Origin of the sequence: Atlantibacter sp. RC6 (assembly GCF_014193285.1) — a bacterium.
In the GTDB taxonomy this organism is placed as follows: domain Bacteria; phylum Pseudomonadota; class Gammaproteobacteria; order Enterobacterales; family Enterobacteriaceae; genus Atlantibacter.
The window spans coordinates 402859-460073 of record NZ_JACHZE010000003.1; the positions used below are offsets into that span (position 1 = coordinate 402859).

The following is a 57215-nucleotide window of genomic DNA, read 5'->3' on the forward strand; positions in this document are numbered from 1 at the left end:
AAATACCAGGTGACCATCATGCCGGACACCCGGCTGGATCTGGAGGGCCAGCAGCTGAATATCGGCGCGGATCTCAGCCATTTCCCGCGTCCGTTCTTTGATTCGATGCAGATGACGCCGACCACCCTCGCCTTCGCGTTCCCGGCGAAACTGCTGCCGGAACAGGTCAGCGCGGCAGCGATTGTCGCGTCGTGGCTGGGTATCCAGGCTGACTATCGTGGGATCAACTTCGAAGCGATGCGCGACAAGCTGCCGGAGAAAAACGGCATCCTGTTCGGCAAACCCGGCGATACCATCGGCGGCCTGACGATGCCGGAAACCAACACGCCGATCCTGCAAATCGTCGATAACCCCGGCAATCCGGTGTACAAACTGCTGCTGGTGGTCGGCAATAACGATCAGCAGTTGCGTGCGGCGGCATCGCGCTTAACCCGGGGTGATTTCAAGGTGCAGTCGCCGTTTATGCCGGTGGAAGTCCAGACCATCCCTACCAGTAAGCCCTATGACGCGCCACGCTGGATCGCCACCGATCGTCCGGTTCGCCTGGTGGAGCTGATGCGCCAGGATCAAAGCCTGATGGTCTCCGGGATTTGGCATGAGCCGTTGCGCGTGGCGTTCCGCGCCGCGCCGGATCTGTTCCTGTGGGACGGCGAAACCATTCCAATGCAAATTGGCTACCGTTTCCCGTCAGAAAGCTGGATCGACGACGAGCGTTCCTACCTCTCTATGACCTTCAACGGCACCTTCTTACGCAATCTGCCGGTGAATAAGCAGGGCTTGCTGGAGATGCTGTGGCACAAGCTGGGCGGCGACGCGCGCCAGGAGAGCGCCCGGGTGCCGCTGGAGCCGTATCTGATTTACGGTGATAACCAACTGTCGCTCTATTTCAATATTGAAACCAAAGAGGCCGCGCCCTGTAGCGTGCTGCTGAACAACAATATCAAGAGCCGCATCGACGAAGACTCCTGGATCGATTTGAGCAAAACGCGCCACTTCTCGCTGCTGCCGAATCTTTCCTACTTTGTGGGCGCGTCCTTCCCGTTCACCCGGCTGGCGGATTTCTCGCAAACCGTGCTGCTGTTGCCAGAAACCCCGGCTGACAGCGAAGTCGGCACCCTGCTGGATCTGGCCGCCCGCTCCGGTATCGCCACCGGCACCGCGCTGTATCATAACCGCGTGATGTTCGGCCTGCCCTCCGGCGGCGCAAACCTGGCATATCTCGACCAAAGCGATGTGCTGGCGGTCTCCACGCTGGATCAGAACGCGTTCAACCGCGCCCTGCTGGCCCAGTCGCCGTTTACCGCCAATGAACATACCTTTGGGGTGCGCCAGCCGACGATGTGGCAAACCGCCCAGCGCTACCTTGAAGGTGACTGGACCGCGTCGGGCGTTGAAGCCGACCGTTACTTCTCGTCTAACGAAGCCTGGCGTGGGTTCGTGAGTTTCCGCTCCCAGTGGAACCCGTCGCGGCTGGTGGTGATGGCGATCGGCAGCAATGGCGATCAGCTTTCCCGTCTGTATACCGACCTGAACTCGGCGCGCATCAACGCCGGTATTCGTGGTGACGTGGCCATCATTACCGATGAAAACGGCGTGCGCAGCTTCCGGGTCGGCCAGCAGTTCCCCAGCGGGCAAATGCCCTGGTACATGATGGTGGTGTGGTACGCCAACCAGCACTCGGCGCTGCTGGCGCTGATTGGCCTGCTGTTCGCCACCGTGATCGGTTTAAGTCTGTATGCGTTGCTGAAAAAACGTGCGCATAAACGCCTGAATCCGCAGGATTATGATAGTGAGTAAAGGTGGTAACAACATGAATCAAAACAAAAATACCGCCAGACCATGGACGACGCTCTGCCTGTTCGGCGGATTGACCGTCGGTGCGATGTCCGCCTACGCGGCGGACAACAATCCCGCCCTGAAGGCGTTGTTCGACCAGGCCAATTACTGGCATGAGAAATCCCACGACGACCTGGCGAAAGAGTCCCTGCGCAAAGTCCTGATGGTGGACGCGAATAACACCCAGGCCATGTATCTGATGGCGCTATGGGCGCAGCAGGCGGGCGATCTGAAAACCGCCGCCCAGTGGCGCGAACGGCTGGCTGCGGTCTCGCCGCAGGATCCGAACCTTCAGGCGCTGGATAACGCGAAACAGCTCCAGCAGGTGCCGCGCGGCCAGTTGGATCTGGCGCGCCAGCAGGCCAGAAGCGGCAATATTCCGGCGGCGCTGAATACCTGGAACACCCTGTTCAAGGGCGGAGAGCCGCCGCAAAGCCTTGCGCCGGAATACTATCTGACCATGGCCGGGGACAAATCCCTGTATCCGCAAGCGGTCAGCGGCCTGCGCCAGATTGTTACCCAATATCCGCAGGATAACGCGGCGCGTATCGCGTTAGGCAAGGTGTTGACCTATCAGGAGTCTACCCGCCGGGAAGGGATCGATATTCTGCAAAATATGGCCAGCGGCAGCAAAGACGCCGACGCCGCCCTGCGCCAGGCGCTGCTCTGGCTGGGGCCGCGCGCGGGCGACGAGCCGTACTATCAGACCTTTTTGCAGCGCCATCCGCAGGACACCGACGTTCAGAACCATTACCGCACCAATATCGGCGGCGCGGTGAAAGGTGAAGGCTTCGAAGCGCTGAACAGCGGCAATACCGAGGCGGCGCGCGGCCAGTTTGAGCAAGTGTTGCAGGCAAACCCGGAAGACGCCGACGCGCTGGCGGGAATGGGTTATATTGCCCAGCGCCGTGGCGATTACGCTGCCGCCGCCCAGTACCTGAACCGGGCGGCAAGCCTCGGCGGGGAGCAATCCGCCGAGCGTAAACAGCAGGCGGAGGATGCGGCCTTCTACGGCCAGCTCGCCGCCGCCCAGAATGCGTTAAAACAGGGCAACGTCAATCAGGCGTTAAGCCTGAGCGCCCCCCTCGCCCAGCAGAGCGGCGAACACGGCATCGCGGCGAAGCTGTTCCGCGCCGACGTGCTGCGCCGTAATAAAAACTACCCCGAGGCGGAACAGACCCTGCGCGGCGTACTGGCAGAGCAGGCAGATAATGCCTCCGCCCGTGAGAACCTCTATTACGTGCTGCGCGAGCAGAATAAAACCGCCGAGGCGCAATCGGTGTTGCAAACCCTGCCCGCCAGTTTACAGGCCCGTTTGCAGCCGCGAGCATCCGGCGGCAACCCCACCGATCCGATCCGCCGCCAGGCGCAACAGGCGGTGGCCAGCGGCGATACCCAACGGGCCATCGCGCTGCTGGAGCAAGGCGTGGCGCGCTATCCTTCCGACCCGTGGCTGCGTCTCGATCTGGCTCGCCAGTTGCAAAAACAGGGGCGCAGCGCCGAAGCCACGAATCTAATGGCTCCGGCATTCCGGCCCGGCGCCAGCCATACCCAGCTTTATTCCGCCGCGCTGTTTGCCAGCGAAAACAACGGCTGGCAGCAGGCGCAAACGCTGCTGTCGCGTATTCCTGCGTCCAGCCAGAATAGCGATATGCGCGAACTGGCCCAGCGCGTGAACTACAACCTGCAAATGGCTACCGCCGAGCGCTACCTGGCGCAGGGCGATACCGTCGCCGCCGCCAACACCCTAAAAGCGCTGGCCTCCCGTCCGCCGCAAAGCCCCGCCGACGCGGGCAAGCTGGCGCGGATGCTGGCGGAGACCGGCGATCTGGGCGGCGCGGTCACCGTGGTGCGCGATAACATGCGCCGCGGCGTACAGGGCAATGCCGGAGATTATGCCGACCAAATCACGGTGCTGAACCAGGCCGGATTAAGCGGCGAAGCGCAGTCCTGGCTGGCTAACCCGGAATTGCAGGCGCGCAGTACGCCGACGCAGTTGGCGAATATCCAGCAGGGCTACGTGATCAATGAAGCCGACCGGCTGCGGGTGCAGGGCAACTATGCGGCGGCGTATGACAAGCTGATCCGCGCTATGCAAAACGATCCGCAGAATACCGATCTGATGTTCGCCATGGCGCGCCTGTACCAGTCCGGCAAGATGAACAAAGAAGCGGGCGTGGTATATGACTACCTGATGACTCGCGACACGCCGCAGCAGGATGCCCGGGTTGGCGCCATTGACGTGGCGCTGGCGGAGGGCAATACCGACCGTGCGCGCCAACTGGCGGCGGGGCTACGCAGCAACGACACGCCGGACCGGCTGCTGCTTCAGGCGCGCGTCGCCGAAGCGCAAGGCAACCACCAGCAGGCGATGAGCTACCTGCGCTCCGCGCGCGGCAAGCTGTTAGGCTTGCAGGGCGCGGGGGGTGACACCTCGCCGATGCTCGGCGGCCTGGCGCTGGCGGATAACCCGTTTATCACCACCGCCAGCCGCAGCCAGGCGGCGTCGCCGTCGGTTTACGGCCAGGCGATGCCATGGCAGGTGGCGCAGTTGGCGCGTAATCCGCAAACCGCGCCGCCCGCCGCCGTGCGCAGCGATCTGCCGATGGAGAGCGCCCAGGCCGGTACACTGCGCCAGGTCGATAACATGATCGAGCAGCTCACCGAGAAAACCGCCACCTGGACGCGCGGTTCCGTGGCGGTGCGCGGGCGCGATGGCGAAAGCGGGCTCAGCAAACTCACCGAAATTAAATCGCCGCTCCAGTGGTCGACGGTGCCGTTTGGCGATTCGCGTTTCGACATTAACGTCACGCCGATTAGCCTGAATGCCGGTAGTTCATCCGACCAGGCCAGCACCCGCTTCGGCACCGGGGCGCTAATCCAGGGCGAAGTGGCCCAGGGCCTGTACAACGCCTCCACCACCACGCCGCCAACCCGGCCTAATCTCGACACCATAGACGTGCCGTCACAGGGATCGCAAAAAGCCTCCGGGGTAGAAGTGGGCATGGCGCTCACCGGCGATCAGTACAAAATCGACGTAGGTTCGACGCCGCTCGGCCAGGATCTCAACACCGTAGTGGGCGGGATCCAGTGGTCACCGCAGTTAACCGATTATCTGAAGCTGATCCTCACCGGCGAACGCCGCGCGGTGGTAGATAGTCTACTTTCCTATGTGGGCGTCGAAGATAAATACAGCGGCAAGAAATGGGGCCAGGTCACGAAAAACGGCGGCAGCGCCCAGCTGAGCTATGACAACGGCGACGCCGGATTTTACGCCGGATTCGGCCTGTATAACTATTTGGGCGAAAACGTGCCGAGCAACAGCAATGTGACGGGGTCAGCCGGGGTTTATCTGCGGCCTTTACGCGCCGATGACCGCGAGCTGAAAACCGGCATCAGCATGACTTACATGGATTTCTCCAAAAACCTGAGCTACTTCAGCTACGGGCAGGGGGGCTATTTCAGCCCGCAGGATTACGTCAGCGTCTCTTTCCCCATCGACTATTCTCAAACCTTCGACAACTGGAAAATGTCGGTAGGCGCGTCGCTGGGCTATCAGTCCTATACCCAGGACAGAAGCGCTTACTTCCCTGGCGACCAGCGCCTGCAATCGCAGTTGGAAGATTACGTCGCCAACGGCTTCGCCAAAGAGGCGTACTACAGCGGCAATAGCGAAAACGGCCTGGGTTATAACCTGCGTGCCGCCGCCGATTACAAAATCAATAAGGACATGACCATCGGCGGCCAGGTGGGTTACGACACCTTTGGGGATTACAACGAAAGCACCGCGCAGCTCTACTTCCGTTATCTGCTGGGGAATAACTAATATGAATGACGCACGACTTTTGCAGTATTTCCAGAATCAACAAACCCAGTCAGGATGGTTTGCACTGCTTCATACCCTGGTAGAAAACATGGTAGCGAACGTGGGCGAATCCCAGAGCCACGCTTTCCTGACGCAGATGGGCGACGAACTTGGCAAGCGATTTCCGCTGGCGCTATCAAATACGGTAGGTGAGCTGGAACTTGCGATAAATAAGCAACTTGCGGATTTCAACTGGGGGTATATTGATATCGAAGCCAGCGAAACCGCCCTGCTTATTCGTCACATGGCGTTACCTGTTCCCCCCGATGAAGCCCGACAAGCGGCCTGGAGCAGCGCGATGAGCGCCGTTCTGGAGGGGTTATACGCGCGCTGGTTACAGTCTCAGGGGGGAAAACCCACGGTGTCGTTATGGCGCGAAACCGCGCCGTCGGCCACTGAGGTCCATTTCAGATATCAAAATAGCCGATGAGGTGAATGCATGTTGCAGCGAGGCAAGACGCTGTTTGTGGCCATGATGGTGTTACTGACCAGCCAGTGCGCGCTGGCCGGTAGCGCGTGGGACAGCTATAAAGCGCGGTTTTTGATGCCCGACGGGCGCATTATCGATACCGGCAATAACAGCGTCAGCCACACCGAAGGGCAGGGTTTTGCCATGATGATGGCGGTGATAAACGATGACCGCGCCAGCTTCGACAAAATTTGGGGATGGACCAATAAAACCTTAAAGAATCCGGATAACGGCCTGTTTTACTGGCGCTATAACCCGGTAGAAGCCCAGCCGATCACCGATAAAAACAATGCCACCGATGGCGATACCTTTATCGCCTGGGCACTGTTGAAAGCGGGTGAGAAGTGGCGCAGCAATGACTATCTCAGCGCCTCAGACGCCATCGCCAAAGCGATTGTCGCCCATAACGTGATCAGCTATGCGGGCTACAAAGTGATGTTGCCCGGCGCGAACGGATTCAATCTCAACAGCAATATCAATCTCAACCCGTCGTATTTTGTCTTCCCGGCGTGGCGCGATTTAGGCAACCGCAGCCATTTGATGGTCTGGAAAGATCTCATCACCGATGGTCAGAAACTGCTGGGAAAAATGCGTTTTGGTAAGGGGCAACTCCCCTCCGACTGGGTATCGCTGTATGCCGACGGGCGTATGACTCCCGCCAAACAGTGGCCCGCGCGCTTTAGCTACGATGCCATCCGCGTGCCGTTGTATGTGAAATGGTATGCGCCGCAAAACCCGCTGCTGGAGCCGTACAAGGCGTTCTGGGGCCAGTATTCCCGCAGCCAGACGCCGGCCTGGATCAACGTCACCACTAACGATCCCGCCCCGTATATGATGGACGGCGGCATTCTGGCGGTGCGCGATTTTGTGCTGGGACAACTGCCGAAAAGCGAACCGCAAATCACCGCCCAGGAAGATTATTACTCCGCCAGCCTGAAAATGCTGGTCAGCCTGGCGGCACGCTGATCTTTATGCTGTGCCTGGCAGCGGGTAGCGATCGCCGGGCATAACTTCTCTTCACCGCTGACGGGATAAAATTTATGAAAATTGCCCACGTAGCGCTCTGGACGCGCAACCTGGCGGCGCAGCAGGCATTCTGGCGCGAGATGTTCGGCGGCGTCAGCAACGCGCTGTACACCAGTAACAACCGACTGGGATTTCAGTCATATTTCATCAGCCTGACCGACGGCCCAACGATTGAACTAATGACCCTGCCCGAGCTGGGCGACGGTCCTGGCGGGCAGGAGCTGACGGGATGGGCGCATATCGCCGTTAACGTCGGCGCGAAACAGCAAGTCGACGCCATGGCCGATCGCGCCGCGCAGTCCGGCATTCTGGTCAGCCCGCCGCGTACCACCGGGGACGGGTTTTACGAGGCGGTGATCCGCGATCCCGATGGCAATCTGATTGAACTGGTGGCGTGACCGCTTTTATTGCGCAGCGCTGGCCTGGTGGAACCCGCAGGAACCCCGGATCACCAGCGCGGGCGGCAAAATGATCCGCTTCGGCGGTTCATCGTTACCCTGAATACGGCTGTACAACAGCTCTCCCGCTTTACGGCCAATCTCTTTCGCCGCCACCGAAACCGTAGTGAGCGCCGGTTGCACCAGGGCCGCCTCGGTAATATCGTCAAACCCCACCAGCGCGAAATCCTGGCCAGGCGTGCGGCCCATTTTTCGCAGCGCCTGCATCACGCCAAGCGCCACGATGTCCTGATAACAGACGGCGGCGGTAATATCTGGATACGCGGTCAACAATGCTTCCGCCACGCGTGCGCCATCGCTCTGGCTGGCCTGGGAAGTAACAATCCATTCCGGCTTCGGCGACAGGCCATGCTCAATCAACTTGCTGGTGAAGCCGCCGATACGCTGGGCGCGAGTGCCGGAATTAGCGCTACCGCCGATAAACGCAATGTTACGGTGGCCCAGCTTTAACAGGTGCGTGGTCGCCAGCTGAGTGCCGAAAAAGTTATCGGTGCCAACGTAATCGAAATCCGCATCCCCGAAGGTGCGCACCGTGAGGATCACCGGGATATTGCGCCGCTTCAGCCCGTCAAAAAAAGCCTGCGGCGTGTCGCGCGCGGCACATAGCACCATCCCGCAGGCGTTATTGCGCATCAGCGAATCAACAAACCGCTGCTGGCGTTCGCCAGATTCTTCGCTGTTGGCCAGGAACAGCAGCAAATCGTGGCGCTCCATTTCATGGCTCAGCCCGGCGGTCATCTCGCTGTAAAAGGGGTTGGTAATGTCATGCAGTAACAGCCCAACCTGATTGCTGCTGCGGTTGCGCAAATTGGCTGCGGTCTGGTTGTAGACATAGCCGGAATCATCCAGCGCTTTCAGCACCCGCTCACGGGTAGCCTGTGAAATCCGTCCCCGGTTGCGCAGCACCATAGAGACGGTGGCGGTTGACACGCCCGCCCGTTCGGCGACCTGCGCCAGCGTTACTGTCGTCATGCTTCCTCCCTTTTTTCCAGACAGATTAATCGAATAACCTGTTTTTTGCACTTTGTCCTGTGAGGTGTTTCACAACACCGTCCACAACTCCGGCTTGATTGCCGTAAATGGCGGGTTAATCGCGTTAACCACACTTCCCTGAATCGGTTAATCGATTAATCTCTTAGCAAGGATAAGGGGAGAGCCTATGACACAGACAGCTTATGATAAATATCCGGAAATCACGGTTTCGGGCTTTGAAAACCAGGCCTGCCAGGGATGGGATAACATCGTTGCCGCGCTCAGCGCGAAACGGCCTGGCCCAGGGAAAACGGTGCTGGTCATTGACTGTTACCCGGGCGTCAGGCTTGCGGAACTGGAAACCCAATTGCTGCCCCGGCTTGCGCCGCAGTTAACGATCAACGTAGAAACCGCCAGGCTGGACGAACAGCATCTGCACACCCTGCTGGCCCGCAATCTCACCGACGATCGGGTGTTTGGCGTGCTCTCCTGTCATCAACTAACAGAATTTTTCTCCCCGCAACGGCTGGCGCAACTGCGCCATGAGGTTGATGGCGTTGAGCAAGGCCTGGTGGTGATTTACGGCCCCGGCGCGGCGCTGGTGCATCCGGGCGATGTGCTGGTGTACGCCGATCTGGCGCGCTGGGAGATCCAACAGCGGATGCGTAGCGGTGAACTCGGCAACTGGGGTGTTGAAAACCAGCACGAAGATATGCTGCGCCGCTACAAACGCGCCTTCTTCATCGAGTGGCGGGTGTTTGACCGCCATAAAACCACGCTGCTGAAGCGCGCCGATTTTGTGCTGGATACCACCCGGCAAGATCACCCCAACATGGTGAGCGGCGACGGGCTGCGCGCCGGTCTTGTGCAGGCAACCCGCCAGCCGTTCCGCGTAGTGCCTTTCTTTGACCCCGGCGTGTGGGGCGGCCAGTGGATGAAACAACGATTCGATCTCGATCCCTCTGCGGCGAATTACGCATGGTGTTTTGACTGTGTGCCCGAGGAAAACAGCCTGTTCTTGCGTTTCGGCGCGGTGCGGATCGAGATCCCCTCTCAGGATTTAGTGTTATTACAGCCGCGTCAGTTGCTGGGTGAAAAAGTTCACGCCCGGTTCGGGGCCGAATTTCCGATCCGCTTCGACTTTCTCGATACCATGGACGGCCAGAATCTGAGTTTCCAGGTGCACCCGCTAACGGAATATATCCAGCAGCAATTCGGAATGCACTATACCCAGGATGAGAGTTATTACATTCTCGATGCGGAGCCAGGCGCGGTGGTGTATCTGGGAACGCACACCGGCACACAGCCGCAGGCGATGCTGGACGATCTCTATGCCGCCCAACGCGGTGAAAAGCCGTTCGATGACCAGCGCTTCGTGAACCAGATCCCGGCGCGTAAGCACGATCACTTCCTGATCCCCGCCGGGACCGTGCACTGTTCCGGTAAGGGCACCATGGTGCTGGAGATCAGCGCCACGCCGTATATTTTCACCTTCAAGTTGTGGGACTGGGGCCGCCTGGGACTGGATGGCCTGCCGCGCCCGGTGCATCTGGAGCATGGCGCCCAGGTGATCGACTGGCAGCGTGACACCCGCTGGGTGGAAAAGCATCTGGTGAACCGCATCGAACCTGTTGCCAGCGGCCACGGCTGGCGCGAAGAGCGCACCGGCCTGCATGAACGGGAATTTATCGAAACCCGCCGCCACTGGTTTAGCGTGCCGGTCACTCATCACACTCACGGCGGCGTTAACGTGCTCAATCTGGTGGAGGGCGCGGAAGCCCTGGTGGACAGCCCGACCGGCGCATTTGACCCCTATGTGGTGCATTACGCCGAAACCTTTATCGTTCCCGCCGCCGTGGGCGAGTACCGTATTTCACCCTGGGGTGAAAGCATCGGGCAAACGCTGGCGACGGTGAAAGCCTGGGTAAGGGGGTAACCATGATTCATTTTATCGTTGCCAGCCACGGGCCCTATGCCAGGGCATTGCTGGAAAGCAGCCGAATGGTATACGGCGAGCTGCCGCACGTGCGCACGGTCACGCTGGATGAGCAGCGCGGTATAGAAGGCTTTAAGCAGGATTTCGCGGCGGTGATGGCCGCTGCCCGCGAAGGTGCGGACGGCGTGCTGGTGCTGTGCGATATGCAAAGCGGCACGCCGTGGAACGTCGCCTGCCATTACGCGTTTTCCCCCGACTGCTCGCCGCCGGTAGCCGTGCTCGCCGGGGTGAATTTACCGATATTGCTGCTCAGTGACGAGGTTACCGAACATACCGACGTTGATACCGCCGCCACGTTATTGCTGGAAATGGCCCAACCAACGCTGGTAAAGGCCGCTCCCGTTTCTTCATTAACCCCTGACGATTTTTAAGGAGCCCGCTATGAGTCTCTCATTTGTACGTATTGATGACCGCGTCATTCATGGGCAGCTCGTGACACGCTGGGCCAAAGAGCTGCCCTGTGACGGCATCATCGCGATTGATGACGCCGTCGCGGCCGATCCCCTGCTCTCCTCGGTGATGAAAGGCGCGGTGCAGGACACCAAAGTGTGGCTGTTCGATACCGCCACCGCTATCGAAAAACTGCCGAAAGTGATTGCCAGCGAGAAACGCTATTTCGTGATTGGCAAATCGCCAGTGACGCTTCAGCGCATTGAAATGGCGGGAATAAGCCTGAAAAACGCCAACGGCAAGATCAATGTCGGCCCGATGAGCGCTCGCGCCAATACCATCACTATCGGTCCCAATCAGTCGGTGAATGCGCAAGAAACCGCTGCGTTCGACTGGCTCGCTGCCCACGGTCACGCCATTGAGTTCCGGCTGGTTCCCGATGCCAGTTGCTATAGCTGGCAGGACGCCCGGCAGAAAATAAAATGAGGAGCGCATCATGATTGTCGAAGCCACATTGATTGGCATCTTGTGTTATTTGGGGGCGCTAAGTAGCCCCTGGCTGTTTGGCCTGACGGGGGGCTGGTATCTGATCACCCGTCCGCTGGTTTCCGGCATGCTGGTCGGCCTGATCCTCGGTGATGTGACCACCGGGATTATTATCGGCGTGGCGGTGCAGGCGGTGTATATCGCGATGGTGACGCCAGGCGGCTCCATGCCCGCTGACCTGAATTTCGTGGCGTTCCCGGCTATCGCGCTGGGTATTCTCTCCGGCAAAGGGCCGGAAGTGGCCGTAGCGCTGGCTGCCACTATCGGCATCGCCGGGACAATCCTTTTTAACGCCATGATGGTGCTGAACTCGTTCTGGAACCACCGTGCCGATGTGGCGCTGGAACGCGGCGACGAGCGCGGCATCTATCTTAATAGCGCCATCTTTCCGCAGGCGACCAACTTCCTGCTGCGCTTTGTACCGACTTTTATCGCGGTCTATTTTGGCGCGCAGTACATCAGTGAATTTATGGACAGCCTGCCGCGCATGGTGCTGGCAATCATGAACGTGCTGGGCGGGATTTTACCGGCGGTGGGTATCGCGATCCTGCTTAAGCAAATCATCAAAAATTACAGCATGTTGATCTATTTTCTGGTGGGTTTCGTCTGCATCGTGTTTCTGAAGCTGAACATGGTTGCGCTGGTGATCGTGGGCGCGCTGCTGGCGTTGATTCATTACAACTATAAACCGGAAGCCCAGCCTGCGGTGAAAGCCGCCTCGCCTGTCGATGATGAGGATGAATTCTGATGGAAGCGCGTAAACTCACCCGTAAAGATCTGCGCCGCTGCTGGCGCGCCTGGATGATGCACAATCTTTCCTCCATGAGCTTTGAACGCCTGGAGTCATTTGGCTTCTGCCTCAGCATGCTGCCGGTCGCCCGTAAACTTTACCCGGATGCAGCGGCGCGCACCGAGATGCTGCGCCGTCACGCATCGTTCTACAACACTGAACCGCAGATCGGGGCGATTGTTAATGGCATGGCGCTGGGTCTGGAAGAGAAAAAAGCCAATGGCGAACCCATCGACGGCGAGACCATTAATACCCTGAAAGTGGGCCTGATGGGCCCGCTGGCCGGGATTGGCGACTCGATGATCCCCGGTATGCTAATCCCCATTTTACTCAGTATCGGGATGGCGCTGGCAGCAGGAGGCAGTATGCTCGGCCCGCTGTTTTACACGGTGGCGTGGCTGGCGATTATTATTCCCGGCTCGTGGTTTCTGTTCCTTAAAGGCTACCAGATGGGGTCCGGCTCGGTGGAGATGCTGGTCAGCAGCCGATCGACCCGCCTGCGTGAAGCGCTGTCGTTGCTCGGCGTGTTTGTGATGGGCGGTGTGGCCGCAAGCTATGTGAAACTGGGCACCGGGCTGGAGTTTGTAACCAATGACGGGGTCAATATTCACGTTCAGCAAATGCTCGACGGCATCTTCCCGCAGCTACTGCCGCTGATTGTGGTGCTGGGCACCTGGTATCTGATGGCGAAGCGCGGGGTCTCCCCCGTTAAAGCGATGCTGCTGTTACTGATCCTCGCTGCGATAGGTGTCGCGAGCGGGTTGTTTGCCGGATAAAAATATCAAGCTAACCGGGGCCTGCGCCCCGGTTTTATCATGGATGGAAATTGCGCCACAGGCTGGCAACCCGGTCTGGTTTTGAGATGAACTGAAACCGGGCTGGATCGTCAATAAACTGCTGGTAAATGGGTTGGTCGGTAATACCGAATTCGCTGTAGCGACGCGGTGTAATTACCTGTAATCGCCCCGGTGTATAGTGGGCGTTATGCTGCCAGACGATATGGCCATCCTGTACCAGCGGATACCACGCCAGCCCCTTATGCGCCCGTACGGCGTCATATTCAAAACCATACTCACGATCGCACCAGGCACCGAAGGTCAGTGGTTCGTCAACGGAGGCGGAAATCGTCGCGTGCCCCCATCCCGGCGGCACCAGTACTTTGTCACCCGGCCCGGCGATGGCGGCGAAACAGCGCCCCGGATCGTCTTCCACAAATTCCTGCATATAGATGATCGCTTTGCCCTGCCAGATTTCATACAGCTCCGGCGGGGACCAGCCGCTATGCTGGCTGATGCGATGGATATGCCCCTGGCTGCGTACCGGTTCATCGCCCAGTTGGCCTGCCGCATAGGTCACAACGCCGAACAACAGCATCCGCTTACGTAGTTCCTCTCGATCCTGCAAACGAGCGACATCCATCGCGATGGCATAGACCGCCTCCGGCCCGCTACAGTCGGGATCGCGCAGCGAGGCGCGGATCTGGTCAAGGGTACGCACTTCTGGCATCGGCCCGATCACATCCTCGCCGTAGCTGAATCCCAGCGGCTGGTGGTGAATGGCCATATTCAGGCCGTACTTTGCGGTCATATCAGCCATGTTGCACCGCCGTAATCCGTACTTTCCCCGCCTCTTCTGTTACCCGCAACGCAAAACCGTGCGGCAATGAGGTATAGTCATGCCCGGCGATACTCGGCCAGACGGCCAGCGCGCGCAGGGTTTGCGCACCGGTGTTGATTAAGCGATGGGCGGTAAAGCCGGGAATAATATGGACCGAACCGGCGAACACGGGTTCGGTCCACGCCTCGCCCTGCTCATTTTGCAACAACAACAGTCCTTCGCCCTCCAGGCCGAAATAGACTTCCCCCTGTTCGCGACGCTGATGAAAGTGCCCGCGCGTCATAAAATATTCGTCGCCAACTTTACCGGGATAAAGGTGTGTCACGCCGACGTAGAGTTCGCCTTCGCCGCCAGGCGAATCAAACATGTCGACATCATAAGCAGGCCGATCGGCAAACTGCTGGATCGCGTCGCGATTGATAAAAACGGTACTGAGATCGCTAAGGCGAGTGGTTTTGCGGATTAACGGGCCGCAACTTAACGCACCCGTCGCCCAGGCAAGCTGGAAGGGTTGGATCAATAAATCACTCATGTTTGTCTCCGGCCCGAGGAGAACAACATGATCATTCTGGCAGATTAATCGATTAACCTGAACAAGATAAACAGTATCCTGCTGGCAGGCTCACAGAATTGACGATCTGTTGCCCGTCCCTTTGGCAACAAAAAAAGCCAGACGGTGTAGTCTGGCTTTTTTCTGAAACGCATAAGCACGTTACTCGACTTCGCGCACGTCCATCCGCAGCTCTTTCGGAACTTCGAACACAATATTCTCTTCCCGACCGGTGAGTTCGCGCGTTTCGCCGCCGCCTAACGCCTGCAACCGTTTCAGGACGTTTTGCACCAGAATATCGGGTGCCGACGCCCCCGCCGTAACGCCAACGCAGGCCGCGCCTGACAGCCACGACTCGTTAATATCGCTGGCATCATCAATCAGATAGGCTTTTTTACCCATCCGCTGGGCCAGTTCCGCCAGACGGTTGGAGTTGGAGGAGTTTTTCGACCCGACCACCAGCACCACATCCGCCTCCGCCGCCAGCGCGCGTACCGCTTCCTGACGGTTCGTCGTGGCGTAGCAAATATCGTCTTTGCGCGGGCCGATGATTTTCGGGAAGCGGCTGCGCAGCGCGTCGATCACATCCGACGTATCGTCCACGGACAGCGTGGTCTGGGTCATAAAGGAGAGATTGCTGTCGTCTTTCACTTCAATTTTCAGCACATCTTCCGGCGACTCCACCAGGTACATGCCCCCTTTCGGGTTGCTGTACTGACCCATGGTGCCTTCCACTTCCGGGTGCCCGGCGTGGCCGATCAGGATCGCTTCTTCGCCGCGCCGGCTGGCGCGCGCCACTTCCATATGCACTTTGGTTACCAGCGGACAGGTAGCGTCAAACACCGTTAAATCACGGTTTTTCGCTTCGTTGCGTACTGCCTGGGACACGCCGTGCGCCGAGAAAATCAGGATCGCGCCGTCCGGCACTTCGCTGATTTGCTCGATAAAAATCGCGCCGCGTTCGCGCAGGCTGTCCACCACGTAGCGGTTATGCACCACTTCATGGCGCACATAAATCGGCGCACCGTAAATGGTCAGCGCGTTTTCGACAATGCTGATTGCACGGTCAACACCAGCGCAAAACCCGCGCGGGTTAGCCAACAGGATCTGCATTCAACGTCTCCAGTACCGGATCAACCTCCAGCACGTCGATATCAAAATGAAGGTTCTGCCCGGCAAGTGGATGGTTGAAATCCACCGTGATGGAGTCGCCGTTAATTTCGCGAATCACACCAGGCATTTCCGAACCATCCATGGCGGTGAATAACATGATCGCCCCGATTTCCGGCTCTCCGGCGTCGATAAACTCCCGACGCGAGAAGTACAGGATCATGTCCGGGCTGGGAATGCCAAACCCGGATTCCGGCGGCAGCGTGAAGGATTTTTTATCCCCCGCGCGCATCTCCAGCAGCTGCGCTTCAAGCCCAGGGGACAGCGAGCCATCCCCCAGCCGGAACAGAGCAGGTTTGCCGTTATTGCGGGTCGATTCCGCCGTCGAGCCATCTTCCAGCTTCAGCGTGAAGTGGACCAGCACGGCGCTGTTGCTCTGAACACTTTTACTCATGACTTTTCTTTTCCCGGGCCGTTTTGTCAGAAGAGACAAAGAAACCTTCCAGCACGATCAGCGCCGCACCGACGCAAATCGCCGTGTCCGCCAGGTTAAAGGTCGCGAAATGCCAGTCGCCGACGTAGAAGTCGATCATATCGACCACAAAGCCGTGCCACAGGCGGTCGAACAGGTTGCCCAACGCCCCGCCGATGATTAAAGCATAGGCGATATTGTTGAGCTTCTGGCTGGCTTTGGCGCGATACATCATCACCGCCAGCACCACGCAGATGCCGATGGCGATACCGGCAAAGAACCAGCGCTGCCAGCCGCCTTTATCGGCGAGGAAGCTAAATGCCGCGCCGTAGTTGCGCGCATAATGCAGATTGAGCGACGGGAACAGTGACACCGTATCCCCCAGAGCAAAGTTCTGGAGGATCAGGTATTTACTGCCCAAATCGACAATCAGCACGACCACCACCAGCCACAGCCAGCGCAGCCCTGTTGAAAGGATCGGTTTACTCATCAGGCAAACTTACGTTTTTCGCCGTCACCGGCGACGTTGCTGACACAGCGGCCACACAGTTCGGCGTGTTCCGCTACCTGACCGACGTCGGCGGTGTAATGCCAGCAGCGCTGACACTTCTCACCATCGGCTTTGCGTAATGCCACTTTCAGGCCTTTAAGCTGTTCGCTCTGCTGGGCCTCGGCGGACGCCTGTGCATACTCTTCAACTTGCGCCTCTGAGGTCAACAGGACAAATCGCAATTCATCGCCCAGCGCCGTCAGTTTCGCTGCCAGTTCCGGCTGCGCATACAACGTCACCGCCGCTTCCAGCGAGCCGCCGATGCGTTTATCAGCACGCGCCTGTTCGATGACTTTGTTCACTTCGCCGCGCACTTTCAGCAGCTCGTCCCAGTAGCCATCGTTCATGGCTTCGTTATCGGCAAGGCTGAACAGACCGTCGTACCATTCGCCGGTAAACACGTATTTTTCACGCTCGCCCGGCAGGTAGCCCCAGATTTCATCAGCGGTGAAGGACATGATCGGCGCCATCCAGCGCACCAGCGCTTCCGCGATGTGGTACAGCGCGGTCTGGCAACTGCGGCGCGCCACACTGTCCGCTTTCGCCGTGTACTGACGGTCTTTGATGATATCGAGATAGAACGAACCCATTTCTACGGAGCAGAAACGCATCAGGCGCTGCACCACTTCGTGGAAATCATAGGCTTCGTAAGATTTCACGATATCTTCCTGCGCCGCTTTGGCGCAGCCGACCGCCCAGCGATCCAGAACGACCATCTCTTCCGGCTTAACGCTGTCTTTTACCGGATCGAAGCCGTTAAGGTTCGCCAGCAGGAAGCGCGCGGTATTACGAATGCGGCGGTACGCATCGGCGGCGCGCTTGAGGATCTCGTCAGAGACCGCCATTTCGCCGGTGTAATCGGTCGAGGCCACCCACAGACGCAGAATGTCCGCGCCGAGTTTGTTCATCACGTCCTGCGGCGATACGGTGTTGCCGATGGACTTGGACATTTTGCGGCCCTGACCATCCACGGTGAAGCCGTGGGTCAGAACCTGACGGTACGGCGCTTTGCCTTTCATGGCGGTGGAGATCATCAGAGAGGACATAAACCAGCCGCGATGCTGGTCGGAACCTTCGAGATACATATCCGCCGCATGGCCGGCAAACTCCGGACGCACATCAACCACGGAAGCATGGGTAGAACCGGAGTCGAACCACACGTCCAGGGTATCCGGCACTTTCTCATAACTGTCGGCGTCGTTGCCCATGATGTCGCGCGGGTCGAGATCCCACCACGCCTGAATACCGTCCTGCTCAACGCGTTGGGCAACGGCTTCCATCAGCTCCTGGGTACGCGGATGCAGTTCCTGGGTCTCTTTATGCACGAACAGCGCCATCGGCACACCCCAGGTGCGCTGACGGGAGATACACCAGTCCGGACGGTTAGCGACCATCGACTCGATACGCGCCTGGCCCCAGTCCGGGATCCACTGCACGCCTTTGATCTCCTGCAACGACTGCGCGCGCAGGCCTTTCTGATCCATGCTGATAAACCACTGCGGGGTGGCGCGGAAGATAATCGGCGTTTTGTGACGCCAGCAGTGCGGATAGCTATGCAGCAGTTTTTCAACATGCAGCAGCGCGCCGTTTTCACGCAGCAGGTTGACGATCAGATCGTTAGCCTTGAATACCTGAACGCCGTCCAGCGTCGGGTAGGTGCCCGGCAGATACGCGCCGTCCGGGCCAACCGGGTTAGCGGTTTCCAGACCGTATTTCTGGCCGATTACATAGTCGTCCGGGCCGTGGCCAGGGGCGGTATGCACCGCGCCGGTACCGGCGTCCAGCGTCACGTGCTCGCCGAGGATCGCCGGCACGTCGAAATCCAGGAACGGGTGTTTGAAGCGCAGCAATTCCAGCGCATCGCCTTTCACAGTGCCCAGCACGGTAAAATCGGTGATACCGGCGCGTTTCATCACGCTGTCCACCAGCTCCTTCGCCAGGATCAGCGCCTGACCGTCAATCTGCACCAGCGCATAGTCGATATCCGCATGCAGAGAGATAGCGCGGTTAGCGGGCAGGGTCCACGGGGTGGTGGTCCAGATCACCAGCGAAATCGGGCCGTTTACGTTGGCCGCGCCGAATTTGGCTTTTACCGCGTCGGCATCAACGGCGTGGAATGTTACGTCGATGGACGGCGAGGTTTTGTCGTAATACTCGACTTCCGCTTCCGCCAGCGCGGAACGGCAGTCAACGCACCAGTGCACCGGCTTGGCACCTTTGTGCAGGTGGCCGTTGCCGATGATTTTGCCCAGCGCGCGAATAATATTGGCTTCGGTTTTGAAGTCCATGGTCAGGTACGGGTGCGACCAGTCGCCCAGCACGCCCAGACGGATAAAGTCGGCGCGCTGGCCTTCAACCTGCTCAGCCGCGTATTTACGGCAGGCGGCACGGAATTCCGCTGCGGACACTTTCTCGCCCGGCTTGCCGATCAGCTGTTCAACTTTCAGTTCAATCGGCAGACCGTGGCAATCCCATCCTGGCACATACGGGGAGTCATAACCCGCCAGCCCTTTGGATTTGATAATAATGTCTTTCAGAATCTTGTTAACCGAGTGACCAATATGAATGCTGCCATTCGCATAAGGAGGGCCATCATGCAGAATGAAGGTTTTTTTGCCTTTTTTCGCCGCACGGATGATGCCGTACAGGTCATCATCGGTCCAACGCGCCAGCATTCCCGGTTCGCGTTTGGCGAGGTCGCCACGCATCGGGAACCCTGTTTCCGGCAAATTCAGGGTAGATTTATAGTCACTCATTAGATTCTCGGTTCCGTATTTCGGTTTGATTAACACCAACAGGCCTAAAGCCGGCTAACTGGTCTTGTTTCCCATCGTCTGGCGGGTAACCCGCCCAAAAAATTCGCGGGCCGTCACGACATCCCTGGCGATTTGCGCTTTCAGTTCATCAAGCGAAGCAAATCGCTGCTCATTACGTATTTTTTTACGCAACACCACATCTATATGGCGTCCGTAAAGGTCCATTGCAATATCTAACAGATGAACCTCAAGCTGCTGGCGCATTCCCTGCACCGTCGGGCGCGTGCCGATATTGGCAACGCCGGGCAGCGGCGTATCGCCCAGCCCTGTGACTTCAACCGCATACACCCCTTTAACCGGGGAAACCTGACGGCGCAGCGGTAAGTTCGCCGTCGGGAAGCCGATGGTGCGGCCCAGCTCATCGCCGTGCACCACACGGCCAGAAATCATAAACGGATGGCCGAGCAGTTGCTCCGCCTGGGGCAGATCGTCCTCCGCCAGCGCCTGACGCACCGCCGTACTGCTGACGCGCACGCCGCCGTGGCAGAATGTCTGGGTGCTGGTCACGTCGAAGCCGTATTCCAGGCCAGCCTGTTGTAATAACAAGAAATCTCCCTGACGACCAGCGCCAAAGCGGAAATCATCCCCCACCGCCAGGAACTGTACGCCAAGGCGCGTCACCAGCAGATCGCTGACGAAGGTTTGCGCGGTGAGCGCCGCGAAACGCCGGTCGAACCGGACGCACAGCACGTAATCCACATCCGACTCGGCCAGATATTTCAGCTTTTCACGCAGCCGGGTCAGCCGCGCCGGGGCTTTGTCTGCGGCGAACAGTTCCAGCGGCTGAGGCTCGAATATCATCACCATCACCGGCAGATTGCGGCGACGCCCTTCCTTGCGCAATCCGGCGAGCAACGCCTGATGGCCGCGATGTACGCCATCGAAATTACCAATTGTGAGGACACAACCACGGTGTTCAGAGGTCAGATTGTGAATGCCGCGTATCAGCTTCATGACAGGCTCAACAGGGTGAAAATCGTCGGATTATAGCGTGTACCGCTCTCAAGGTTAACCAACGATTGCAGATACCGCCCCGAAACCGGTTGTTTTAGCGCACTTAGCGGCAATCATAAGGAATTGCGCCAAAGCTTTACTATTTTTGTCCCCGAAAGGCTGTATTCGCGTGGCGCAAGCTGGTAGAATCCTGCGCCATCACTACGTAACAAGTGTCGCTTCATTAACGGCGCTTATTTGCACAAATCCATTGACAAAACGGGGCTAAGAGGGCATATTCCTCGGCCTTTGAATTGTCCATATAGATCATATTTGGGAGTTGGACCTTGGCTAATATCAAGTCAGCTAAGAAGCGCGCCGTTCAGTCTGAAAAGGCTCGCAAACACAACGCTAGCCGTCGTTCTATGATGCGTACTTTCATCAAGAAAGTATACGCAGCTATCGAAACTGGCGACAAAGCAGCAGCACAGAATGCATTCAACGAAATGCAGCCGATCGTGGATCGCCAGGCCGCTAAAGGTCTGATCCACAAAAACAAAGCAGCGCGTCATAAGGCTAACCTGACCGCGCAGATCAACAAACTGGCTTAATCGCCCGCCGTTGACGCTTTGTAAAAAAGACCCGCTTAACGCGGGTTTTTTTATGCCTGTTTCCCCGCCTCTCTGCATACTATTCGCTCAACGTAGCTGCGCGAAATAGCTTCATATCGATCACATATCTCTTTGATTTGGTCACTTTATTGCTGACCAGGTGATTCTTGTCACACTTATTGCGTCATTCGCCGCTTATAAATCGCTCAACAAATGAGTGAATTTTACTGGAGTTGCGTAATGACCTTCGACATGAAAGACACGTTGTTTACCTTACTAACGCTGGACGGGATTTCCGGCCACGAAACCGCGCTTGCCGACTATATGCAGCAGCAGTTTTCCACCACGGCGCATGAAGTCTGGCGCGACCGGTTAGGAAACATCGTCGCTCGCTACGGCAGTGAGAGCCCGGATGCACTCAGGGTGATGGTTTTCGCGCATATGGATGAAGTGGGTTTTATGGTGCGCAAAATCGAGCCTTCCGGCTTTGTGCGCTTCGAACGGGTTGGCGGGCCTGCGCAAATTACCATGCCCGGCTCGCGCGTCACCCTGAATACCAGCCAGGGTCCGGTTCCCGGCTGCATTGGCATCAAAGCCTATCATTTCGCTAAAGCGGATGAGCGAACCCAGTCCCCGTCACTGGACAAATTGTGGATTGATATCGGCGCCCATTCTAAAGCCGATGCCGAGCGGATGGGGGTCCGCGTGGGCACACCCATCACGCTGTACAATCCTCCTCAGTTACTGGCTAACGATCTGGTATGCAGTAAAGCGCTTGACGATCGGCTTGGCTGCACCGCGCTGCTCGGCGTGGCGCACGGCATCAAACAACAGCCGTTAGCCATCGCTTTGTATCTGGTCGCTTCCGTTCAGGAAGAGTTCAATATTCGCGGTATCGTCCCGGTGTTATCCCGGATTAAACCGGACCTGGCGATTGGGATTGATATTACCCCGTCCTGCGATACGCCCGACCTTAATGATTATTCGGATGTGGTGGTTAATCAGGGAGTGGGCATTACCTGCCTGAACTATCACGGCCGCGGTACCCTGGCCGGCCTGATCACGCCGCCCCGGTTGATCGCCATGCTGGAACAGACGGCTCGCGAGGCCGCCATTCCGGTCCAGCGCGAAGTGGCGCCCGGCGTGATCACCGAAACCGGGTATATTCAGGTGGAGCAAAACGGCATTCCCTGCGCCAGTCTTTCTATTCCCTGCCGCTATACCCATTCACCTGCCGAAGTCGCCAGCCTGCGCGACCTCGGTCATTGCATCGATTTACTGACGGCTCTGGTGCAACAGCGCCCCGAGTCATTTCCCATTGAGCCCATCCCGGGCCCCCTTCAGGAGCACCCTCTGTGATGAAAAAGATCCTTGTGGCATGCGGCACTGGCATGTCCACCTCAACCATGATTGCCCAGAAGCTCCAGGACTACCTGGCGCAACAAGGTATCCCCGCTACGACCTCCCAGTGCTGCCTGAGCGAAATTCCGCTCAATTGCCGGGGCGTTGATCTGATTGTGACATCCATGAAAACCGCTACCGATTATGGAGTGCCCACGCTGAATGGCGCGGCGCTGTTGACCGGTATCAACGATGACGCGCTGAAGCAGCAAATTAAAGCGCTGCTCAGCCACTAGGGATGATAAGGAGGCGTTATGTTTGACTACATTTTGTCTCTTGGCGGGACGGTGTTTGTTCCCATCATTATGATTTTAATTGGCCTTATCTTCCGTATCCCGGTGCTTCAGGCAGTGAAGGCGGGCGTCACGGTCGGTGTAGGTTTTGTCGGAATGGGGCTGGTTATCGTCATGGCGATAGATAGCCTGAATCCACCGATAAAAATAATGATCGAACGCTTTGGCCTGAACCTGCACGTGCTCGACGTGGGGGCTGGCCCGGCCTCTGGCGTCGGGTATGCCACGGCCATTGGCGCCATCATTATTCCGGTCATTTTTTTGCTCAACATCGGCATGTTGCTGACCCGTCTGACCAAAACCATGAACGTGGATATCTATAACTACTGGCACTTCGCCATTACCGGCACCGTGACGCAGTTGATGACGGGCAGCATGATTTACGGCGTACTGGCGGCAATCTGCCATGCCGCGCTGTCGTTGAAAATGGCTGACTGGAGCGCGCGCCGGGTCCAAAGCATTGTCGGCCTGGAAGGAATTTCCATCCCGCAAGGTTATGGTTCCAGTTCCGTTCCGCTATTTGTGTTGCTGGATACCCTGTACGACAACATTCCGTTCATGAAGGGACGTAACATCGATGCCAGCGAGCTCCAGAAACGCTACGGCATGGTGGGCGACCCCGTCATTATCGGTGTGGTGCTGGGTTTACTTTTCGGGCTGGCTGCGGGCGAAGGCTTCAAAGGCACCGCCACGTTAATGATCACGGTCGCCGCGATAATGGTGCTGTTTCCGCGCATGATCCGCCTGATCGTGGAAGGGTTGCTGCCCATTTCGGATGGCGCTCGCCAGTTTTTCCAAAAGCACTTTCATGGTCGTGAAGTCTATATCGGGCTGGACTCCGCCGTGACGTTGGGCCACCCGACCACTATCGCCGTCGGCCTGCTGTTAATCCCCATTATGCTGATTTTCGCCAGCATTCTGCCCGGCAATAAAGTTTTGCCGCTCGCCGATTTGCCCGTCGCGCCGTTTTTTATCTGCATGGCGACGGTGATCCACCGGGGTGATTTATTGCGCACCTTGATTAGCGGCGTAATCGTTATGGTCACCGTGCTGCTGATCGCGACGCAGTTTGCGCCTTACTTTACCGAGATGGCGCTAAAGGGCGGTTTCAGCTTCGCGCAGGACGGCGCACAAATTAGCGCGCTTTCTGTCGGCAATATGTTTGGCTGGTCAATCGCAGAAATCATGTCCCTGGGCGTGATCGGCGTGGTGGTTGCTGTTGGTTTGTCGGCAACGGTAGTCCTGATTTTACGAAAACGAGAATTGTCGGAATAAGGAGTAAATGAATGAGTTGGCTTAAAAGCGTTATAGGCACAGAAAAAGCGGTTATTGCCATGTGTCACCTGCGGGCATTGCCAGGCGATCCGGGATTCGATCATCAAAAGGGGATCAACTGGGTTATCGATCGGGCGTATGACGATCTCATGGCGTTACAGAACGGTGGCGTTGACGCAGTGATGTTTTCCAATGAGTTCAGCCTGCCCTATCTCACGAAAGTGCGGCCTGAAACCACAGCGGCCATGGCGCGTATTATTGGACAAATGATGACGGAAATTCGTGTGCCCTACGGCGTTAATGTGTTGTGGGACCCCGTCGCGTCTTTTGATTTAGCCATGGCGACCGGCGCATCATTCATCCGGGAAATCTTCACTGGCGTCTATGCCAGCGATTTCGGCATCTGGGATACCAATGTCGGCGAAACCATTCGCCATCAGCATCGGATCGGCGCAGGCCATGTGAAGACCCTGTTTAATATTGTGCCCGAGGCGGCCGTGTATCTGGGGAATCGCGATATCTGTTCCATTGCCAAATCCACCGTGTTTAACAACCATCCCGACGCATTGTGCGTTTCCGGATTAACGGCTGGGGCGAAAACAGACAGCGCCGTGTTAAAACGCGTCAAAGAAACCGTTCCGGATACCGTGGTGCTGGCCAATACCGGCGTTTGCCTTGATAACGTGGAAGAGCAGTTGACCATCGCCGATGGCTGCGTCACCGCGACCTGGTTCAAAAAGGACGGCATCTTCGCCAACTTTGTCGATCAGCAACGGGTGAGCCGCTTTATGGAGAAAGTGCATCAGATAAGGCAATAAGAAAGGGATAAGCAAACGCTTATCCCCCGGGATGCTCCCGCTGTCTTCGCCAAAAGTACCGGCGGGAGCGTTTTCACCATACCCACTCTGGGAAGGGAGTCAATGCGCCATGTTAAATGATGTGAAATGGGTACAAGCCTGCCGGGACGCCACCGACTGGAGAGAGGCCTTAGCCATCGCGATTGAGCCGCTGATCCGCCACGGCGCCGCGCAAGCCGCCTACCTTAACGGGGTAATTGAGAACACGTTGGCCTGGGGGCCTTACTATGTGGTGGCACCGGGGATCGCTTTACCCCACGCCCGGCCTGAGCAGGGCGCAGTGCATAACCAGATTGCCGTGACGACGCTTCAGCAGCCGGTGACCTTTGGTCATGAAGAGTGCGATCCGGTCTGGCTGCTGATTGCGTTAACCGCGACGGATGCTAATCGTCATATCGCGACCATTCAGCGCATCAGCCAATGGTTGGGAGATGAAGCCTTTATCAAGGCGCTACGCCACGCCGATAACGATAGCGCGCTGTACCAGCTACTGAAGCAGTCTCTCGTCAGGAGCGAATGATGATTTTGCATCCTTCCCTCGCGTCAGCCGATCCGCTGCGCCTGCATCAGGCGTTAAGCCAGTTTGACCATGCCCCGATTGGCTCATGGCACCTGGATATTGAAGACACCAGCTTCATCTCGAATATTACGTTTGGCCTGAAAACCGTTCGCAGCGTCTTTGAAGCCACGCAGCATCCGCTCTCTTTCCATTTAATGGTCGCCAATCCCTGGCCGTGGTTTCGGGCACTATCGCCGTTTACGCCAGCGTGGGTGTTTGTACATGCAGAAGCGCTGGCGAACCCCGCAGAAGCGCTGACGGCGATCCGCGAAACCGGTGCCCGCGCAGGCCTGGCGTTTAACCCCGCCACACCGCTTGAGCCTTATTTATATCTCCGGCACGCGCTCGATGCCTGTCTGATCATGACCAGCGAGCCGGATGGACACGGTCAATGCTTTAACCCTGCGTTAATCGACAAGGTCGCAGCCTGCGCACGCTATTTTCCCGATGCCGAATGTTGGGCTGACGGCGGGATTTCTGAATCCGCCGGGCAGCAACTCAAACGGGCGGGCGCAGAACATCTGGTTCTGGGGCGGGCGCTATTTGCCTCAGACAATCCCGCGACGACGTTGGGATCCTTCAGGAGTGCGTTAAATGGATGATCGCTCTCAAAGCCGCCCCGATCGTATTCAACAAATGCTGCATTATCTCTGGCAACACCGTCGTCTTTCCTCCAGCCAGGCCGTCGAGCTGTTTGGCTATGCCCACGCCACGGTACGGCGTGATTTTCATTTTATCGCCAGCCATTATCCCGGCATGGTGCGCCGCCATGGATGGCTGGAGTTCGACAGCGACACCTCGGATAAAGAGTACGTTTTTGATTTGAAAAACAGTCTGCAAAGCCAGGCAAAACAAGAAATCGCTGTCGCGGCGCGCGCGATGATCCGCGATGGCGACTGTTTTATGCTGGATTCAGGATCGACCTGTCTTGAACTGGCTAAGCGGTTGGGCGATGTGCAGGCGAAAGCGATTTCAGTGGATATAAAAATCGCCAATCAATTGGGCTGCTTTAACAACATTGAAAGCTACATTATCGGGGGAATGGTTCGACCGGGCTATTTCTCAATAGGCGAGAGTCTGGCGCTGGAAATGTTAAATGCCTTTTCGGTAGAGCGCGCCTTTTTATCCTGCGACGCGCTGTCGCTTGAAGCAGGCATCACCAATGCGACCATGTTTGAAGTGGGTGTCAAAAGCCGCATCATCCAACGCGCCAGAGAGGTTATTCTGCTGGCGGATCACGGCAAATTCAATAAGGTGGAGCCACACAGGGTCGCTACGCTGTCCTGTATTAAAACGATTATTACCGACAGCGGGTTAGCCAATGACATCATGCAGCGCTATCAGCAGGCGGGCATTCATATTATTCGCGCCAAAGGAGAGCGGTGACCGCACCGCTCTCCGGCTCTGTTAAGGCGTAACAAACAACGAGGAATAGTCGCGGTTACAGATACGCTGTACCGCAGGATGCTGGATCATACGCTCGGCGAAAATCGCATGATACTCTTCCATCACGTTATCTATCCGCCCAATCTCCACCACCGTTTTATCGTCGAAAAAATCTTGGGTATACAGCGTCGGCGCGACAAAAATCGCATTATGGGCGCAGCCAAACGCTTTCATCAGCGCAGCGTCATCGAATTCACCGAGGATCTCAATATTCAACGCTTGGGTATTAAGCCAGTTCAGCACTTTGCGGCCCAGCATCGAACGACGGCCAGGGATCAGTAACCGGCGCTCTTCGAGACAGGCCGGAAATGGCTTTTCCGGACCGGGGGCCTGGCACCAAAAGCTCACGCCGCACTCGCCGATTTTGACCGAAAACAGCCCTTCCTGTTGGGTGGAATCGATCGGGCAATCAGAAATAATCATGTCCAGCTTATGCTGGCTCAGCTGTTCCAGCAGCATCTCGTGGGTGGATTCAAAGCAGCGTAAATGAATCTGTTCATTCTCCACCACGGCGGCATCCAGCACACCGCTCACCAGCCGTTTGGAGAGCGCATCCGCGACGCCTACGTCAAACAGCAGGTGCGACTCCTTGCGATAGTTGACGATATCAAGCATCTCCTGGCTGAGCGTAAACATGCGGTCGGCGTAGCGGAACACCAGTTCCCCCAACTCGCTGGGCTCAATGCCCCGCCCCTTGCGCTTGAACAGCTTACCCTGTAGCCGCTCTTCCAACGCTTTAATCTGCCCGGTGATGGTTTGCGGCGTCAGATACAACGCTTCCGCCGCCCCCACAACCGACCCTTCCTTATACACGTGCCAAAAATAGTAAAGGTGGTTGTAATTGATATGTGACATATCGCTTTCGCTCCCTGATTGATAGTGATGTTCGGCATGAACGCTTCCATATGTTTTCTGTTCAGGCGCGGAGCGCCGCGTCTGAATATCGTATCCGTAACAGGCCGTAGCCTACGATTGCCGCCAGTAGCGAGCCGATAAGAATGCCCAGTTTCGCCCACGTGATAAACGTGGGATCGGCATGATTAAATGCCAGGGTTGCAATGAAGATGGACATGGTAAACCCGATGCCGCACAGCACCCCAACCGCCATAATCTCCTTAAACGTGGTCCCCTCGGGTAGCGAGGCCAGCTTGAGTTTTAACGCCAGCAGGCAAAACAGACTGATGCCCAGAGGCTTTCCAATAAACAATCCGGCAATGATGCCCAGCGGCAGCAGTGACGTCAGCCCTTCCATCGTCACGCCCTGAAGCGAGACGCCGGCATTGGCGAAAGCAAACAGCGGCAGGATCAAAAACGCGACCCATGGATGCAAAGTATGCTCCAGTTCCCGTGCCGGAGAATGCCCTTTATGCGCCTTAAGCGGGATAAAGAAGCCGATAATAACCCCCGCCAGCGTGGCATGAATGCCGGATTTGAGTACAGCCGTCCAGAGTATGACGCCCACCAGAATATAAATACCGGTGCGGCGAACATTTAGCAGGTTCAATAATGCTAATACCGTAATCGCACCCGCCGCCACCAGTAACGACAGCATCGAAAGCTGATGGGTATAAAACAGCGCAATGATGATAATCGCCCCTAAATCATCAATGATTGCCAGCGCCATCAAAAACACTTTCAAGGCAGGCGGCACCCGTTTACCTAATAAGGCCAATACGCCTAACGCAAATGCGATATCCGTCGCTGCCGGGATCGCCCACCCTTCACGGGCTGCGGGATCCTGGAAATTGAACAGCAGGTATACCGCTGCCGGGATCGCCATACCGCCTAAGGCGGCGATGGCCGGGAACGCGGCCTGACGGCGGCTGGCCAGAGAACCCTGCAATAGCTCCCGCTTCACTTCCAGCCCGATCAATAAAAAGAAGATCGCCATCAGCGCGTCATTAATCCACAACAGCAGATTTTTATTGATTTCAAGCGCCCCAAACCGTATTTCTACGGGGGTGCTGAGGAACTGCTGATACCCAGCATGGGTGCTTTCAAGGTTGGCGAAGACCATAGCCAGCGCAGCGGCGACAATTAAAATCACCCCGCCTGATGCTTCGTTAGCCAGAAAACGTTGAATCAATTTTGACATGCCTGACTACCTCAATAATTCCATATCTTCCATTAAAACACGATATATTTTCTATTTTACTCCGCCTGAAAGCTCGCTAAAAACAGATTATTTCGCCCTATATGATCGTTATTTCCGATATAAAAAATGCCCCAAATCTATTTTCAGGAAATTTCTGAACACTTACCTCTGCAAACACTAATCAAAAAAAAACCTATATCTACTCAAGGTAGATACAGGTTTATTTACGCATCGAATGAAACTTAACGCGTTAAATCGTCAAAGAACTTTTTAACGCCATCAAAGAAGCTTTTGGAACGCGGGCTGTTTTTCTCGCCCGTCGGGCCGCCGAAACTTTCCTGTAAATCTTTCAGCAGCTGCTTCTGCTTCTCGTTAAGACCCACCGGCGTTTCAACCACCACGCGGCATAACAGGTCCCCCTGTGCGCCACCGCGTACCGATTTCACGCCCTTGCCGCGCATACGGAACAGCTTGCCGGTTTGGGTTTCGTTCGGCACTTTCAGCTTCACGCGGCCATCCAGCGTGGGCACTTCGATTTCACCGCCCAGCGCCGCCATCGCGAAGTTAATCGGCACTTCGCAATACAGGTTATTGCCTTCGCGCTCGAAGATCGGGTGCTGTTTGACCTGCACCTGGACGTATAAATCGCCTGCTGGTGCGCCGTGCTCGCCCGCTTCGCCCTCGCCTGCCAGGCGGATGCGGTCGCCGGTATCCACGCCCGCCGGGATTTTAACCGACAGGGTTTTCGATTTTTCAACGCGACCATGGCCGTGGCATTTGGTGCACGGATCTTTGATCAACGTGCCGCGGCCCTGACAGTGCGGACAGGTCTGCTGCACTGCAAAGAAGCCCTGGCGCATCTGTACCTGGCCTGCGCCGTGGCAGGTTGGACACGTCTGCGGTTGGGTGCCCGGTTTCGCGCCGTTGCCGTGGCACACGTCGCACTCTTCCAGGGTTGGAATGCGGATCTCTTTGGTGACGCCGCGTACCGCTTCTTCCAGCGTCAGCTCCATGTTGTAACGCAGATCGGCGCCACGCGCCGCGCGCTGACGGCCACGTCCGCCGCCAAAAATATCGCCGAAGACATCGCCGAAGATATCGCTGAAATCAGCACCGCCGCCGCCAAATCCGCCGCCGCCCATGCCGCCCTGCTCAAATGCCGCATGGCCGTACTGATCGTAAGCGGCGCGTTTTTGCGCGTCGGTCAGCACTTCATAGGCTTCTTTGATCTCTTTGAATTTGTCTTCAGCGTCTTTATCACCCTGATTACGGTCCGGGTGATATTTCATTGCCAGGCGTTTGTAAGCCTTTTTGATTTCACGCTCTTCCGCGGTTTTCGGAACGCCTAAAATCTCGTAATAGTCTTTTTTCGCCATTTTAGTTTTTCAGCCCTTAACATGCGAGCACGGGCGTGGAGTAACTCCAACGCCCGTGCCAGTTAATTACCCTACATCAGGGCGATTATTTTTTATCTTTAACTTCTTCGAACTCGGCGTCGACAACATCATCATCTTTCGCGTTGTTCGCCGAAGCGTCAGCAGCGCCAGCCTGCTGCTGCGCGTGTTGCTGCTGGGCAATTTCCATCAGCTTCTGGGAAGCCTGCGCCAGCGCCTGCATTTTCGCTTCGATATCCGCTTTATCTTCGCCTTTCAGCGAGGTTTCCAGCGCGCTCAGCGCAGACTCGATAGCGGTTTTGTCGTCAGCCGGCAGCTGATCGCCTGCTTCTTCAACCTGCTTACGGGTGCTGTGCACCAGATGGTCTGCCTGGTTACGGGTCTGCACCAGCTCTTCGAACTTACGGTCAGACTCGGCATTCGCTTCCGCTTCGCGCACCATTTTCTGGATTTCTTCTTCGTTCAGACCAGAAGATGCCTTGATGGTAATTTTCTGCTCGCGACCGCTGTTTTTGTCTTTCGCGGAGACGTGCAGGATACCGTCCGCATCGATGTCGAAGGTGACTTCGATCTGCGGCATACCGCGCGGCGCCGGGTTAATCCCGTCCAGGTTGAACTGACCCAGAGATTTGTTATCGCTGGCGCGCTTACGTTCACCCTGCAGCACATGGATGGTTACCGCAGACTGGTTGTCTTCCGCAGTAGAGAACACCTGGCTGTGCTTGGTCGGGATAGTGGTGTTTTTGGAGATCAGCGCCGTCATCACGCCGCCCATGGTTTCGATACCCAGAGACAGCGGGGTAACGTCCAGCAGCAGTACGTCTTTCACGTCGCCGGTCAATACGCCGCCCTGAACCGCTGCGCCGATAGCCACAGCTTCGTCCGGGTTAACGTCTTTACGCGGCTCTTTGCCAAAGAACTCGGCAACTTTTTTCTGCACCATCGGCATACGGGTCTGACCGCCGACCAGGATCACGTCCTGAATGTCGGATACAGACAGGCCAGCGTCCTGCAGCGCCACTTTCAGCGGCTCGATGGAACGGTTCACCAGGTCTTCGACCAGGCTTTCCAGTTTCGCGCGAGTCACTTTGATGTTCATGTGTTTCGGACCGGTGGCGTCTGCAGTGATATACGGCAGGTTCACATCGGTCTGCTGAGCGGAAGAGAGCTCGATTTTGGCTTTTTCTGCCGCTTCTTTCAGACGCTGCATCGCCAGCGGATCGTTACGCAGATCGATACCCTGGTCTTTCTTAAACTCTTCCACCAGGTAGTTGATCATACGGCTGTCGAAGTCTTCGCCGCCCAGGTGGGTGTCACCGTTGGTCGCCAGAACTTCGAAGGTTTTTTCGCCGTCAACGTCGTCGATTTCGATAATAGAGATATCGAAAGTACCGCCGCCGAGGTCGTAAACCGCGATAGTACGGTTGCCGACTTCTTTATCCAGACCGTAAGCCAGCGCAGCCGCGGTCGGTTCGTTGATGATACGTTTTACTTCCAGACCCGCGATACGACCGGCGTCTTTGGTTGCCTGACGCTGAGCATCGTTGAAGTACGCAGGTACGGTGATAACCGCTTCAGTTACCGGTTCGCCCAGGTAATCTTCAGCCGTTTTCTTCATTTTCTTCAGCACTTCTGCAGAGATCTGCGGCGGTGCCATTTTCTGGCCTTTTACATCAAGCCATGCGTCACCGTTGTCGGCGGCGATGATTTTGTACGGCATGATGGCTTCATCACGCTGAACTTCTTCGTCCTGGAAGCGGCGACCGATCAGGCGTTTAATCGCGAACAGCGTGTTCTGCGGGTTAGTCACTGCCTGACGTTTAGCCGGCTGACCTACCAGAGTTTCGCCGTCCTGTGTGTAAGCAATGATAGAAGGCGTGGTGCGGTCACCCTCGGCGTTCTCCAGAACACGTGCGGTTGTACCATCCATAATCGCGACACAAGAGTTAGTCGTCCCCAGGTCGATACCAATAATTTTACCCATCTAAACGTCTCCACTAAAAATTCGTCATTATGTGGTTGTGAACCTGTAATAAGGGCGAAACCGTCAGTTTCAACTACCCCATCATTATTTTTCACGTCCACTCACTGCGGTTGACTACAAGATGGGGTCGTATCGCTGCGCATCAAGGGGCGACAAATAAAATTTTTTTCTTTTACCTGTGCAGATCATAGACGGCAGGGTATTGGCTGATTATTATGCCGCGCCCGACACGGATCACACTTTCTGGCGGCGGGTATTTACATCTTAACAATCAAACGTTTTGAGGATTTATGGGCAACACGAAGTTGGCTAACCCCGCACCGCTGGGATTAATGGGTTTCGGCATGACCACTATTCTGCTTAATCTGCACAATATCGGTCTTTTCCCGCTGGACGGCATTATTCTGGCGATGGGCATTTTCTACGGCGGCATCGCGCAGATTTTCGCGGGCCTGCTGGAGTTTAAGAAAGGGAATACTTTCGGTTTAACCGCGTTTACGTCTTATGGCTCTTTCTGGCTGACGCTGGTCGCGATCCTGCTGATGCCTAAAATGGGCCTGGCGGACGCGGCTAACGGTCACTTCCTGGGTGTTTACTTAGGCATCTGGGGCATCTTCACCCTGTTCATGTTCTTCGGCACGCTGAAAGGCGCACGGGTACTGCAATTCGTGTTCCTGAGCCTGACCGTTCTGTTTGCGCTGCTGGCGATTGGCCATCTGGCGGACAGCGAGAGCATCGTTCACGTTGCGGGTTGGATTGGTCTGATCTGCGGCGCAAGCGCGATTTACCTGGCGATGGGCGAAGTGCTGAACGAACAATATGGCCGCACCGTGCTGCCGATTGGCGAACAGCATTAATTTCCTGCTTTATTAAAAACGCGGAGCCCGGCTCCGCGTTTTTTTATGCCTGCTGTATCGCCGCACTGTCCGCATAGTGACCATCCCGGCGCAGCCAGATGCCCAGACCAAGCCCCATCAGCGAGAGCGCTAAGACGTACCAGGCAGGCGCCATAGGCGAAATGCCCATTAACATGGTAACGGCGATGGGCGTTAAGCCGCCGAAAATGGCATACGATACATTATAAGAAAACGAGATCCCGGTAAAACGCACTTCCGCCGGGAAGGAACGCACCATCACGTAAGGTACGGCCCCCACTACGCCCACGCACAGGCCGACTGTGCCATAAAGCAGGAACAGCTGTTCAGGGTGCGCGCCGGATAAGTGGTAGAAAAACCAGCTGGAGCAGGCCAACAGCAGGCTGCCGACAATAAAGGTTTTGCTGGCACCGAAACGGTCAACCGCCAGCCCGGCAATCAGGCAGCCGAAGCACAGCATAATGGTGGCGATACTGTTCGCCTGCAACGTCAGCGCAGGCGCAAAGCCATACTGCTTTTGTAGCCACACCGGCGACATCAGAATCACCACCACGATCCCGGCAGACAGCAGCCAGGTCAGCAGCATCGACACCACCACCGCTTTTTTATGTCGCACGACCACCACTTTTACCGGCAACTCCTGCGCCAACGCTTTGCGCTGTTGCATCTCGAGGAAAATCGGCGTCTCCTGCAACCAGCGGCGCAAGTACATAGCGACCAGGCCAAACGCGCCGCCGAGCAGGAACGGCACGCGCCAGCCCCAGTCGTGGACCGCCTGCTGAGTCATGCTGGTATTGACCAGGGTGGCGACCACCGAGCCCAGCAAAATCCCCACCGTCAGGCCCGCCGTCAGCGTTCCGCAGGCAATACCGATTCGCCGCGCGGGCACATGCTCTGCGACAAACACCCACGCGCCGGGCACCTCACCGCCTATTGCCGCGCCCTGCAGCAGACGCAACAGCAACAGCAGCAGCGGTGCGGCAATGCCCACAGTGGCATAGGTAGGTAATAAGCCCATCGCCAGCGTCGGCACCGCCATCAACAGGATGCTTAATGTAAACATTTTCTTACGGCCAACTAAATCGCCGAAATGCGCCATGATAATGCCGCCCAATGGACGTGCCAGATAGCCAGCCGCAAAGATGCCAAAGGTTTGTACCTGGCGCAGCCATTCAGGGATATCAGTGGGGAAAAAGAGTTCGCCGACCACCGCCGCAAAGAACACGAAGATGATGAAGTCGTAAAACTCCAGCGCGCCGCCGAGGGCGGCAAGCGTCAACGTTTTATAATCCTGACGATTTAGCGGACGATTGTGTTGTGACATAAGAGACCGTTTATAAACAGAGGTGGTGTAATCAAGCCATTCGATAACTGTAAAGTAACCATTACTATACCGTATCAAATGCATTACACCAGTTGCATTCGCTGTTATGTCACATCCCGAGAGATTTTAGGGTTTTATCTCGCGCACCGCGCTTTTAGGACGAAATGCGGCTACGACATCAGCACAAGTCTCTACATACGGGCCGTCAAGCAGTTGGATGCAGTAAGGTACGCTGGCGAAAATACCCGCGACGGCGACCTTGCCGCTCTCGTCCCGCAAGCCTTCCAGGGTCTCTTTAATCGACTTTGGCTGGCCGGGGAGATTGAGGATCAAGGCCTGTTTGCGGATCACCCCTACCTGACGGGACAAAATCGCCGTCGGCACAAAGTTGAGGCTAATCTGGCGCATCTGCTCGCCGAAACCAGGCATTTCACGATCGGCAACGGCCAACGTGGCATCAGGGGTCACATCGCGGCGCGCGGGACCGGTGCCGCCGGTGGTCAGCACTAAGTGGCAGCCCATTTCATCCACCAGCTCGCAGAGCGTCTGTTCAATCACCGGCTGTTCGTCAGGGATCAGACGCGTTTCAACGGTGAACGGGGTAGTGAGTGCCGACGCGAGCCATGCTTCAAGCGCGGGAATGCCTTTGTCCTGATAAACGCCGGTAGAAGCGCGATCAGAAACAGAAACCAGGCCAATACGTAATGTGTCCATATCCATTCCGATAATGATTCAAAAGTGACGGAATGATACACCGAGCGGGGAAATGCAGACAGAGGAAGCGGGGATTACGTGACGCAGAGCGTGTGGCCGGGATAACCCGGCCACGGGAAAAATTACAGCAGGTCGCCGATCATTTTTTCCAGTTTTTCCTGGTCAACCGCAAACTTACGGATGCCGTCAGCCAGTTTATCAACCGCCATCGGATCCTGGTTGTGCTGCCACAGGAACTCAGACTCGGTGATACGCTCTGGACGCGCTTTTACTTCGCCGCTGAATGACAGCTTACGCTCAACCGCGCCTTCGCTTTCCGCCAGCTCTTTCAGCAACGCCGGCGCGATGGTCAGACGGTCGCAGCCCGCCAGCTCAAGGATTTCGCCCACGTTACGGAAGCTTGCGCCCATCACCACGGTTTCATAACCGTGCTGTTTGTAGTATTCGTAAATTTCAGTCACCGACACAACGCCCGGATCTTCCGCTGCAGCGTATTCTTTCTTATCCGTGTTGGCTTTGTACCAGTCAAGAATACGGCCCACGAACGGAGAGATCAGGAACACGCCCGCTTCAGCACAGGCGCGCGCCTGGGCGAAGGAGAACAGCAGCGTCAGGTTACAGTTGATACCCTCTTTTTCCAGTTGCTCCGCCGCGCGGATACCCTGCCAGGTGGAGGCCAGTTTGATCAGAATGCGATCGTTGCTGATGCCTGCATCGTTATACAGTTTGATTAAACGTTTGGCTTTGACGATGCTTGCTTCGGTGTCGTAAGAAAGACGCGCGTCAACTTCTGTTGAGATGCGGCCAGGGATCAGTTTCAGGATTTCCAGACCGATATTTACGGCCAGCTTATCCGACGCATCAACAATCTGCTGCTCGCGGGAATCGCTTTGCGCACGCGCCCAGGTCACCGCATCGTCAATCAGTTTGCGGTATTCAGGGATTTGCGCAGCGTTCAGAATCAAAGAAGGGTTGGTGGTTGCATCCTGCGGCTGGTACAGCTTCATTGCCGCGATGTCTCCGGTATCAGCCACTACGGTTGTGAACTGACGAAGGGAGGTCAATTTGTCCGTCATAATAGAGGTCTCTTCAAAACTGCGTGTTAGGGAGATGTAATCGGTCTGCGGTGATGATAACACGACGCCCGAACAGCGCAACCGCAGCAATTCAGGCGGGCGCAGTGTGATAAACTGCCTTATTCGATAGCCTGCAAAGTATCACGAAGGAAGGCGGCCAGCGCCGTTGCGCAAACCGGGTGAGTTTATCAAGAGGGATATGAATGCCGGATTTTCTGACGTTTATCAACGAAATACTCTGGGGATCGGTCCTCATCTACCTGCTGCTGTGCGCGGGGATCTGGTTCACATTGCGCAGCGGCTTTGTGCAGTTCCGCTATATTCGCTACTTCCCCCGGGCGCTGAGAAAAAGTTTCTCCCCGCAATCCGACGGATTAACCGCATTTCAGGCGCTGTGCACCAGCCTGGCGGCGCGCGTCGGCAGCGGCAATATCGCCGGCGTGGCGCTGGCTATTTCGATGGGTGGCCCCGGCGCGGTGTTCTGGATGTGGGTAACGGCGCTGATCGGCATGGCGACCTCATTTGCCGAATGCTCGCTTGCGCAACTTTATAAGGGCCGCGACCGCAACGGGCAGTTTCGCGGCGGCCCGGCCTGGTATATGGAGCGCGGGCTCGGTATGCGCTGGATGGGCGTACTGTTTTCCCTGTTCCTGCTGCTGTCGTTTGGCCTGGTATTTAATACCGTCCAGGCCAGTTCTGTCGCCTTTGCGTTGGATCATGCATGGCAAATTCCCAAATGGCTGACGGTGAGCGTACTGGCGGTGCTAACGCTGCTGGTTAGCGTGCGGGGAATGCGCGGCGTCGCCCGGTTGGCGCAGTGGCTGGTGCCGGTGATGGCGATCCTGTGGGTACTAACAGGTCTGGTGATTATCGCCTTTCATCTCGACAAAATGCCTAAGGTAATCGATGTGATTTTTACCGGCGCATTCGGCTGGCAGGAAGCGGCGTCCGGCGTCATGGGCTATACCTTTAGCCAGGCGCTAACCAGCGGTTTTCAACGCGGCATGTTTTCCAATGAAGCGGGCATGGGTTCAACGCCCAACGCGGCGGCGGCGGCGTCGTCATGGCCGCCCCACCCTGCCGCCCAGGGCATCGTGCAGATGATCGGCGTATTTGTCGATACGGTAGTGATTTGCAGCGCCACGGCGGTGATCATCCTGGTTGCCGGGCTGCCGGAAAGACCGCTGACGCCGGATGAGGGGATCTTACTAGCCCAGCATGCGCTGGTGAGCCTGGCCGGGCACTGGGCCAGCGGCTATCTGGGCCTGATCGTGCTGCTGTTCGCGTTTACTTCGATTGTCGCCAACTACACCTATGCGGAAAATAATCTGGTGTTTTTGCGCATGGATACCCGGCGCAATATCTGGCTGCTAAGGATGGGCATGCTGGCGATGATCATGTTGGGCGCAGTGGTCAACCTGACGCTGGTGTGGCATATGGCGGATATCTCAATGGCGCTGATGGCGATCACCAACCTGACGGCGATCTTATTGCTGTCGCCGGTGGTGAAAATTATCGCGACGGATTACTTACGCCAGCGCAAGCTGGGGGTGAAGCCGCATTTCGATCCGGCACGTTTTCCCGAGCTCCAACCGCACCTTGCGCCGGATGTCTGGCAAAACGTACCGCGTGAGTGAACCTAAGCTGATTGCAACCATTGGTCACCTTTACGCCAAAATTTGTTACAGTCACCAAAAAGCCTGTAAGGAAAAGCAATGCTGTTATTGATTTCACCTGCCAAGACCCTGGATTATCAAAGCCCGCTGGCCACCAAACGCTATACCCAACCCGAGCTGCTGGAGTACTCCCAGCAACTGATCGGCGAAGCGCGCAATTTGTCTGAAGCGCAAATCAAAACGTTGATGGGCGTGAGCGATAAAATCGCCTCTCTGAACGCGACGCGCTTTCACGACTGGCATCCGGACTTCACCCCGGATAACGCGCGCCAGGCGATTCTGGCATTTAAAGGCGACGTCTATACCGGGCTCCAAGCGGAGACCTTCAGCGAAGCGGATTTCGACTTTGCCCAGCGCCATTTGCGGATGTTATCCGGGTTATACGGCGTCCTGCGTCCACTGGATCTGATGCAACCCTACCGGCTGGAAATGGGCATCAAGCTTGAGAACGCCAAAGGCAGCGATCTCTACACCTTCTGGGGCGACATTATTACCCATACGCTGAACGACGCGCTGGCCGCCCAGGGCGACAACGTGCTGATTAACCTGGCGTCCGATGAGTATTTCAAAGCGGTGCGTCCGGCTAAACTGAACGCAAAAATCGTTAAGCCGGTGTTCCTGGATGAGAAAAACGGCAAATTTAAGGTGATCAGTTTCTACGCCAAGAAAGCGCGCGGCTTAATGAGCCGCTACGTGATTGAAAACCGTCTGACCCTGCCCCAGCAACTGACCCAATTTGACGTGGACGGCTATGGCTGGGATCGCGACCTGTCGAGCGAAACCGAGCTGGTCTTCAAACGACCTGAACGCTAAGCAATAAAAAGGCCCGGCGCTTACGCAGACCGGGCCTCAGCGATAAAGCCTTATCAGGCTCTGGTCATCATTAACTGGCGTAACGCCGCGAATTCCGCCGGCAGCTGATGCGACAGCAGCGGCAGGTCGGCACGCTCCGCCAGCTCTTTTGGCAGATCCAGCGTCTCGCCGAGAATCGACTCCACGCTCTCTTTAAATTTCGCCGGATGCGCCGTGCCGAGGAATAACCCGTATTCCCCCGGACGCAGCTGATCGCGCAGCGCACGGTAAGCAATCGCCGCATGCGGTTCAGAGACGTATCCGCCCGCTTTCAGTTCACGCATCGTTTCCTGAGTCACGCTGTCGTCCACCGCCGCATGGCCCAGTTCATTCAGACGCCACACTTTACGACGGAACAACTCTTCCACACGCGGCCAGTTGTTCGGCTGGGAAACGTCCATCGCATTAGACAGCGTCGCCACGGTGGCCTTCGGCTGCCACTCGCCGTTTTGCAGGAAACGCGGCACGGTGTCGTTGGCGTTGGTGGCGGCGATAAAGCGCTTCACCGGCAGACCGAGGGATTTCGCCAGCAACCCGGCGGTAAGATCGCCGAAGTTACCGCTGGGCACCGACACCACCAGCTGATTACGTGCTTCCTGCGGCAACTGCGCCACGGCTTCGAAGTAATAGCAAATCTGCGCCAGCAGACGGCTGATGTTGATCGAGTTCGCCGAGTTCAGGCCCAGCGCCACTTTCAGCTCTTCATCATCAAATGCCTGCTTCACCAGCGCCTGGCAGGCGTCAAAGTCGCCATCAATTGCCACGGTTTCGATGTTGCCGCCCAGGGTGCAGAACAGTTTTTCCTGTAGCGGAGAAATTTTGCCCTGCGGATAGAGGATCACCACGCGCACGTTCTTCAGCCCGTAAAACGCGTGGGCCACTGCCGCGCCGGTATCGCCGGACGTGGCGGTTAAAATGGTGACCGGCTTGTCGCCGCTGATGTGCGCCAGCATCTGGGCCATAAAGCGCCCGCCAAAATCTTTAAACGCCAGCGTCGGGCCGTGGAACAATTCCAGACAACCGATGTCCGGCTGCACGCTTTTCACCGGCGCCGGGAAGGCAAAGGCGTTGCGCACGCGGTTTTCGAGGATCTCCTGCGGAATTTCATCGCCAATAAACGCCGCGAGGATTTTCGCGCTGCGCGAGACGAAATCCATCTTCAGCATTTCGTCAATTTCGGTGAGGCTGAATTCCGGTAAATCGTGCGGGAAAAACAGCCCCTGATTTTTGCCCAGTCCTTGTGTAACGGCCTGCGCAAAGCTGACCTGTTCGTTATGATCTTTCAGATTATAGAGTTTCATGCGTTATCCCAGTACTCGTGCGCCAGCCGTGTCCAGACGGCAAATATGTACAAAGCCTTCCTGATTTTGCAGGTAGTGTTGTTGCAGCCAGTCCGCCATGCGCTGCGCCGTTTCCGGGTTATCGCACACCGCAAACAGGGTCGGGCCGGAACCGGAAATCCCGCAGGCCAGCGCGCCGATATCCGCCGCGGCCTGCCGCGCCTGGCTGAAGCCCGGCAGCAGTTTGGTGCGATACGGTTCGGCAATCACATCGCGCATCAGCTTCGCCGCCAGCAGCGGCTGGCGGGTATGGCAGGCGTGAATGAAGCCCGCCAGATAACGCCCGTGGGCGATGCAATCCTGGCGGCGATACTGCGCCGGTAAAATCGCCCGCGCCTCGGCGGTGGAAACCTTGATGCCTGGATAAGCCATCACCCATAGCCACTCATCAAAGCCTGGCACCTGCTGGCTGATAATGCCGTTCTCTTCCAACATCAGTTGCAGGCCGCCTAAAAAACAGGGCGCGACATTATCGTAATGGATGCTGCCGGAGATACGGCCTTCCAGCTCGCCCATTAGCGCCAGCAAGCGCGTGTCATTGAGCGGCTTGCCGCAAAATTCGTTCATCGCCATCAGGCCCGCCACGACGGAACAGGCGCTGGAGCCCAGTCCGGAGCCGATGGGCATATTTTTTTCCAGGGTCATCGCCACCGGAACGGTTTTGCCAATCTCCTGGCAAAAGCGCTCCCAGCATTGATAGACGATGTTTTCCCGCGGCTCGCTGGGTAACTTACTGACGAACTGCCCGCGATTGGTCAGCGAAAACTGCTGCGCCGCCTCCACCGTCACGCAATCGCCCAACAGCTCGCCGCTGGCGGGCGTCACCGCCGCGCCTAATACATCAAACCCCACGCTGACATTCCCAATGGAGGCCGGGGCATATACTTTGACCATCTTAAACTCCTAACTTCCATGACAGGGTGCGCAGTAAATCGGCAAACACGCCGGCGGCGGTCACATCGTTACCCGCGCCGTAACCCCGAAGCACCAGCGGCAGCGGCTGATAGTAGTGGCTGTAAAACGCCAGGGCGTTTTCGCCGTTTTTCACTTTGTACAGCGGATCGTTACCGTCTACGGCGGCGATCTTCACGCGACAGGTGCCATCTTCTTCGATCATGCCAACATAGCGCAGCACTTTGCCCTCATCGCGCGCCTGCGCCACCCGGGAAGAGAAATCGTCGTCTAACTGGCTCAGACGGGCCATAAAGCTGGCGACATCGCCTTCGGCGTCAAAACTCGCCGGAAGCACTGGCTCAATCACAATATCTGAAAGTTCCAGGCTGCGCCCGGTTTCACGCGCCAGAATCAACAATTTACGCGCCACGTCCATGCCGCTGAGATCGTCACGCGGGTCCGGTTCGGTATAACCCAGCTCACGCGCGGTAGCGGTGGCTTCGGAGAGTTTCATCCCCTCATCCAGCTTGCCGAAAATAAACGACAGCGAACCGGATAAAATGCCGGAGAAGCGTTGCAGCTCATCACCCGCGTTAAGCAGGTTCTGGAGGTTTTCGATAACCGGCAGTCCCGCGCCGACGTTGGTGTCATAGAGGAATTTACGGCGTGATTTCGCCGCCGCCTGGCGCAACTGATGGTAGTAATCCATCGAGGAAGTATTGGCTTTTTTGTTCGGCGTCACCACGTGGAAACCTTCGTTCAGGAAATCCGCGTACTGGTCAGCCACCGCCTGATGAGAGGTACAGTCAACAATCACCGGGTTGAGCAGGTGATACTCTTTTACCAGACGGATCAGACGGCCAAGATTGAACGGCTCCGACGCCTGGCCCAGCGCTTCACGCCAGTTTTCCAGATCCAGACCGTGAACGTTAGTCAACAGCGCTTTCGAGTTGGCGACACCGCACACGCGTAAATCGATATGCTTCTGCTTCAGCCACGCCTGCTGGCGTTTAAGCTGTTCCAGCAGCGCTCCGCCGACGCCGCCGACGCCAATCACGAACACCTCAATCACCTGATCGGTGTTGAACAGCATTTGATGAGTCACGCGCACGCCAGTGGTGACATCGTCGTTACTGACCACCACGGAAATAGAGCGCTCGGAGGAGCCCTGGGCGATCGCCACGATATTGATATTGGCGCGCGCCAGCGCCGCAAAGAACTTGGCGGAGATGCCGCGCAGGGTGCGCATACCGTCACCGACCACGGAGATAATCGCCAGGCGCTCCATCACCGCCAGCGGCTCCAGCAGCCCTTCTTTCAGCTCCAGATAAAACTCATCCTGCATCGCCCGCTGCGCCCGCACGCTATCGGCCTGCGGCACGCAGAAGCTGATGCTGTATTCAGACGACGATTGCGTGATCAGCACCACCGAGATACCCGCGCGGGACATCGCCGCGAAGACACGCGCCGCCATCCCGACCATGCCTTTCATGCCCGGTCCGGAGACGCTGAACATCGCCATATTATTGAGGTTGCTGATGCCCTTTACCGGCAGGCCGTCTTCATCGCTGCTGGCGCCGATCAGGGTGCCTGGCGCTTGCGGGTTACCGGTGTTTTTAATCAGGCAGGGGATCTGGAACTGGGCGATAGGGGCGATGGTGCGGGGGTGGAGAACTTTGGCGCCAAAATAGGAGAGCTCCATGGCTTCCTGATACGACATCGATTTCAGCAGCCTGGCGTCCGGCACCTGGCGCGGGTCGCAGGTATATACGCCATCGACATCAGTCCAGATCTCACAACAGTCGGCGCGCAAACAGGCGGCCAGCACGGCGGCGGAGTAGTCGGAACCGTTGCGGCCCAACACCACCAGTTCACCCTTCTCATTCCCGGCGGTAAAACCGGCCATCAGGATCATGTGATCGGCTGGAATACGGCTGGCGGCGATACGACGGGTGGACTCTGCGATATCCACGGTAGATTCGAGGTAATGACCCACCGCCAGCAGTTTTTCAACCGGATCGATAACGCTGACCTTATGACCGCGCGCCTCCAGCAGGCCGGCCATAATGGCAATCGACAATTTTTCGCCACGGCAAATCAGCGCCGCGTTGATGCTGTCCGGGCACTGGCCAAGCAGACTGATGCCATGCAGGATATGGTTAATCTGGGCAAATTCATGGTCGACCAGAGCCTTGAGTTGCGCCAGAGGGAAACCAGGTTGCTCAGCGGCCAGGCCGTTAAGCAGGTCGGCAAAGATTTTTTCCGCATCGCTGATATTCGGCAGCGCATCCTGACCCCCGATGGTTTTTTCAATCATTGCCACCAGGTGGTTAGTAATTTTCGCCGGGGCAGAGAGAACCGTCGCCACCTGCCCCTGTCTGGCATTACTTTCCAGAATGTCGGCAACGCGCAAAAAACGTTGCGCATTCGCCACTGATGTACCGCCAAATTTCAACACTCGCATGGTTATTACCCCTTGATTTCTGGTCGAAAAAAAAGCCCGCACTGTTCAGGTGCGGGCTTTTTTCAGTTTTTCCTGTACGCGTCAGCCCGCCCCGTTACCTGTGGTAATGGTGGTGGTGGTTGTAATAATGGTGTTCAGGCTGATGCGAGTCATGGATGTTGTGTGCTCTGTATCTAATTTCTGTTGCTGTACCCTATTGGTTAAAGTATCTGTTGCGCCAAGTCAATGATTTTCGTATTTAGTCACCTTTCGCAATCACCCTCATCCCTTCTGCCGTCAGGTCATAAAATACTGAATATGACGAGCGCATAGCGATAACGGCCAACTTAAAAACCACAAATCGCTCCTGAAGAAGATTTTTACTCTGCGAGTTTTTTTTCAATATCGTGCAGCAAACGGTGCAGCATGGCGGTATCGCGCTGCTCAAGCAGCCCTAAACGCTGCGTCAGCCAGTCAGACATTTTATTGTCATCTTCAACCCCGAGCTTTATAAGCAATTCATTAACGCGACGACGCAGCGCGTTGAGCTGTTGCTCCTGAGTTTGTTCACTCTGTTCCCGCTTCGCTTGCATTAATGATGCTAATTGATAGCAATACACCATTACCGCCTGGCCTAAATTGAGCGAAGGATAATCTGCAACCATAGGGACGCCAGTTAAAATATCCGCCAGTGATAATTCATCATTGGTTAAACCCGAATCTTCCCGGCCAAAAACCAGCGCAATGCGATTCATCCATTGCTGTTTTTCTCCCAATAGCGGCACCAGCTGTTCCGGCGTGGCGTAATAATGAAATTTAGCCCGGCTGCGAGCGGTGGTGGCAACGACAAATTCAACATCGGCAACCGCGTCGGCAAGAGTTGGATAAATTTTAACATTATCAATAATATCCCCCGCACCGTGGGCGACCCATCGCGCAGCAGGCTGGAGATGCGCGTCGCTGTCGACAATCCGCAGTTCGTTAAAACCCATTGTTTTCATTGCCCGCGCGGCGGCGCCGACATTTTCGGGTCTGGCAGGTGATACCAAAATTATTGGAAATTGCATCGGGGTCTCTCATGCCAATAAATGACAAAAAAACGTGATAGAGCTCAACATATTACGCGTCGAGAATTTACATTGTGATAACAAAAAGCGCAATATTCGAGCAACAGCATTTATCAGGCTTTTTTAAGTTTTCATCAATAAAAGCTTTGGGAAAGATGTTAATAAAAGTATGATATCACCCTGTTTCCCATGAATAAATTTTATTAAGATATTGCCTTAATATTGGATTCAGTCTATTAATTAGTTAAGGGATGAAACTATTGGATAGTTTGCAGAATTGTGATTATCCCGAGTATTCCACGACGAAGATTTCAAGAAATTGTTATCGTGCTACAATTGAATTTGATATATGTCAACGAAGCGTAGTTTTATTAGGTGTCGCCCTTCTCTTAGCCTGTTATGTTGCTGTTAAACTGGTTAGGATGGCAGCCGTTTTTGACACCGTCGGGTCCAGAGGGAAAGTACCCACGACCAAGCTAATGATGTTGTTGACGTTGATGGAAAGTGCATCAAGAACGCAATTACGTACTTTAGTCATGTTACGCCGGGCATGTTAATTTTCGGCATGCACCAGGCAGGTCAGGGACTTTTGTACTTCCTGTTTCGATTTAGTTGGCAATTTTAGGTAGCAAACATGCAGACCCCGCACATTCTTATTGTTGAAGACGAGTTGGTAACACGCAACACGTTAAAAAGCATTTTCGAAGCAGAAGGCTACGATGTGTCTGAGGCCACCGATGGCGCTGAGATGCATCAGATCCTCTCTGATAATGACATCAACCTGGTGATCATGGACATCAACCTGCCGGGCAAAAACGGCCTGCTGCTGGCGCGCGAACTGCGTGAACAAGCCAACGTGGCGCTGATGTTCCTGACCGGCCGCGATAACGAAGTCGATAAAATTCTCGGCCTCGAAATCGGCGCGGACGACTATATCACCAAGCCGTTCAACCCGCGTGAGCTTACCATCCGCGCGCGCAACCTGCTGTCGCGGACCATGAATCTCGGCACCATCAGCGAAGAGCGACGCAACGTTGAAAGCTATAAATTCAACGGTTGGGAACTGGATATCAACAGCCGTTCGCTGGTAAGCCCTAATGGTGAGCAGTATAAGCTGCCGCGTAGCGAATTCCGCGCCATGCTGCACTTCTGCGAAAATCCAGGCAAAATTCAGTCCCGCGCTGAACTGCTGAAGAAAATGACCGGTCGTGAACTTAAGCCGCACGATCGTACTGTCGACGTGACTATCCGCCGCATTCGTAAACATTTCGAATCTACCCCGGATACCCCGGAGATCATCGCCACCATTCACGGCGAAGGTTACCGTTTCTGCGGCGACCTGCAGGAATAATCGGGTAAGTCACGACACACAAAAAGGGCGGAAATTCCGCCCTTTTGCTTTACTTCACTTCCACAATCTTTCCCGTTCATCCCCTTGCGCCACCTGCGGTTTTAATCGCGGCGCGCGTTTAGATAACGCATACCAGTCGATATGCCGCGTCAGGAACATTACCGTCGTCAGAACCACCAGCAATACCGCGGTTCCCAACAGCAGCGCGCTTTCCTGCGAACGCAGCAGCTGCCACAGCACCGCATCCAGCGTTAATAACCCTGCGCTGAATACCAGACTTCTCTTCCACCCTTTCATCACCGCTTGCAAATAGATGCCGTTAATCAGGGCGCAAACGAGGCTGGCGCTTAGCCAGGCCAGATTGAAACCGATATGTTCAGACAGCGCCAGCAATACCAGGTAGAACATCACCAATGACATCCCCACCAGCAGATACTGCATCGGGTGCATCAGGGTCGACGTTAAGGTTTCGAAGATAAAAAATGCCATAAAGGTCAAGGCAATCAGCAGTAGCGCGTATTTAACCGCCCGGTCGATAAGCTGATACTGATCGGCTGGCGTTTCCACCGTCACGCTGAAGGCCGGTAACGAATTGATCTCGCGATATAAATCTGCGCCTTCTTCAAACGTGGTGTTGATATTGTTGGCAAACCATGAGCTCTGCCACTGCGCCTTAAACCCGCTGTCGCCGACCTCACGTTGCTGAGGCAGAAAATCCCCGAGGAATCCCGGATGGGGCCAGTTACTGGTGAGTGATAGCTGGCTCATGCGTCCCAGCGGCACAACGGAAAACGTGCCGGTGCCCATTAAATTGAGTGAAAATGTCAGGTTCAGCCGTGGCTCCTGATTCAGGCTATCGGGAATATCCACATGCACGCCCTGTTTCAGGGATGCAAGCCCGGTCCCCGGTTCAATGGCCGGTAGCGCGTAATTATTCACATTCACCTTATCGACTTTCACGATGCCGCGTGAATCCCCGACGGCAAGGGCGATAAAAGGCTGGCCGATTTCAAAACCGGGTTTGCGCCACTGATTAAACTTATCGGTATTAAAGACGGCGCGAACGTTCAGCGCCGCATTCCAGATTTGCCCGTCGTAAATACCGATATGCCGTGTCTCGGCTTTCTGATCCCCTTCAATAACCAGCTCATCCGGCAAATAATAGTGAATAAAGCTCGACGGTTTCATGACCTCTTTTCCCCCTTCCTGCACCGAGATCATCTCCGTAATCGGCAGCGCAATCAGCGGGCCAAGCAGCTTTTGCGGGCCGCTGGTGCTTTGTTCGAGAGAGTTTTCCACATCATCACGATATTGTGAGCGCTCGTTAATTAAGCCTTTCAACATCGACAGCGGCAGTAGCAGCAAAATAACGCTGCCGATCAGAACCAGAATTTTGATAAATAGCGGTGATTTCAACATAAGCCCTCCTTTGGAATGAGGGCACTTTACGCCGTGAAAATGGGGGCTAAATGAAGTTATGTGAAGTCCAGGTGAAGTCAGGTGACGGGTAAAACAATGCTGGCTTCCACGCCGCCCTCGGGCCGATTGCGCAGCGTGGCCTCGCCTAAATGCAGGCGCGCCACTTCCTGAACAAACGTCAGCCCAAGCCCGCTGCTTTTCATACCGTGGCTACGCGGCAAGGAGTAAAAACGTTCAAACACCCGAGCCATGGCGAAATCAGGAATTCCGCTGCCGGTATCGGTGACGACTAAGGCAATCGCGTTGTCCTGCTGGCAGGCTCGCACTTCAATCGTCCCGCCAGGCGGGGTGAAATCCATAGCGTTATCGATAAGACCGCTTAACGCTTGGGCAAGCAACGCGCTGTCGCCCGCAATAATGATGCCGGAGGCGCTGCGCTCATCGCTCTGCAACCTGATGCCGCGCGTGGCCGCCTGCGGCGCGTGATTTTCCATCACGGTTTCAAACAGTGAGGCGACCTCAATCGGCGTGCGCTGGATCTCCAGCTTATTCTCCAGTTTGGCCTGCTGGAGCAGGTTTTCAATCAACTGCTGCATACGGGCGTTTTGCTGGAGGATATTGTCGCTAAACCGGGCGATGACATCAGGCGGCGGTGCTTCACGCAAGATTTCCGCCGCACCGCGAATGGCCGCGAGCGGGCTTTTCAACTCATGAGTTAACGCGTGGACGTACTGCTCGATGTAATTTTTCCCTTCCAGCCGGACGCGCATATTTTCCAGAGCGTGGGCCAGCTTGCGCAGTTCGCTGCTGCCCGGATTAGGCAACGGCACAGGCCGATCCTGAGTGACGGCGTCAGCGTAGCGCACCAGCTTGCCGATAGAGCGGTTGATCCACAGCACTACGCCGAGGCCAATCAATAGCGCAATGCCCAGCAACGCCGCGCCGGCAATCAGTATTCGCCGTTGGCTGCGGCGGATCACCGGCTCCAGCGCGCTGTTGGGTTTACCCACCGTCAGTACGCCGATGATCTGGCCATTATTTCTGACCGGCGCCGCGACATACATCACCGAGCTAGCCGGATCGTTGGGATCGCTCGGGGAACTGCGCGCGCCATATTGACCGCGCAGCGTCAGCCAGACGTCGTTCCAGCGCGAATAATCTTGCCCCAACGCCTGGCCCGACGAGTCATACACCACCTTGCCCGCAGCGTCGGTGAGATAAACGCGATACTCATTTTTGTTTTTAATGATGCCGGAGATATTTGCCCTGAACGGATGGCGATTAAGGCGGGCGAATGCGCGCGCCAGTTCGCCCTGCTCAGGCTGGCCGGAGAGTAAATCATCGCGAGCGATTTCGGCTAACAGGGTGGCGGAGTCGTTAAGCATGCCCTCGGTGGCGCGGCGCACCCCGGGTTTTATCTCTTCCCCGAAGATAGAAATCACAAACCATGCCGCCACGCCCACAATCAGGAAATAGCCCAGCAGCAGACGCATGCCGATGCGCATTAACACACCACCAGGCTGTAGCCTAATCCACGATGGGTGTTAATGGGAGACAGGGCTGGATTAACCTCGCGTAACTTCGCCCGCAGGGTTTTGATATGGGTATCGACGGTGCGGTCGAAACTTTCCTGGGCATCCTGCCAGACATGATCCATCAGTTGCTGGCGCGAGAACACGCGCCCTGGCGCCTCAAGCAGCGTTTTGATCAGCAGATATTCGTAGCGGGTGAGTTTCAGCGCCACGCCGCACCACACCACGGACGCCGCCAGGGTGTTCAGCTCGAACGAACCGAGTTTAATGACGCTTTCAGGTTCTTTTACGCGATTTACGCGGCGCAGAATAGTACGCACGCGCGCGCAAACTTCGCGGGGCGAAAAGGGTTTCGCCACATAGTCGTCAGCGCCCATTTCCAGCCCCAGCAGTTTATCGACCTCGTCGCTGCGGGCGGTTAAAAACAGCACCGGCAAGGCCGGGTTTTTCGCGAGCAACTGACGACACAATTCAAACCCGCTGATATCCGGCAATCCCACATCCAGAATGGCTAAATCCGGCGGCTCAGCATGCAGTGCAGCCAGCGCAGGTAAGGCCCGCTCAAAGGTTCGCACCCGAAACCCCTCCTGTTGCAGCACATAACCCAGCGTTTCGCTGATGCTGATTTCATCTTCCACCAGCCAGATTAGAGAGGGGCTCATCCGGATATTCCTTTACTGTTGCGGGCTATTCCACGGCATGATCGGCACGGCGCTAAGAGCGTTTTTCGGCGATCCTTCCACCACTTTATCGGAATAGGTGAGATAAATAAGGGCATTACGTTTCATATCATAGAAACGCACGACCTGAAGTTTTTTAAACACCAGCGACGTGCGCTTTCGGAATACCACTTCACCCTGCGCTTTACCGCTTTTGATTTTATCGGACAGGGCAATCGGCCCCACTTGCTGGCAGGAAATCGCCGCATCCGAGGTATCTTCCGCCAGGCCCAGGCCGCCTTTAATACCGCCAGTTTTGGCACGGCTAATATAACAGGTGACGTTTTGCACATCCGGATCGTCAAAGGCTTCCACCACGATTTTGTGGTCCGGGCCAAGCCACTTAAATACGGTATCCACTGAGCCAATTTCTTCCGCGTGCAATCCGCCACTCAGGCCCATTAAGAGGGCTGCCAAGGTTAATGCTTTATATTTCATATTGTTACCAATTAAGAATGTTGTGGTGATAAATATCTTTAAATTTCACGTTATTATTAATTTAAGAATATATTAATGCCAAATCTGGCACATTTTGTTAAAAAAAACACCCAGCGTTAAAAGACTAAAGAATGTTACTATCCGCTACCGAAAACACCCAGGTGTATTATGGATGAGGAACATATATGGATCAGGCCGGGATTATTCGCGATTTACTAAGCTGGCTGGAAGGCCATCTGGATCAACCCCTGTCTCTCGATAATGTGGCAACGAAAGCGGGCTATTCCAAGTGGCATCTGCAAAGAATGTTCAAAGATGTTACGGGTCATGCTATCGGCGCATACATCCGTGCGCGCCGTTTATCCAAATCCGCTGTCGCCCTGCGTTTAACCTCGCGGCCTATTCTGGATATCGCGTTACAGTATCGCTTCGATTCACAGCAGACCTTTACCCGGGCATTCAAGAAGCAGTTCTCGGTGACGCCAGCACTTTACCGCCGCTCTTCCGACTGGAACGCGCAGGGTATGCGTTCACCGCTCAGCCTGGATAATACGCCGCTTCCGGTGCATGAATTCGTCACTCTTCCCGTCCTGCACCTGACAGGGCTGACTCAGAGCTACGTCTGTTCACTGGAAGAGATGGCGGAACTGCGCCATGAAATGCGCGTGCAGTTCTGGCAAGCGTTTCTGGGGAATTCGCCGGATATCCCGCCTGTTCTGTATGGCCTGAATGAATCACGCCCCAGCATGGAAAGGGAAGATGATCAGGAAGTGCTGTATACCACCGCGCTGTCGCCGGAGTTGATTAACGGCCATATCCAGGACTGCCACCCGGTAACGGTGGAAGGCGGCGATTATGTGCAGTTTACCTATGAAGGGCTGGGCACCGGGCTGCAGGAGTTTATCTTTTTACTCTACGGCACCGTGATGCCGAAGCTCGGGCTGACGCGCCGTCGCGGCGTGGATATTGAGCGCTACTTCCCCGCTGAAGACGCTAAACGGGGTGAGCGCCCAATCCAGTTGCGTTGCGATTACCTGATCCCGGTTCGCCGCGCTTAGCGCTGTAACTCATCCAGCGCGGGGGCGTCCAGATGCGAGACGTCGCCCGCCGTTTCCACTACCCATCCCGACGCCAGCCAGGCGCTTTCCTGGTAATCCACCCGCGAAATCGAGCAATTACGCAGACGTAAACGACGCTCCGCCCAGGCCGGCAAACCAAGAATGGTGCTCACCAGGCAACCCAGCGCCATACCGTGGCTGACCAGCAGCGGACGGCTGCCTTTCGGCAGTGACAGACAGGCATTTAACGCCGCATGCATACGCTCGCTGAGTTCAAACATTGATTCGCCATCAGGAATACGCCCTTCTTCCGTCCCGTTAACCAGCTGACGGCGCCAGCCCTCCTCTTCTTCGGTTAACGCGTCGATATGGCGCTGTTCCAGCACCCCCATATCCAGCTCGCGCAGGCGCGGATCATAGGTGACCTCGCAGCCGCAGGCATCGGCGATAATTTCCGCCGTGCGGCGCGTCCGCCCCAGATCGCTGGCAATCACGTGGGTAATGCCCAGCGTTTTGACGCGCTCCCCCACCTGATACGCCTGGCGCTCACCCTTCTCGGTGAGTTTGCTGTCAGACTGGCCCTGAATGCGACGTTCAGCATTCCACTGCGTTTCACCGTGACGAACAAGGTATACCTGTAACATACTTTTTATCCGTTATACTGCGACGATATTGATTAAGACGAGACGTTAAATATTATGTACCACGTTATCTGCGCTACCACTAATCCCGCCAAAATTCAGGCGATTCTGCAGGCATTTAACGAGATCTTCACACCAGGATCCTGCCACATCACCTCGGTGGACGTCGAGAGCGGCGTGCCGGAACAACCCCTCGGAAGTCATGAAACGCGTCTCGGCGCACGCAATCGCGTGGTCAATGCCCGTGCGCTGTGCCCGGATGCCGATTTCTGGGTGGCCATTGAAGCCGGTATTGATGACGACAGTACCTTTAGTTGGGTGGTCATCGAAAATGCGCAACAGCGCGGCGAAGCGCGATCCGCCACGCTACCCCTTCCCGCCGTGATTCTGGAAAAAGTCCGCGCGGGCCAGGCGCTCGGCCCGGTGATGTCGGCCTATACCGGCATTAATGAAATCGGCCGTAAAGAAGGGGCGATTGGCGTATTTACCGCCGGCGCGCTGACCCGCAGCAGCGTTTACCATCAGGCGGTGGTACTGGCTCTGTCACCGTTTCACAACGCCGTTTATCGCTGAGTTTTCAGTAAAATCTCTTCAAGCCAGGCGCGTAGCTCTACCGGGGCGGACTTCAGGCTGTTGGAGCCGCGCGTGATGGTCGCAATGCCTGCCCCCAGCTCGCTTTTTAGCTCGCGCTGGCTCATCTCGCCGCGCAGCAGTTCTTCAATAATGCGCACGCGCGTCCCGAGCGCCGTCCGTTCGTCCGGCGTCAGGAGCAGCGTCAATAAAGGAAGATGAAGCTGGTTGTCGAAGGACTGCTTCAGGAGATCCACAAAGCGTAGCCATTCCTGTTGGCTCTGTTCATCCTGCGCTGCGGACCAGGGTGATTGTTGAGTCATGTTATGCCGCCCTACCTTCATACTCGTTAACTAGTACAGCAGCATAACATATTGCTCATCATCAGTAACGACGTTGCCACTCATTCTGCGTCATCAGATACGGCTTATCGCCCATGAAATAACGGTAGTAGGCGTCATAGGCCAGCACGTTTTTCACATAGCCGCGGGTTTCTGAAAATGGAATGCTTTCGACAAATGCCACCGCGTCGATCCTGCCCGCGCTGTTGCCAAGCCAGGTGCGCAACCTGCCCGGCCCGGCGTTATACGCCGCTGAGGCAAAAATACGGTTATCGCCAAACTGCTGATACACCGATTCCAGATACTGAGTACCGATAGTGATATTGGTTTCTGGATCGAGCAGTTGATTCACGCCGCTGTAGCCCGGAATACCAAACTTCTGCACAGTATGCGCGGCAGTGGCGGGCATGATCTGCATCAGCCCCGACGCGCCGACCGGCGAGCGCACTTTCGGGTTCCATGCGCTCTCCTGGCGGGCGATCGCCATCGCGTAGCTTTGCGAAATGTCTTTACCGCTGACGTAGCGCTTAAACAGGTTTTCATAGGCCAGCGGGAAGCGCTCTTCAAGATGATCCCACAGCTTACCGGCGATGGTGGCTTGCACGCTGAGATCCCACCAGTCGCGGTCAAACGCATAACGCGCCAGCGCCGCCTGCTCCTGGCTGGGGCGGCTGGTGATCAGGTTCGCCCATTCACTGCGCGCCGTATTATCCAGCCCCCAGTACATGAGTTCGCGCACCCGCGCCATCTCTGCGCCCTGGAACAGCGCGGAGTCGCCTTTCGGCGCTTTATCCACCCGCAGTGGATACTCTTCATTTAAGCGCTGAGCCGCCGCCATCGGATAAAAGCCGCGCTGCTGCATCAACGAGCGCAGGATCTGATTAGCCTCTTCGTTGCGGCCACGCTCCAGCAGTAAATCCGCCTGCCAGTAGCGCCATTCGTCTTTTTCTTTGGCTTCCATCGGCAGCCGCGCCAGCCAGGTATTTAGCCCGACGCGATCGCCGGTGCCCAGCGCCATGCGGATGCGCCGCTCAATCAACGAAGTGGATTCCGAACGCATAATCACGTCGTCGCGCCAGCGGGCCTGCTCGCTGGTAATGTCATTGCCCATGAGCCGCCACGCCACCAGGTCTCTTAACTCCTGGGCCTGGGCGTCGTTAAGCTGCTGCGCCTGCACCAGCGAGGGGATCATCAGCCGGGCGTTTTCCGCATCCTGGCGCGCTACGCTGGCAAAGGCCACCGCCGCCATTTGGCGGGTAAAATCGGTCGAACCGACGCTGCGGGCAAAGGTCAACACGCTGTTGGGATCGTTCGCCAGGCTGACCAGCGCGCTGGAGACGGTCTGGTATTCCGCCGGCATCTGGGACGCCAGATTGGTCACCAGTTGGGTATTGCCCTCTTTCATCGCCAGGCGAATGCGCTCAAGGTAAGCCAGCGGATCTTGTTGGCCGGAGCTACGCCAGGCGGAAAACAGCCGATCGCAGGCCGACGGCAGGTTCTTCCCGGTCAACCAAATCTCTTTCGCCCCGCTGTACGCCGTAGCGGTATCGCCGGTATTCCACTTGGCGTAGTAATAGTTACATTTCGCTTCCGTAGCGGAAGGCGGCTGCGGGCTAAACGCCAGCAGCCCGCGCCAGTCCTCACGGCGCGCCAGTTCATTAACAAAGCGGTTGGTCAGGGTTCTGGCGGGCGGCAGCGTCGGGTTGGCGCGCACAAACTGCGTGACGGTAAGCGCCGGTTGATTCATAAGATCGTCAGTGAGCTGACGATATTGTAAATAAGGATAGAGCGGATACTCGGTCAGGGTGGGCATCAATTGCGCCACGGTATCCATCTGGCGGTTATCCCAGGCCTGCTTAACCTGCGCGTAGCGGCTGCGCTGCTCTTCCAGCGAATCAGCCCATGCAGCCTGGCTAATGGTCATCAGACACACGCCCGCAGTCAGCACTCGCCAGGCGGTCTGTTTAGCTTTCATCACTCGACATCCCTCATGATGGATTAACGGCTGCGGCATCATGCCGCTGTAATACGATACTTTATGCTAACCAGGGGTTTGCGGTTGCGCCACGTCGTGGACATTTTTTTACGTTAAAGCCGGCTGCGCGCGAGCTAACACTCCGCGCCCGCGATGCTGGGATTACCCCGGGAAAAAGGCTACACTTCGCCACTAATCACATCACCAATGAATATAAAGAGGCGAAGTCGCAACGTGGCTCAATTCGTTTATACCATGCATCGTGTCGGCAAAGTGGTTCCGCCGAAACGCCATATTCTTAAAAACATCTCTCTGAGCTTTTTCCCCGGGGCGAAAATCGGGGTGCTGGGCCTGAACGGCGCCGGTAAATCCACCCTGCTGCGCATTATGGCGGGCATTGATACCGATATCGAAGGCGAAGCGCGTCCGCAGCCTGGCATTAAAATCGGTTATCTGCCGCAGGAGCCGCAGCTCAATACTGAACACACTGTGCGTGAATCCGTGGAAGAAGCGGTTTCCGAAGTGGTTAACGCGCTGAAAGGCCTCGATGAAGTGTATGCCAAATACGCCGAGCCGGACGCCGACTTCGATAAACTGGCCGCACAGCAGGGCAAGTTTGAAGAGATCATCCAGGCCCATGATGGCCACAACCTGAACATCCAGCTGGAGCGTGCCGCCGATGCGCTGCGCCTGCCGGACTGGGATGCCAAAATCGGCAATCTCTCCGGTGGTGAACGCCGCCGCGTCGCGCTGTGCCGCCTGCTGCTGGAAAAACCAGATATGCTGCTGCTCGACGAACCGACCAACCACCTGGATGCCGAATCCGTGGCCTGGCTTGAGCGCTTCCTGCACGACTTCGAAGGCACCGTGGTGGCCATCACCCACGACCGTTACTTCCTCGATAACGTTGCCGGTTGGATCCTGGAGCTGGACCGTGGCGAAGGCATTCCGTGGGAAGGCAACTACTCCTCCTGGCTGGAGCAGAAAGATCAGCGTCTGGCGCAGGAAGCCTCACAGGAAGCGGCACGCCGTAAGTCCATTGAGAAAGAGCTGGAGTGGGTGCGCCAGGGCGCGAAAGGCCGTCAGTCCAAGGGCAAAGCCCGCCTGGCGCGTTTTGAAGAGCTGAACAACACCGAATACCAGAAACGTAACGAAACCAACGAACTGTTTATTCCACCGGGAGCGCGTCTGGGGGATAAAGTGGTTGAAGTGGCTAACTTGCGTAAATCCTACGGCGATCGCGTGTTGATTGACGATCTGAGCTTCTCGGTGCCTAAAGGCGCGATTGTCGGCATCATCGGCCCGAACGGCGCGGGTAAATCCACCCTGTTCCGCATGATGTCAGGCCAGGAACAGCCGGACAGCGGCACCATCACCCTGGGTGAAACCGTGAAGCTGGCGTCCGTGGACCAGTTCCGCGACAGCATGGACAACAGCAAAACCGTATGGGAAGAAGTTTCCGGCGGGCTGGATATCATGCGTATCGGCAACACCGAAATGCCAAGCCGCGCCTACGTGGGCCGCTTTAACTTCAAAGGCGTGGATCAGGGCAAACGCGTGGGCGAACTGTCCGGCGGTGAACGCGGCCGTCTGCACCTGGCGAAGCTGTTACAGGTGGGCGGCAACGTGCTGCTGCTCGATGAACCGACCAACGACCTGGATATCGAAACCCTGCGCGCGCTGGAAAACGCCCTGTTGGAATTCCCGGGCTGCGCAATGGTTATCTCGCACGACCGTTGGTTCCTGGACCGTATCGCGACCCATATCCTGGATTACCAGGACGAAGGTAAAGTGGAATTCTTCGAAGGTAACTTTACCGAATACGAAGAGTATAAAAAACGCACCCTCGGCGCTGACGCGCTGGAGCCGAAGCGTATTAAGTACAAACGTATCGCTAAATAAACATAATGGCCCTCAAACAGAGGGCCATTTTTTTCCTTCCCCCTACCAGGATAAGTAGTTGAGCACTTCTCTGATTTATTGAGATATTTTGCGTTAAGCAAAACAGGGACTGAAGGCCACTGGCTGGGCGCGCTTTTTATCGCCTAATCCTGATGTCAGAATTTTCTCATTGTTCTTGTTTAGCGGCTTTTACTGTGTTAAAAATCCCCTGCTTTTCCGCTTGCTTGAAGTACTTCGGTACGACACGAATGCTTTGTTTGAAATTAACGTTAGCAATATTTGTTCCATTCCCTCCAGTATTGCTTTTCAGCGCTAATCCTGAAGCACGACGATGCAGACGAAATACGCCAAGATTCATTACCGAATTTAATGATTAAGTTCAGTCACGGCCCGCTGCTGTGACGATCTTTCAAAGGAATGAGTATGTCTGAGCTATCTCAAATCGACGTAACGCCAGCCCATATCGACGCAACTCTGCTCGGTGCCGTGCAACGGACCTTAAGCGAACAAGGCCAGGCATTGTCCAGATTGTCGCAAAAAGTCGACGCAACCCAATACACCGCCGCCCTAAACATGATGCTGGAATGCAAAGGTCATGTAATCTTATCGGGCATGGGAAAATCGGGGCACGTGGGCCGGAAAATGTCCGCCACGATGGCCTCCACCGGCACGCCCAGCTTTTTTATTCATCCGGCGG

At 56.3% G+C, this 57215-nt stretch carries 55 protein-coding genes, 1 pseudogene and 1 other annotated feature (2 of these 57 only partly in view); of the genes and pseudogenes, 26 read left to right on the plus strand and 30 right to left on the minus strand.

Features of this window, described 5'->3' with window-relative positions; all coding sequences use genetic code 11:
- The 5 genes from bcsB to FHW74_RS09900 all read left to right on the plus strand — a co-directional run.
- A protein-coding gene (gene bcsB / locus FHW74_RS09880; protein ID WP_255459893.1) for a cellulose biosynthesis cyclic di-GMP-binding regulatory protein BcsB crosses the window boundary here: on the plus strand, positions 1–1797 show its 3' portion. It extends 630 nt beyond the left edge of the window; the window shows 1797 of its 2427 coding nt (coding positions 631–2427); its start codon lies beyond the left edge, outside the window; its stop codon occupies positions 1795–1797.
- Positions 1798–1810: 13 nt separating this feature from the next.
- Complete coding sequence (locus FHW74_RS09885) at positions 1811–5662, plus strand: cellulose biosynthesis protein BcsC (RefSeq protein ID WP_183170273.1); 3852 nt, start codon at positions 1811–1813, stop codon at positions 5660–5662.
- A 1-nt stretch (position 5663) separates the two neighbouring features.
- Positions 5664–6131, plus strand: a complete 468-nt coding sequence (bcsD, locus tag FHW74_RS09890) for a cellulose biosynthesis protein BcsD (protein WP_183170274.1) — start codon at positions 5664–5666, stop codon at positions 6129–6131.
- A gap of 9 nt (positions 6132–6140) precedes the next feature.
- Positions 6141–7136, plus strand: coding sequence for a glycosyl hydrolase family 8 (locus FHW74_RS09895; RefSeq protein WP_183170275.1), 996 nt, complete (start codon positions 6141–6143; stop codon positions 7134–7136).
- A 74-nt stretch (positions 7137–7210) separates the two neighbouring features.
- Positions 7211–7594, plus strand: coding sequence for a VOC family protein (locus FHW74_RS09900; RefSeq protein WP_183170276.1), 384 nt, complete (start codon positions 7211–7213; stop codon positions 7592–7594).
- 6 nt (positions 7595–7600) lie between these two features.
- Here FHW74_RS09900 and FHW74_RS09905 read toward each other — a convergent pair whose 3' ends face one another.
- Positions 7601–8626: a LacI family DNA-binding transcriptional regulator gene (locus FHW74_RS09905; RefSeq protein WP_183170277.1), complete on the minus strand. Its 1026-nt coding sequence runs from the start codon at positions 8624–8626 to the stop codon at positions 7601–7603.
- A gap of 187 nt (positions 8627–8813) precedes the next feature.
- Here FHW74_RS09905 and FHW74_RS09910 point away from each other — a divergent pair, with 187 nt between their 5' ends.
- Genes FHW74_RS09910 through FHW74_RS09930 form a run of 5 tightly spaced genes read left to right on the plus strand, consistent with a single transcriptional unit; the run spans position 8814 to position 13124 of the window.
- Entirely contained in the window at positions 8814–10562 is a 1749-nt protein-coding gene (locus tag FHW74_RS09910) for a class I mannose-6-phosphate isomerase (RefSeq protein ID WP_183170278.1), read from the plus strand.
- A gap of 2 nt (positions 10563–10564) precedes the next feature.
- Positions 10565–10993 (plus strand): PTS sugar transporter subunit IIA, encoded by a 429-nt coding sequence (locus FHW74_RS09915; protein ID WP_183170279.1) that lies wholly within the window; start codon positions 10565–10567, stop codon positions 10991–10993.
- A gap of 10 nt (positions 10994–11003) precedes the next feature.
- Positions 11004–11498 carry a PTS sugar transporter subunit IIB gene (locus FHW74_RS09920; protein WP_183170280.1) on the plus strand — a complete coding sequence of 165 codons (495 nt, stop codon included), beginning with the start codon at positions 11004–11006 and terminating at the stop codon, positions 11496–11498.
- Between the two features lie 10 nt (positions 11499–11508).
- The gene (locus FHW74_RS09925) at positions 11509–12306 is read left to right on the plus strand and encodes a PTS sugar transporter subunit IIC (protein WP_183170281.1); all 798 of its coding nucleotides are present in this window, start codon (positions 11509–11511) and stop codon (positions 12304–12306) included.
- Positions 12306–13124 carry a PTS system mannose/fructose/sorbose family transporter subunit IID gene (locus FHW74_RS09930; RefSeq protein ID WP_183170282.1) on the plus strand — a complete coding sequence of 273 codons (819 nt, stop codon included), beginning with the start codon at positions 12306–12308 and terminating at the stop codon, positions 13122–13124. Before FHW74_RS09925 ends, FHW74_RS09930 begins: the two co-directional genes overlap by 1 nt.
- 37 nt (positions 13125–13161) lie before the next feature.
- Here FHW74_RS09930 and FHW74_RS09935 read toward each other — a convergent pair whose 3' ends face one another.
- From FHW74_RS09935 to FHW74_RS09970, 8 genes and pseudogenes are all read right to left on the minus strand, one after another.
- Positions 13162–13944 (minus strand): glucose-6-phosphate isomerase family protein, encoded by a 783-nt coding sequence (locus FHW74_RS09935; protein WP_183170283.1) that lies wholly within the window; start codon positions 13942–13944, stop codon positions 13162–13164.
- Positions 13937–14497: a glucose-6-phosphate isomerase family protein gene (locus tag FHW74_RS09940; RefSeq protein ID WP_183170284.1), complete on the minus strand. Its 561-nt coding sequence runs from the start codon at positions 14495–14497 to the stop codon at positions 13937–13939. Before FHW74_RS09940 ends, FHW74_RS09935 begins: the two co-directional genes overlap by 8 nt.
- 180 nt (positions 14498–14677) lie before the next feature.
- Entirely contained in the window at positions 14678–15628 is a 951-nt protein-coding gene (gene ispH, locus FHW74_RS09945; RefSeq protein WP_183170285.1) for a 4-hydroxy-3-methylbut-2-enyl diphosphate reductase, read from the minus strand.
- Complete coding sequence (fkpB, locus tag FHW74_RS09950; RefSeq protein ID WP_183170286.1) at positions 15609–16079, minus strand: FKBP-type peptidyl-prolyl cis-trans isomerase; 471 nt, start codon at positions 16077–16079, stop codon at positions 15609–15611. Before fkpB ends, ispH begins: the two co-directional genes overlap by 20 nt.
- On the minus strand, positions 16072–16587 hold the full coding sequence (gene lspA / locus FHW74_RS09955; protein ID WP_183170287.1) for a signal peptidase II: 516 nt from the start codon (positions 16585–16587) through the stop codon (positions 16072–16074). The genes fkpB and lspA overlap by 8 nt, the downstream gene beginning before the upstream one ends.
- Positions 16587–19403: an isoleucine--tRNA ligase gene (gene ileS / locus FHW74_RS09960; RefSeq protein ID WP_183170288.1), complete on the minus strand. Its 2817-nt coding sequence runs from the start codon at positions 19401–19403 to the stop codon at positions 16587–16589. The genes lspA and ileS overlap by 1 nt, the downstream gene beginning before the upstream one ends.
- Before the next feature lie 54 nt (positions 19404–19457).
- On the minus strand, positions 19458–20417 hold the full coding sequence (gene ribF, locus FHW74_RS09965; RefSeq protein ID WP_183170289.1) for a bifunctional riboflavin kinase/FAD synthetase: 960 nt from the start codon (positions 20415–20417) through the stop codon (positions 19458–19460).
- A 140-nt stretch (positions 20418–20557) separates the two neighbouring features.
- Positions 20558–20641: pseudogene (locus FHW74_RS09970) on the minus strand (DUF2575 domain-containing protein); the annotation flags it as partial.
- A gap of 102 nt (positions 20642–20743) precedes the next feature.
- On the opposite strand from FHW74_RS09970, the gene rpsT reads away from it, so the two are divergent.
- The 8 genes from rpsT (at position 20744) to FHW74_RS10010 (ending at position 26778) form a co-directional block, all read left to right on the plus strand.
- Complete coding sequence (gene rpsT / locus FHW74_RS09975; RefSeq protein WP_125293123.1) at positions 20744–21007, plus strand: 30S ribosomal protein S20; 264 nt, start codon at positions 20744–20746, stop codon at positions 21005–21007.
- Positions 21008–21247: 240 nt separating this feature from the next.
- Positions 21248–22366 carry a M42 family metallopeptidase gene (locus FHW74_RS09980; RefSeq protein ID WP_183170290.1) on the plus strand — a complete coding sequence of 373 codons (1119 nt, stop codon included), beginning with the start codon at positions 21248–21250 and terminating at the stop codon, positions 22364–22366.
- Complete coding sequence (gene sgcB, locus FHW74_RS09985) at positions 22366–22644, plus strand: PTS sugar transporter subunit IIB SgcB (protein WP_125293121.1); 279 nt, start codon at positions 22366–22368, stop codon at positions 22642–22644. Before FHW74_RS09980 ends, sgcB begins: the two co-directional genes overlap by 1 nt.
- Before the next feature lie 18 nt (positions 22645–22662).
- Positions 22663–23976 (plus strand): PTS sugar transporter subunit IIC SgcC, encoded by a 1314-nt coding sequence (sgcC, locus tag FHW74_RS09990; RefSeq protein WP_183170291.1) that lies wholly within the window; start codon positions 22663–22665, stop codon positions 23974–23976.
- 11 nt (positions 23977–23987) lie between these two features.
- A complete protein-coding gene (locus FHW74_RS09995; RefSeq protein ID WP_183170292.1) occupies positions 23988–24794 on the plus strand; it encodes a BtpA/SgcQ family protein in 807 nt (268 codons plus the stop codon).
- Between the two features lie 109 nt (positions 24795–24903).
- Positions 24904–25353 carry a PTS sugar transporter subunit IIA gene (locus FHW74_RS10000; protein ID WP_183170293.1) on the plus strand — a complete coding sequence of 150 codons (450 nt, stop codon included), beginning with the start codon at positions 24904–24906 and terminating at the stop codon, positions 25351–25353.
- Complete coding sequence (locus FHW74_RS10005) at positions 25353–25994, plus strand: epimerase (protein ID WP_183170374.1); 642 nt, start codon at positions 25353–25355, stop codon at positions 25992–25994. Before FHW74_RS10000 ends, FHW74_RS10005 begins: the two co-directional genes overlap by 1 nt.
- Positions 25987–26778 carry a DeoR/GlpR family DNA-binding transcription regulator gene (locus FHW74_RS10010; RefSeq protein ID WP_183170294.1) on the plus strand — a complete coding sequence of 264 codons (792 nt, stop codon included), beginning with the start codon at positions 25987–25989 and terminating at the stop codon, positions 26776–26778. The genes FHW74_RS10005 and FHW74_RS10010 overlap by 8 nt, the downstream gene beginning before the upstream one ends.
- 21 nt (positions 26779–26799) lie before the next feature.
- Here the strand turns inward: FHW74_RS10010 and nhaR are convergent, their stop codons facing one another.
- The 4 genes from nhaR to dnaK all read right to left on the minus strand — a co-directional run bounded on the left by nhaR (position 26800) and on the right by dnaK (position 32311).
- On the minus strand, positions 26800–27693 hold the full coding sequence (nhaR, locus tag FHW74_RS10015) for a transcriptional activator NhaR (RefSeq protein ID WP_183170295.1): 894 nt from the start codon (positions 27691–27693) through the stop codon (positions 26800–26802).
- Positions 27694–27754: 61 nt separating this feature from the next.
- Positions 27755–28933, minus strand: coding sequence for a Na+/H+ antiporter NhaA (nhaA, locus tag FHW74_RS10020; protein ID WP_183170296.1), 1179 nt, complete (start codon positions 28931–28933; stop codon positions 27755–27757).
- A gap of 242 nt (positions 28934–29175) precedes the next feature.
- A complete protein-coding gene (gene dnaJ / locus FHW74_RS10025; RefSeq protein ID WP_161659352.1) occupies positions 29176–30309 on the minus strand; it encodes a molecular chaperone DnaJ in 1134 nt (377 codons plus the stop codon).
- Between the two features lie 85 nt (positions 30310–30394).
- Positions 30395–32311 carry a molecular chaperone DnaK gene (gene dnaK, locus FHW74_RS10030; RefSeq protein WP_183170297.1) on the minus strand — a complete coding sequence of 639 codons (1917 nt, stop codon included), beginning with the start codon at positions 32309–32311 and terminating at the stop codon, positions 30395–30397.
- 290 nt (positions 32312–32601) lie between these two features.
- Here dnaK and satP point away from each other — a divergent pair, with 290 nt between their 5' ends.
- Complete coding sequence (satP, locus tag FHW74_RS10035; RefSeq protein WP_183170298.1) at positions 32602–33168, plus strand: acetate uptake transporter; 567 nt, start codon at positions 32602–32604, stop codon at positions 33166–33168.
- Positions 33169–33211: 43 nt separating this feature from the next.
- Here satP and FHW74_RS10040 read toward each other — a convergent pair whose 3' ends face one another.
- The 3 genes from FHW74_RS10040 to tal form a co-directional block, all read right to left on the minus strand.
- Entirely contained in the window at positions 33212–34510 is a 1299-nt protein-coding gene (locus tag FHW74_RS10040) for an MFS transporter (protein ID WP_183170299.1), read from the minus strand.
- A gap of 126 nt (positions 34511–34636) precedes the next feature.
- Positions 34637–35224: a molybdopterin adenylyltransferase gene (gene mog, locus FHW74_RS10045; RefSeq protein WP_183170300.1), complete on the minus strand. Its 588-nt coding sequence runs from the start codon at positions 35222–35224 to the stop codon at positions 34637–34639.
- A 122-nt stretch (positions 35225–35346) separates the two neighbouring features.
- On the minus strand, positions 35347–36300 hold the full coding sequence (gene tal / locus FHW74_RS10050) for a transaldolase (RefSeq protein WP_183170301.1): 954 nt from the start codon (positions 36298–36300) through the stop codon (positions 35347–35349).
- Between the two features lie 203 nt (positions 36301–36503).
- Between tal and FHW74_RS10055 the strand changes: the two genes are divergently transcribed.
- The gene (locus FHW74_RS10055) at positions 36504–37937 is read left to right on the plus strand and encodes a sodium:alanine symporter family protein (RefSeq protein WP_183170302.1); all 1434 of its coding nucleotides are present in this window, start codon (positions 36504–36506) and stop codon (positions 37935–37937) included.
- A gap of 78 nt (positions 37938–38015) precedes the next feature.
- Positions 38016–38789, plus strand: coding sequence for a peroxide stress protein YaaA (gene yaaA / locus FHW74_RS10060; protein ID WP_183170303.1), 774 nt, complete (start codon positions 38016–38018; stop codon positions 38787–38789).
- A 53-nt stretch (positions 38790–38842) separates the two neighbouring features.
- Here yaaA and thrC read toward each other — a convergent pair whose 3' ends face one another.
- From thrC to yjjY, 6 genes are all read right to left on the minus strand, one after another.
- On the minus strand, positions 38843–40129 hold the full coding sequence (thrC, locus tag FHW74_RS10065; RefSeq protein ID WP_183170304.1) for a threonine synthase: 1287 nt from the start codon (positions 40127–40129) through the stop codon (positions 38843–38845).
- Positions 40130–40132: 3 nt separating this feature from the next.
- A complete protein-coding gene (thrB, locus tag FHW74_RS10070; RefSeq protein ID WP_125293104.1) occupies positions 40133–41062 on the minus strand; it encodes a homoserine kinase in 930 nt (309 codons plus the stop codon).
- 1 nt (position 41063) lies between these two features.
- Positions 41064–43526, minus strand: coding sequence for a bifunctional aspartate kinase/homoserine dehydrogenase I (gene thrA / locus FHW74_RS10075; protein WP_183170305.1), 2463 nt, complete (start codon positions 43524–43526; stop codon positions 41064–41066).
- A 25-nt stretch (positions 43527–43551) separates the two neighbouring features.
- Positions 43552–43672, minus strand: a sequence feature (Thr leader region).
- Positions 43608–43679 (minus strand): thr operon leader peptide, encoded by a 72-nt coding sequence (gene thrL, locus FHW74_RS23010; RefSeq protein ID WP_183170375.1) that lies wholly within the window; start codon positions 43677–43679, stop codon positions 43608–43610. It overlaps the preceding feature by 65 nt.
- A 206-nt stretch (positions 43680–43885) precedes the next feature.
- Entirely contained in the window at positions 43886–44572 is a 687-nt protein-coding gene (locus FHW74_RS10085) for a tRNA/rRNA methyltransferase (protein WP_183170306.1), read from the minus strand.
- Between the two features lie 397 nt (positions 44573–44969).
- Positions 44970–45110 (minus strand): protein YjjY, encoded by a 141-nt coding sequence (gene yjjY / locus FHW74_RS10090; protein ID WP_125293101.1) that lies wholly within the window; start codon positions 45108–45110, stop codon positions 44970–44972.
- 96 nt (positions 45111–45206) lie between these two features.
- Here yjjY and arcA point away from each other — a divergent pair, with 96 nt between their 5' ends.
- Entirely contained in the window at positions 45207–45923 is a 717-nt protein-coding gene (gene arcA / locus FHW74_RS10095; protein ID WP_002434287.1) for a two-component system response regulator ArcA, read from the plus strand.
- Positions 45924–45977: 54 nt separating this feature from the next.
- Here arcA and creD read toward each other — a convergent pair whose 3' ends face one another.
- From creD to creA, 4 genes are all read right to left on the minus strand, one after another.
- A complete protein-coding gene (creD, locus tag FHW74_RS10100; protein WP_183170307.1) occupies positions 45978–47342 on the minus strand; it encodes a cell envelope integrity protein CreD in 1365 nt (454 codons plus the stop codon).
- Positions 47343–47419: 77 nt separating this feature from the next.
- Positions 47420–48847 (minus strand): two-component system sensor histidine kinase CreC, encoded by a 1428-nt coding sequence (creC, locus tag FHW74_RS10105; protein WP_183170308.1) that lies wholly within the window; start codon positions 48845–48847, stop codon positions 47420–47422.
- Positions 48847–49536 (minus strand): two-component system response regulator CreB, encoded by a 690-nt coding sequence (creB, locus tag FHW74_RS10110; protein ID WP_183170309.1) that lies wholly within the window; start codon positions 49534–49536, stop codon positions 48847–48849. Before creB ends, creC begins: the two co-directional genes overlap by 1 nt.
- A gap of 12 nt (positions 49537–49548) precedes the next feature.
- Entirely contained in the window at positions 49549–50031 is a 483-nt protein-coding gene (gene creA / locus FHW74_RS10115) for a protein CreA (protein ID WP_183170310.1), read from the minus strand.
- A 185-nt stretch (positions 50032–50216) separates the two neighbouring features.
- Here creA and robA point away from each other — a divergent pair, with 185 nt between their 5' ends.
- Complete coding sequence (gene robA, locus FHW74_RS10120) at positions 50217–51089, plus strand: MDR efflux pump AcrAB transcriptional activator RobA (RefSeq protein ID WP_183170311.1); 873 nt, start codon at positions 50217–50219, stop codon at positions 51087–51089.
- Here robA and gpmB read toward each other — a convergent pair.
- On the minus strand, positions 51086–51733 hold the full coding sequence (gene gpmB / locus FHW74_RS10125) for a 2,3-diphosphoglycerate-dependent phosphoglycerate mutase GpmB (RefSeq protein WP_183170312.1): 648 nt from the start codon (positions 51731–51733) through the stop codon (positions 51086–51088). The two genes, robA and gpmB, sit on opposite strands and share 4 nt — an antisense overlap.
- A gap of 54 nt (positions 51734–51787) precedes the next feature.
- Here gpmB and yjjX point away from each other — a divergent pair, with 54 nt between their 5' ends.
- Positions 51788–52303 carry an inosine/xanthosine triphosphatase gene (gene yjjX, locus FHW74_RS10130; protein WP_183170313.1) on the plus strand — a complete coding sequence of 172 codons (516 nt, stop codon included), beginning with the start codon at positions 51788–51790 and terminating at the stop codon, positions 52301–52303.
- Here yjjX and trpR read toward each other — a convergent pair.
- Both trpR and sltY read right to left on the minus strand, forming a co-directional pair.
- Entirely contained in the window at positions 52294–52623 is a 330-nt protein-coding gene (gene trpR, locus FHW74_RS10135; RefSeq protein ID WP_125293093.1) for a trp operon repressor, read from the minus strand. The two genes, yjjX and trpR, sit on opposite strands and share 10 nt — an antisense overlap.
- Positions 52624–52684: 61 nt before the next feature.
- Positions 52685–54619: a murein transglycosylase gene (gene sltY, locus FHW74_RS10140; RefSeq protein WP_183170314.1), complete on the minus strand. Its 1935-nt coding sequence runs from the start codon at positions 54617–54619 to the stop codon at positions 52685–52687.
- Positions 54620–54850: 231 nt separating this feature from the next.
- Here sltY and ettA point away from each other — a divergent pair, with 231 nt between their 5' ends.
- The gene (gene ettA / locus FHW74_RS10145) at positions 54851–56518 is read left to right on the plus strand and encodes an energy-dependent translational throttle protein EttA (protein WP_183170315.1); all 1668 of its coding nucleotides are present in this window, start codon (positions 54851–54853) and stop codon (positions 56516–56518) included.
- 166 nt (positions 56519–56684) lie between these two features.
- On the opposite strand, the gene FHW74_RS10150 is transcribed toward ettA, so the two are convergent.
- Positions 56685–56876: a hypothetical protein gene (locus FHW74_RS10150; RefSeq protein ID WP_183170316.1), complete on the minus strand. Its 192-nt coding sequence runs from the start codon at positions 56874–56876 to the stop codon at positions 56685–56687.
- 65 nt (positions 56877–56941) lie between these two features.
- Here FHW74_RS10150 and FHW74_RS10155 point away from each other — a divergent pair, with 65 nt between their 5' ends.
- A protein-coding gene (locus tag FHW74_RS10155; RefSeq protein ID WP_183170317.1) for an SIS domain-containing protein crosses the window boundary here: on the plus strand, positions 56942–57215 show its 5' portion. The gene runs 704 nt beyond the window's last position; 274 of the gene's 978 nt are visible here — the first part of the coding sequence; it begins with the start codon at positions 56942–56944; its stop codon lies off the right edge, out of view.

What these genes read in the sequence shown, in the direction of transcription:
- FHW74_RS09885 (WP_183170273.1), top strand. Translation starts at nt 1,811, where the DNA reads ATGAATCAAAACAAAAATACCGCCAGACCATGGACGACGCTCTGCCTG.
- bcsD (WP_183170274.1), top strand. Translation starts at nt 5,664, where the DNA reads ATGAATGACGCACGACTTTTGCAGTATTTCCAGAATCAACAAACCCAG.
- FHW74_RS09895 (WP_183170275.1), top strand. Translation starts at nt 6,141, where the DNA reads ATGTTGCAGCGAGGCAAGACGCTGTTTGTGGCCATGATGGTGTTACTG.
- FHW74_RS09900 (WP_183170276.1), top strand. Translation starts at nt 7,211, where the DNA reads ATGAAAATTGCCCACGTAGCGCTCTGGACGCGCAACCTGGCGGCGCAG.
- FHW74_RS09905 (WP_183170277.1), bottom strand. Translation starts at nt 8,626, where the DNA reads ATGACGACAGTAACGCTGGCGCAGGTCGCCGAACGGGCGGGCGTGTCA.
- FHW74_RS09910 (WP_183170278.1), top strand. Translation starts at nt 8,814, where the DNA reads ATGACACAGACAGCTTATGATAAATATCCGGAAATCACGGTTTCGGGC.
- FHW74_RS09915 (WP_183170279.1), top strand. Translation starts at nt 10,565, where the DNA reads ATGATTCATTTTATCGTTGCCAGCCACGGGCCCTATGCCAGGGCATTG.
- FHW74_RS09920 (WP_183170280.1), top strand. Translation starts at nt 11,004, where the DNA reads ATGAGTCTCTCATTTGTACGTATTGATGACCGCGTCATTCATGGGCAG.
- FHW74_RS09925 (WP_183170281.1), top strand. Translation starts at nt 11,509, where the DNA reads ATGATTGTCGAAGCCACATTGATTGGCATCTTGTGTTATTTGGGGGCG.
- FHW74_RS09930 (WP_183170282.1), top strand. Translation starts at nt 12,306, where the DNA reads ATGGAAGCGCGTAAACTCACCCGTAAAGATCTGCGCCGCTGCTGGCGC.
- FHW74_RS09935 (WP_183170283.1), bottom strand. Translation starts at nt 13,944, where the DNA reads ATGGCTGATATGACCGCAAAGTACGGCCTGAATATGGCCATTCACCAC.
- FHW74_RS09940 (WP_183170284.1), bottom strand. Translation starts at nt 14,497, where the DNA reads ATGAGTGATTTATTGATCCAACCCTTCCAGCTTGCCTGGGCGACGGGT.
- ispH (WP_183170285.1), bottom strand. Translation starts at nt 15,628, where the DNA reads ATGCAGATCCTGTTGGCTAACCCGCGCGGGTTTTGCGCTGGTGTTGAC.
- fkpB (WP_183170286.1), bottom strand. Translation starts at nt 16,079, where the DNA reads ATGAGTAAAAGTGTTCAGAGCAACAGCGCCGTGCTGGTCCACTTCACG.
- lspA (WP_183170287.1), bottom strand. Translation starts at nt 16,587, where the DNA reads ATGAGTAAACCGATCCTTTCAACAGGGCTGCGCTGGCTGTGGCTGGTG.
- ileS (WP_183170288.1), bottom strand. Translation starts at nt 19,403, where the DNA reads ATGAGTGACTATAAATCTACCCTGAATTTGCCGGAAACAGGGTTCCCG.
- ribF (WP_183170289.1), bottom strand. Translation starts at nt 20,417, where the DNA reads ATGAAGCTGATACGCGGCATTCACAATCTGACCTCTGAACACCGTGGT.
- FHW74_RS09980 (WP_183170290.1), top strand. Translation starts at nt 21,248, where the DNA reads ATGACCTTCGACATGAAAGACACGTTGTTTACCTTACTAACGCTGGAC.
- sgcB (WP_125293121.1), top strand. Translation starts at nt 22,366, where the DNA reads ATGAAAAAGATCCTTGTGGCATGCGGCACTGGCATGTCCACCTCAACC.
- sgcC (WP_183170291.1), top strand. Translation starts at nt 22,663, where the DNA reads ATGTTTGACTACATTTTGTCTCTTGGCGGGACGGTGTTTGTTCCCATC.
- FHW74_RS09995 (WP_183170292.1), top strand. Translation starts at nt 23,988, where the DNA reads ATGAGTTGGCTTAAAAGCGTTATAGGCACAGAAAAAGCGGTTATTGCC.
- FHW74_RS10000 (WP_183170293.1), top strand. Translation starts at nt 24,904, where the DNA reads ATGTTAAATGATGTGAAATGGGTACAAGCCTGCCGGGACGCCACCGAC.
- FHW74_RS10005 (WP_183170374.1), top strand. Translation starts at nt 25,353, where the DNA reads ATGATTTTGCATCCTTCCCTCGCGTCAGCCGATCCGCTGCGCCTGCAT.
- FHW74_RS10010 (WP_183170294.1), top strand. Translation starts at nt 25,987, where the DNA reads ATGGATGATCGCTCTCAAAGCCGCCCCGATCGTATTCAACAAATGCTG.
- nhaR (WP_183170295.1), bottom strand. Translation starts at nt 27,693, where the DNA reads ATGTCACATATCAATTACAACCACCTTTACTATTTTTGGCACGTGTAT.
- nhaA (WP_183170296.1), bottom strand. Translation starts at nt 28,933, where the DNA reads ATGTCAAAATTGATTCAACGTTTTCTGGCTAACGAAGCATCAGGCGGG.
- dnaJ (WP_161659352.1), bottom strand. Translation starts at nt 30,309, where the DNA reads ATGGCGAAAAAAGACTATTACGAGATTTTAGGCGTTCCGAAAACCGCG.
- dnaK (WP_183170297.1), bottom strand. Translation starts at nt 32,311, where the DNA reads ATGGGTAAAATTATTGGTATCGACCTGGGGACGACTAACTCTTGTGTC.
- satP (WP_183170298.1), top strand. Translation starts at nt 32,602, where the DNA reads ATGGGCAACACGAAGTTGGCTAACCCCGCACCGCTGGGATTAATGGGT.
- FHW74_RS10040 (WP_183170299.1), bottom strand. Translation starts at nt 34,510, where the DNA reads ATGTCACAACACAATCGTCCGCTAAATCGTCAGGATTATAAAACGTTG.
- mog (WP_183170300.1), bottom strand. Translation starts at nt 35,224, where the DNA reads ATGGACACATTACGTATTGGCCTGGTTTCTGTTTCTGATCGCGCTTCT.
- tal (WP_183170301.1), bottom strand. Translation starts at nt 36,300, where the DNA reads ATGACGGACAAATTGACCTCCCTTCGTCAGTTCACAACCGTAGTGGCT.
- FHW74_RS10055 (WP_183170302.1), top strand. Translation starts at nt 36,504, where the DNA reads ATGCCGGATTTTCTGACGTTTATCAACGAAATACTCTGGGGATCGGTC.
- yaaA (WP_183170303.1), top strand. Translation starts at nt 38,016, where the DNA reads ATGCTGTTATTGATTTCACCTGCCAAGACCCTGGATTATCAAAGCCCG.
- thrC (WP_183170304.1), bottom strand. Translation starts at nt 40,129, where the DNA reads ATGAAACTCTATAATCTGAAAGATCATAACGAACAGGTCAGCTTTGCG.
- thrB (WP_125293104.1), bottom strand. Translation starts at nt 41,062, where the DNA reads ATGGTCAAAGTATATGCCCCGGCCTCCATTGGGAATGTCAGCGTGGGG.
- thrA (WP_183170305.1), bottom strand. Translation starts at nt 43,526, where the DNA reads ATGCGAGTGTTGAAATTTGGCGGTACATCAGTGGCGAATGCGCAACGT.
- FHW74_RS10085 (WP_183170306.1), bottom strand. Translation starts at nt 44,572, where the DNA reads ATGCAATTTCCAATAATTTTGGTATCACCTGCCAGACCCGAAAATGTC.
- yjjY (WP_125293101.1), bottom strand. Translation starts at nt 45,110, where the DNA reads ATGACTAAAGTACGTAATTGCGTTCTTGATGCACTTTCCATCAACGTC.
- arcA (WP_002434287.1), top strand. Translation starts at nt 45,207, where the DNA reads ATGCAGACCCCGCACATTCTTATTGTTGAAGACGAGTTGGTAACACGC.
- creD (WP_183170307.1), bottom strand. Translation starts at nt 47,342, where the DNA reads ATGTTGAAATCACCGCTATTTATCAAAATTCTGGTTCTGATCGGCAGC.
- creC (WP_183170308.1), bottom strand. Translation starts at nt 48,847, where the DNA reads ATGCGCATCGGCATGCGTCTGCTGCTGGGCTATTTCCTGATTGTGGGC.
- creB (WP_183170309.1), bottom strand. Translation starts at nt 49,536, where the DNA reads ATGAGCCCCTCTCTAATCTGGCTGGTGGAAGATGAAATCAGCATCAGC.
- creA (WP_183170310.1), bottom strand. Translation starts at nt 50,031, where the DNA reads ATGAAATATAAAGCATTAACCTTGGCAGCCCTCTTAATGGGCCTGAGT.
- robA (WP_183170311.1), top strand. Translation starts at nt 50,217, where the DNA reads ATGGATCAGGCCGGGATTATTCGCGATTTACTAAGCTGGCTGGAAGGC.
- gpmB (WP_183170312.1), bottom strand. Translation starts at nt 51,733, where the DNA reads ATGTTACAGGTATACCTTGTTCGTCACGGTGAAACGCAGTGGAATGCT.
- yjjX (WP_183170313.1), top strand. Translation starts at nt 51,788, where the DNA reads ATGTACCACGTTATCTGCGCTACCACTAATCCCGCCAAAATTCAGGCG.
- trpR (WP_125293093.1), bottom strand. Translation starts at nt 52,623, where the DNA reads ATGACTCAACAATCACCCTGGTCCGCAGCGCAGGATGAACAGAGCCAA.
- FHW74_RS10150 (WP_183170316.1), bottom strand. Translation starts at nt 56,876, where the DNA reads ATGAATCTTGGCGTATTTCGTCTGCATCGTCGTGCTTCAGGATTAGCG.